This is a genomic window from Aminobacter sp. P4_D5 (genome assembly GCF_056401815.1).
The window spans coordinates 1-57671 of the sequence record NZ_JBFUIP010000012.1; the positions used below are offsets into that span (position 1 = coordinate 1).

The 57671-nt window shown below is 61.1% G+C and carries 45 protein-coding genes (1 of these 45 running past the window's edge); 24 read left to right on the plus strand and 21 right to left on the minus strand.

Going from position 1 to position 57671, the window contains the following annotated elements; genetic code table 11:
- The 8 genes from AC1DWF_RS04800 to AC1DWF_RS04835 all read left to right on the plus strand — a co-directional run.
- A partial coding sequence (locus tag AC1DWF_RS04800; RefSeq protein ID WP_476841484.1) for a GntR family transcriptional regulator occupies positions 1-486 on the plus strand: 486 nt, incomplete at its 5' end.
- Between the two features lie 69 nt (positions 487-555).
- Complete coding sequence (locus AC1DWF_RS04805) at positions 556-1242, plus strand: N-acetylmannosamine-6-phosphate 2-epimerase (protein ID WP_476784626.1); 687 nt, start codon at positions 556-558, stop codon at positions 1240-1242.
- 5 nt (positions 1243-1247) lie between these two features.
- Positions 1248-2096 (plus strand): ROK family protein, encoded by an 849-nt coding sequence (locus AC1DWF_RS04810; RefSeq protein ID WP_476784627.1) that lies wholly within the window; start codon positions 1248-1250, stop codon positions 2094-2096.
- 13 nt (positions 2097-2109) lie between these two features.
- On the plus strand, positions 2110-3438 hold the full coding sequence (locus AC1DWF_RS04815; protein ID WP_476784628.1) for an extracellular solute-binding protein: 1329 nt from the start codon (positions 2110-2112) through the stop codon (positions 3436-3438).
- A gap of 246 nt (positions 3439-3684) precedes the next feature.
- Positions 3685-4569, plus strand: coding sequence for a carbohydrate ABC transporter permease (locus AC1DWF_RS04820; protein ID WP_476784629.1), 885 nt, complete (start codon positions 3685-3687; stop codon positions 4567-4569).
- Entirely contained in the window at positions 4569-5390 is an 822-nt protein-coding gene (locus AC1DWF_RS04825) for a carbohydrate ABC transporter permease (RefSeq protein WP_476841485.1), read from the plus strand. Before AC1DWF_RS04820 ends, AC1DWF_RS04825 begins: the two co-directional genes overlap by 1 nt.
- A 22-nt stretch (positions 5391-5412) precedes the next feature.
- On the plus strand, positions 5413-6474 hold the full coding sequence (locus tag AC1DWF_RS04830) for an ABC transporter ATP-binding protein (RefSeq protein WP_476788782.1): 1062 nt from the start codon (positions 5413-5415) through the stop codon (positions 6472-6474).
- Between the two features lie 83 nt (positions 6475-6557).
- Entirely contained in the window at positions 6558-7400 is an 843-nt protein-coding gene (locus AC1DWF_RS04835) for an SDR family NAD(P)-dependent oxidoreductase (RefSeq protein WP_476784505.1), read from the plus strand.
- A gap of 173 nt (positions 7401-7573) precedes the next feature.
- On the opposite strand, the gene scpB is transcribed toward AC1DWF_RS04835, so the two are convergent.
- Entirely contained in the window at positions 7574-8311 is a 738-nt protein-coding gene (scpB, locus tag AC1DWF_RS04840) for an SMC-Scp complex subunit ScpB (RefSeq protein WP_476784506.1), read from the minus strand.
- Between the two features lie 3 nt (positions 8312-8314).
- Entirely contained in the window at positions 8315-9280 is a 966-nt protein-coding gene (locus tag AC1DWF_RS04845; RefSeq protein ID WP_476784507.1) for a DUF1403 family protein, read from the minus strand.
- Positions 9281-9540: 260 nt separating this feature from the next.
- Between AC1DWF_RS04845 and AC1DWF_RS04850 the strand changes: the two genes are divergently transcribed.
- Genes AC1DWF_RS04850 through AC1DWF_RS04860 form a run of 3 tightly spaced genes read left to right on the plus strand, consistent with a single transcriptional unit; the run spans position 9541 to position 11388 of the window.
- Positions 9541-9795, plus strand: coding sequence for a type II toxin-antitoxin system VapB family antitoxin (locus AC1DWF_RS04850; RefSeq protein ID WP_476784508.1), 255 nt, complete (start codon positions 9541-9543; stop codon positions 9793-9795).
- Entirely contained in the window at positions 9795-10199 is a 405-nt protein-coding gene (locus tag AC1DWF_RS04855; protein WP_476784509.1) for a type II toxin-antitoxin system VapC family toxin, read from the plus strand. The genes AC1DWF_RS04850 and AC1DWF_RS04855 overlap by 1 nt, the downstream gene beginning before the upstream one ends.
- Complete coding sequence (locus AC1DWF_RS04860) at positions 10189-11388, plus strand: tyrosine-type recombinase/integrase (protein ID WP_476784510.1); 1200 nt, start codon at positions 10189-10191, stop codon at positions 11386-11388. Before AC1DWF_RS04855 ends, AC1DWF_RS04860 begins: the two co-directional genes overlap by 11 nt.
- A 129-nt stretch (positions 11389-11517) precedes the next feature.
- Here AC1DWF_RS04860 and repC read toward each other — a convergent pair whose 3' ends face one another.
- The 4 genes from repC to AC1DWF_RS04880 all read right to left on the minus strand — a co-directional run bounded on the left by repC (position 11518) and on the right by AC1DWF_RS04880 (position 16670).
- Entirely contained in the window at positions 11518-12726 is a 1209-nt protein-coding gene (gene repC, locus AC1DWF_RS04865) for a plasmid replication protein RepC (protein WP_476784512.1), read from the minus strand.
- 155 nt (positions 12727-12881) lie between these two features.
- The gene (gene repB / locus AC1DWF_RS04870) at positions 12882-13910 is read right to left on the minus strand and encodes a plasmid partitioning protein RepB (protein ID WP_476784511.1); all 1029 of its coding nucleotides are present in this window, start codon (positions 13908-13910) and stop codon (positions 12882-12884) included.
- Positions 13910-15100 carry a plasmid partitioning protein RepA gene (gene repA / locus AC1DWF_RS04875; protein ID WP_476788783.1) on the minus strand — a complete coding sequence of 397 codons (1191 nt, stop codon included), beginning with the start codon at positions 15098-15100 and terminating at the stop codon, positions 13910-13912. Before repA ends, repB begins: the two co-directional genes overlap by 1 nt.
- A 1321-nt stretch (positions 15101-16421) precedes the next feature.
- Positions 16422-16670, minus strand: a complete 249-nt coding sequence (locus AC1DWF_RS04880) for a hypothetical protein (protein WP_476786993.1) — start codon at positions 16668-16670, stop codon at positions 16422-16424.
- Between the two features lie 1367 nt (positions 16671-18037).
- Here AC1DWF_RS04880 and AC1DWF_RS04885 point away from each other — a divergent pair.
- The gene (locus AC1DWF_RS04885; RefSeq protein ID WP_476785875.1) at positions 18038-19225 is read left to right on the plus strand and encodes a helix-turn-helix domain-containing protein; all 1188 of its coding nucleotides are present in this window, start codon (positions 18038-18040) and stop codon (positions 19223-19225) included.
- Positions 19226-19257: 32 nt separating this feature from the next.
- Here the strand turns inward: AC1DWF_RS04885 and AC1DWF_RS04890 are convergent, their stop codons facing one another.
- From AC1DWF_RS04890 to AC1DWF_RS04930, 9 genes are all read right to left on the minus strand, one after another.
- The gene (locus AC1DWF_RS04890) at positions 19258-22338 is read right to left on the minus strand and encodes a complex I subunit 5 family protein (RefSeq protein ID WP_476788784.1); all 3081 of its coding nucleotides are present in this window, start codon (positions 22336-22338) and stop codon (positions 19258-19260) included.
- Positions 22332-22700 (minus strand): sodium:proton antiporter, encoded by a 369-nt coding sequence (locus AC1DWF_RS04895; protein ID WP_476785637.1) that lies wholly within the window; start codon positions 22698-22700, stop codon positions 22332-22334. The genes AC1DWF_RS04890 and AC1DWF_RS04895 overlap by 7 nt, the downstream gene beginning before the upstream one ends.
- Before the next feature lie 15 nt (positions 22701-22715).
- Entirely contained in the window at positions 22716-23411 is a 696-nt protein-coding gene (gene mbhE / locus AC1DWF_RS04900) for a hydrogen gas-evolving membrane-bound hydrogenase subunit E (RefSeq protein ID WP_476785636.1), read from the minus strand.
- Positions 23408-23749, minus strand: a complete 342-nt coding sequence (mnhG, locus tag AC1DWF_RS04905) for a monovalent cation/H(+) antiporter subunit G (RefSeq protein WP_476785635.1) — start codon at positions 23747-23749, stop codon at positions 23408-23410. The genes mbhE and mnhG overlap by 4 nt, the downstream gene beginning before the upstream one ends.
- A 1-nt stretch (position 23750) precedes the next feature.
- Positions 23751-23993, minus strand: a complete 243-nt coding sequence (locus AC1DWF_RS04910; protein ID WP_476788793.1) for a hydrogenase subunit MbhD domain-containing protein — start codon at positions 23991-23993, stop codon at positions 23751-23753.
- A 5-nt stretch (positions 23994-23998) separates the two neighbouring features.
- Positions 23999-24259 (minus strand): MrpF/PhaF family protein, encoded by a 261-nt coding sequence (locus AC1DWF_RS04915; protein ID WP_476785634.1) that lies wholly within the window; start codon positions 24257-24259, stop codon positions 23999-24001.
- On the minus strand, positions 24252-24788 hold the full coding sequence (locus AC1DWF_RS04920) for a Na+/H+ antiporter subunit E (RefSeq protein WP_476785633.1): 537 nt from the start codon (positions 24786-24788) through the stop codon (positions 24252-24254). The genes AC1DWF_RS04915 and AC1DWF_RS04920 overlap by 8 nt, the downstream gene beginning before the upstream one ends.
- Before the next feature lie 34 nt (positions 24789-24822).
- A complete protein-coding gene (locus AC1DWF_RS04925) occupies positions 24823-25971 on the minus strand; it encodes an alpha/beta hydrolase (protein ID WP_476785638.1) in 1149 nt (382 codons plus the stop codon).
- Positions 25972-26221: 250 nt separating this feature from the next.
- The gene (locus AC1DWF_RS04930) at positions 26222-27949 is read right to left on the minus strand and encodes a hypothetical protein (RefSeq protein WP_476788785.1); all 1728 of its coding nucleotides are present in this window, start codon (positions 27947-27949) and stop codon (positions 26222-26224) included.
- Between the two features lie 29 nt (positions 27950-27978).
- Here AC1DWF_RS04930 and AC1DWF_RS04935 point away from each other — a divergent pair, with 29 nt between their 5' ends.
- The 10 genes from AC1DWF_RS04935 to AC1DWF_RS04980 all read left to right on the plus strand — a co-directional run bounded on the left by AC1DWF_RS04935 (position 27979) and on the right by AC1DWF_RS04980 (position 41312).
- Positions 27979-28215 carry a hypothetical protein gene (locus AC1DWF_RS04935; RefSeq protein ID WP_476784650.1) on the plus strand — a complete coding sequence of 79 codons (237 nt, stop codon included), beginning with the start codon at positions 27979-27981 and terminating at the stop codon, positions 28213-28215.
- Between the two features lie 204 nt (positions 28216-28419).
- Positions 28420-29967, plus strand: coding sequence for an AbgT family transporter (locus tag AC1DWF_RS04940; protein WP_476841486.1), 1548 nt, complete (start codon positions 28420-28422; stop codon positions 29965-29967).
- Positions 29968-30018: 51 nt separating this feature from the next.
- Entirely contained in the window at positions 30019-31221 is a 1203-nt protein-coding gene (locus AC1DWF_RS04945) for a M20/M25/M40 family metallo-hydrolase (RefSeq protein WP_476788787.1), read from the plus strand.
- Positions 31222-31358: 137 nt separating this feature from the next.
- Positions 31359-33194, plus strand: coding sequence for an SLC13 family permease (locus AC1DWF_RS04950; RefSeq protein ID WP_476784653.1), 1836 nt, complete (start codon positions 31359-31361; stop codon positions 33192-33194).
- Between the two features lie 100 nt (positions 33195-33294).
- A complete protein-coding gene (locus AC1DWF_RS04955; protein ID WP_476788788.1) occupies positions 33295-34365 on the plus strand; it encodes an efflux RND transporter periplasmic adaptor subunit in 1071 nt (356 codons plus the stop codon).
- Positions 34362-37451: an efflux RND transporter permease subunit gene (locus tag AC1DWF_RS04960; protein ID WP_476788789.1), complete on the plus strand. Its 3090-nt coding sequence runs from the start codon at positions 34362-34364 to the stop codon at positions 37449-37451. Before AC1DWF_RS04955 ends, AC1DWF_RS04960 begins: the two co-directional genes overlap by 4 nt.
- Positions 37452-37542: 91 nt before the next feature.
- Positions 37543-38100 carry a hypothetical protein gene (locus tag AC1DWF_RS04965; RefSeq protein WP_476786421.1) on the plus strand — a complete coding sequence of 186 codons (558 nt, stop codon included), beginning with the start codon at positions 37543-37545 and terminating at the stop codon, positions 38098-38100.
- A 141-nt stretch (positions 38101-38241) separates the two neighbouring features.
- Complete coding sequence (locus tag AC1DWF_RS04970; protein WP_476788790.1) at positions 38242-38745, plus strand: DUF1269 domain-containing protein; 504 nt, start codon at positions 38242-38244, stop codon at positions 38743-38745.
- A 551-nt stretch (positions 38746-39296) separates the two neighbouring features.
- A complete protein-coding gene (locus AC1DWF_RS04975) occupies positions 39297-40343 on the plus strand; it encodes a helix-turn-helix domain-containing protein (protein WP_476782888.1) in 1047 nt (348 codons plus the stop codon).
- Positions 40344-40676: 333 nt separating this feature from the next.
- Positions 40677-41312: a LysE/ArgO family amino acid transporter gene (locus tag AC1DWF_RS04980; protein ID WP_476782887.1), complete on the plus strand. Its 636-nt coding sequence runs from the start codon at positions 40677-40679 to the stop codon at positions 41310-41312.
- Between the two features lie 7 nt (positions 41313-41319).
- Here the strand turns inward: AC1DWF_RS04980 and AC1DWF_RS04985 are convergent, their stop codons facing one another.
- Positions 41320-44538 carry a winged helix-turn-helix domain-containing protein gene (locus AC1DWF_RS04985; RefSeq protein ID WP_476841487.1) on the minus strand — a complete coding sequence of 1073 codons (3219 nt, stop codon included), beginning with the start codon at positions 44536-44538 and terminating at the stop codon, positions 41320-41322.
- 475 nt (positions 44539-45013) lie between these two features.
- On the opposite strand from AC1DWF_RS04985, the gene AC1DWF_RS04990 reads away from it, so the two are divergent.
- Together AC1DWF_RS04990 and AC1DWF_RS04995 are read left to right on the plus strand one after the other, a co-directional pair.
- Positions 45014-46441 (plus strand): sensor histidine kinase, encoded by a 1428-nt coding sequence (locus AC1DWF_RS04990; protein ID WP_476841488.1) that lies wholly within the window; start codon positions 45014-45016, stop codon positions 46439-46441.
- A complete protein-coding gene (locus tag AC1DWF_RS04995) occupies positions 46434-47075 on the plus strand; it encodes a response regulator (RefSeq protein WP_476782884.1) in 642 nt (213 codons plus the stop codon). Before AC1DWF_RS04990 ends, AC1DWF_RS04995 begins: the two co-directional genes overlap by 8 nt.
- A gap of 18 nt (positions 47076-47093) precedes the next feature.
- On the opposite strand, the gene AC1DWF_RS05000 is transcribed toward AC1DWF_RS04995, so the two are convergent.
- From AC1DWF_RS05000 to AC1DWF_RS05020, 5 genes are all read right to left on the minus strand, one after another.
- Positions 47094-47261 carry a helix-turn-helix domain-containing protein gene (locus tag AC1DWF_RS05000; protein ID WP_476782883.1) on the minus strand — a complete coding sequence of 56 codons (168 nt, stop codon included), beginning with the start codon at positions 47259-47261 and terminating at the stop codon, positions 47094-47096.
- 77 nt (positions 47262-47338) lie between these two features.
- Positions 47339-48661: an HlyD family type I secretion periplasmic adaptor subunit gene (locus AC1DWF_RS05005; RefSeq protein WP_476782882.1), complete on the minus strand. Its 1323-nt coding sequence runs from the start codon at positions 48659-48661 to the stop codon at positions 47339-47341.
- Between the two features lie 16 nt (positions 48662-48677).
- On the minus strand, positions 48678-51290 hold the full coding sequence (locus AC1DWF_RS05010) for a calcium-binding protein (protein WP_476782881.1): 2613 nt from the start codon (positions 51288-51290) through the stop codon (positions 48678-48680).
- Positions 51287-53044, minus strand: a complete 1758-nt coding sequence (locus tag AC1DWF_RS05015; RefSeq protein WP_476841489.1) for a type I secretion system permease/ATPase — start codon at positions 53042-53044, stop codon at positions 51287-51289. The genes AC1DWF_RS05010 and AC1DWF_RS05015 overlap by 4 nt, the downstream gene beginning before the upstream one ends.
- A gap of 79 nt (positions 53045-53123) precedes the next feature.
- On the minus strand, positions 53124-57671 hold the 3' portion of the coding sequence (locus AC1DWF_RS05020) for a peroxidase family protein (RefSeq protein ID WP_476841490.1). Its footprint extends 1632 nt past the window's final position; only the last 4548 of its 6180 coding nucleotides appear in the window; the start codon falls outside the window, past its right edge; the stop codon is at positions 53124-53126.

Consider the following 57671-nt stretch of genomic DNA (forward strand, 5'->3'; position numbering starts at 1 on the left):
CGACTGGAGAAGTCGCTTGCGACCATGACCAGCTTCTCCGAGGACATGCGCTCGCGCGGACTGGAGCCTGGCTGCGTATGGATTTCGCGCGAGATTTCACGGCCATCGCCGGCCGAGATGATGGCTTTGGGCATCTCCGGCAGTGAAAAGGTCGTTCGCCTGCGCCGCCTCCGCACCGCCGACGACACGCCCATCGCCATCGAGATCGCCACGCTGCCGGCCCGTTTTGTGCCCGATCCGCAAGCTGTTCAAGCCTCGCTCTACGAATATCTCGAGGCAACCGGCGCCAAGCCCGTTCGCGCGCTGCAGCGCATGCAAGCCAAGCCTGCGAGCGAAGAGGAGCGCCAGTTGCTCGGCACACCCGACGATGCCAGCCTCCTCATCATGGAGCGCCGCTGCTTCCTCGCCGACGGCCAGATCGTCGAGTTCACCCAGACCAAATACCGCGGCGACGTCTACGACTTCGTCATCGAATTGATGCGATAATACCAGTTCAAAGCCTGTTGCAATCTGGTCTTAGACTGCTACCGTTTGGGCATCACAGGAGATGCCCGCGTGCCGCTTGACTTCAAAGCCCTCGACAATGGTCTCATCGTATCCTGCCAGCCCGTGAAGGGTGGAGCCATGGACAAGGCCGAGATGGTTGTGGGCTTCGCGCTGGCGGCCATCGACGGCGGTGCCGCCGCCCTACGCATTGAATCCGCCGAGTACGTTGCAGCCGTCCGCGTAGCCACCGAAAAGCCGATCGTCGGCCTGGTCAAGCGCGACCTCGACGACACGCCCGTCCGCATCACGCCTTGGCTCGAAGACGTCGATGCGCTCGCTGCAGCTGGCGCCGATATCATCGCCTATGACGCCACCCAGCGCATCCGCCCGGTTTCGACTAGGGCGCTTATCGAACGCATCCATTCCCACGGCCGCGCCGCCATGGCTGACTGCTCCGTCATCTCCGATTCCGAGCAGGCGCTGGCCGAGGGCGCCGATGTCGTCGGCTCCACGCTTGCCGGCTACACCGGCCCGGTCGAGCCGACGGAACCCGATTTCGCGCTGATATCGGCGATGCGCAAGCTAACGCCGTACGTAGTCGCAGAGGGCAATGTCCGCACCCCCGCCCAGGCGCAGCAGGCGCTGGCATCGGGCGCATCGATGGTCGTGGTTGGCTCCGCCATCACCCGGCCGGAATATGTTACCTCCTGGTTCCGCTCGGCACTCGACGAAACCATCGCCAAGGCCGGAGCCTGATTGCCATGGCCGACACCGTTCTCGCGCTTGACATCGGCGGCACCAAGATGCTCGCCGCGCTCGTGCGCGGGTCCGAGGTGGTCGAGACGCACAAGATGCCGACCCCGCGCAGCGGCGACCCCGAGCAGTGGCTGACGGCCCTGTTCGACGCGATTTCAGGCTGGAAAGGCCGCTACGGCACAACAGGCGTTGCCATCAGCGGCATCATCGACGACGGCTGCTGGTCGCCACTCAACCGCAAGACGCTCGACATTCCGGAACGCTTTCCGCTGGTCGCGACCGTCAGCAGGCTCGCAGAAGCCGAGACCGTACTCGCCGCCAACGACGCGCAGGCCGCCGCCTGGGGCGAATTCGCCTTCGGCGCCGGCCAAGGCCAAGATCTCGTCTTCCTCACCATTTCGACCGGAATTGGCGGCGGCATCGTCGTCAACGGCCGCCTGCTCGGCGGGCTCGCCGGTCATTTTGGCCTGCTGCGCAGCCTTGATGAGAACACAGGTGTTTTCGAGGACCACGTCTCCGGCAATTGGATAGCTGCACAGGCAGCACCTCACCAAGCCGGGGCCACTGCGCGCGAGGTCTTCGAGGCGGCCGCGGCGGGCCACGCCTGGGCGAAGGACATTATCAAGGCGTCGGTGCGCCAGACCGCCCTTTTGTGCAGCAACATCAAGCTCATGCTCGACCCCGCCCGCATCGTCATCGGCGGCGGTATTGGACTTGCGCCTGGGTATCTCGAATCCGTCCGGCAGGCGCTGGGAAGCCTGCCGCCAGGGCTCACCCCGCAGCTTCACGCAGCAGCACTCGGAGAGAGCGCCGGCGTCGTGGGCATCGCGGATTTAGCAAACCGTCAGAACTGAATAAGAGGGACACATGACATTTTCGAAGATCAGAAAGGGCGGCCTGATCGCGGCCGCGATCGCCAGCCTTCTGGCGAGCCCCGCCTTCGCCAAGGTGACCGTGCTCGGCTGGCCGGGTGGCCCCGAAGAAACCGCGCTGCGCGCGGCTGCCGATGCCTACAACGCCAAGGCCGACGTATCGGCCGACAACAAAGTCGAGCTGCTGTTCTTCAACCGCGACGGCTTCTGGGACAAGCTGCAGGCAGACCTCGCCGCCGGCTCCAAGGCCTTCGACGTCAACCTGCTCGCCACCTACTCCATCGGCCGCTACGCCCCGTTCATGGAGCCGGTCGAGCTGTCGGACGAGGCCAAGGCCGTCTATGGCGACTCGGTGCTGACCACCATGCAGTACGAAGGCAAGCAGTTCGGCGTGCCGACCGATCTCTCGCTGCACTTCATGTACTACCGCAAGGACCTGATCGACGCGCTGCTCAAGGATGACGCGGCCAAGGCCAAGTTCGCCGAGATCTCAGAGAAGCACCTCGGCAAGAAGCTCGAGCCGAAGAACCCGGACGAATGGACCTGGGACGACTACGCGGCGACCGCGCTCTACTTCACGCAAGCCGTGAACCCCGACAGCCCGACCCGCTACGGCACCGTGCTGCAGCTCAAGAACCTGCTGTTCAACATGATGGTGTTCCAGTCGCTGCCGCGCGCCTTTGGCGGCAACTGGATGGACGAGAGCGGCAAGGTGACGGTCAACTCCGATGCCTATCGCAAGGGCCTCGAGACCTACAAGCTGCTCTATGACGCCGGCGCCACCCCGCGCGACTCGCTGTCCTACGAGTTCGCCGAAGCCAACGCCGCCTACGCCTCCGGCCAGGTTGCCGCGATGGTGCAGTGGAACGCCGCCGCTTCCGACCTCACCTCGAAGGAGAAGTCGCCGACGGTTGCTGAAGTCACCGAGACGATCGCGCCGCCGGCCGGCCCCGAGGGCCGCTTCACCCACATCCACGGCCTCGGCTTCGGCCTCAACAAGAACTCCGAGAACAAGGACGGCGCCAAGGCCTTCATCAAGTGGCTGTCGTCGAAGGAAGCGGCGCTGATCTACGCCAGGAACAGCGGCGCGCCTGCGCTCACGCCCGACGTCGTCAAGGAAGTGGCGACTGAGCGTCCCGACCTGGTCAAGCTCGGCGAATTCGCCAGCAAGTACGGCTACGTCATGAACGGCGGTACGTCGGCCAAGGCGCTCTCGGTCTACGAACTCCAGGCCAAGGAGTTCACTGGCTACTGGTCGGGCCAGCAGTCGCTCGACGACGCGCTGAAGAACACCGAAAAGGGCATGACTGACCTGCTCAAGTAAGCGTTTGGCCGATGGCGGCGCCTTTGCCGCCATCGGCCATCTCAACAGGTTCAGGATTCGGCACCTCCCCGCGATTTCGTGCCTTGAGCATGTCGAAGGGGCGATCCTGGCACCATTTTCCCGCCCCGCCATGCGGGTTCGAGGTGCCGAGCCCTGAGCCTGCCGAAAGAGCGAGTTGGCGAGGCCCGTGGCTTCGGCCCACCAGCCACTATTGCTTCCATTGGGAAGCCAGCCGTAGATCGATTGATGACAACGCTTTCACAACGCACCCCCTCGTCCGAATTCAGGCTGCTGGCTCTCCCGGTGGTGCTGTTCCTGCTTGTGTTCCTCGGCTTCCCGGCGATCGTCAATCTCGTCTATTCGGTCTCGGAGGTTACCTTCGAGAACCTGCGGCACCCCGAGATCACTGGCTTTTCCAACTTTGCCGCTGTCTGGAACGACTCATCGTTCTGGCAGGCGACGTGGTTTTCGCTACGCTTCGGGTTGCTGACGGCGCTGCTCGAATGCGCGCTCGGTCTGTTCCTCGCCATCTTCTTGTCGCCGCTCATTGAAAAGCGCAGCTGGCTGATGGCGATCCTGATGCTGCCGCTGATGGTGGCGCCGGCACTTGTTGGCCTGATGTATCGCCTCGTGCTGCACGAATTCGTCGGCCCRGTACCCTATTATCTCTGGACCTGGTTCGGCGCTAGCTTCTCGTTCCTCGGGCCGGCCTCTGCCTTTTGGACGTTGGTCGTGGTCGAGACGCTGCAGTGGACGCCCTTCGCCTTCCTGCTGTTCTATATGGCCTACCAGGCCATCCCCAAGGAGATCGTCGAGGCGTCCGCCATGGACGGCGCGCGCTACCGCCACCGGCTCTGGTACATCGAGCTTCCGCTGATGGCGCCAACCATCGTTGTCGCACTGCTCATCCGCTTCATCGACGGCTTCCGCGTCTTCGACAACATTTATGTGCTGACCGGCAGCGGCCCTGGCGGCTCCACCGCCTCGCTGTCGATCTACATCTACGAGGCCTTCTTCAAGCAGGGCGCCATCGGCAAGGCGGTCGCCGCTTCCGTCATACTGTTTGCGGTGTCGTTCGCCGTACTCTACGGCCTCAACGCGCTTGCCGCCCGCCGCAAGGGAGCACGCTGATGATCAACGCCCTTCGCTGGATCGTCTTCGCCATCGCGGCACTCGCGATGAACTTCCCGATCCTCGTCACGCTCTCGACATCGCTCAAGAGTGCGCGCGAGCTGTCGACCAATCCGGGCCTGTGGGTGTACGCACCGACGCTCGACAACTACGCCGCGGTCTTCAAGGTCTCCGACCGGCTGAACATCTTCCTCTATCTCGCCAACAGCGTCGCGGTCGCGGCACTCGGCACCTTGCTTGCCGTAGCACTCGCTCTGCCCGCGGCTTATGCGATCGCCCGCGGCAAGGTCGGCGAGCGCACATTGTTGCCCTTCATCGTCAACCTGCGCGCCGTGCCGCTCATCATCTTCGCCATCCCGCTCTACATGATGTTCCAGTGGCTTGCGCTGCTCGACACCCGGCTCGGCCTTGGCCTGATCCTCACCATCGTCAACCTGCCGCTGGCGCTGGTCATTCTGGTCAACRCCATACGCGACCTGCCGGGGGAATTGGACGAGGCGGCACTGATGGACGGCGCAACGCGCTTCCAGATCCTGACCAGGGTCATCGCCCCGCTCTGCCGGCCGGCCATCGTCACCAGCCTGATCTTCGGCTTCATCACCGCCTGGAACGAGTTCCTGTTCGGCCTGATGCTGACCACGTCCAAGGCCGTTCCCATCACCGTTGGCGCCTCGTTCTTCTTCGCCGCCAGCGGCGGCGGCGTGCAATGGGGCGTAGCCTCGGCCGTCATGATCGTCGGCGCGCTGCCGCCGATGCTGCTCGGCCTCATCATGTATCGCCAGATCAGCGGCTCGATGACGGCAGGCGCGGTCAAGGGCTGAGACAGTTTCTTCGGAGAATTCAATGAGCACGATTTCACTGGAAAAAGCCGGCAAGCGCTACGGCGGCACAGAGATCATCAAGGATCTCGATCTCGACATCGCCAATGGCGAGTTCGTCGTCATCGTCGGCCCATCCGGTTGTGGCAAGTCCACGCTTTTGCGCATGATCGCCGGCCTGGAGGAAACCACCTCTGGCCGTCTGCTGATTGACGGCCGGGACGTCACCAAGGCGCCGCCGGTCGAGCGGCAACTCGCCATGGTGTTCCAGTCCTACGCGCTCTATCCGCACATGACCGTGCGCCAGAACATGGGCTTTGGGCTCAAGCTCGCGAAACTCTCGTCGGATGCGATCAAGGCCAAGGTCGACCAGGCCGCCGACACGCTGAAGCTCACCCATCTGCTCGAGCGCTACCCGCGCCAGCTGTCGGGCGGCCAGCGCCAGCGCGTTGCCATCGGCCGCGCGATCGTGCGCCAGCCGGTCGCCTTCCTGTTCGACGAGCCGCTGTCCAATCTCGACGCAGCGCTGCGGGTCGACATGCGCCTCGAGATCGCCAAGCTGCACCGGGCACTCGGCGCCACCATGATCTACGTAACTCATGACCAGGTCGAGGCGATGACGCTGGCCGATCGCATCGTCGTGCTCAAGGAAGGCCGCGTCATGCAACACGGCAGCCCGCACGAGCTCTACGAGCGGCCGGCCAATTTGTTCGTTGCTCAGTTCATCGGCAGCCCAAAAATGAACGTGCTCGCCTGCGCGCCCTCTGATGAAGGTAAGCTCGACCTTTCCGGGCAGGGCGCACTCGCTCTCGCCTTCTCCGGCACGCCAACCCAGCTCGGTGCCCGCCCCGAGCATCTGACGCTCGTTTCGCCCGAGGCCGGCAACTGCCGCGGCACGGTCGAGGTCGCCGAATATCTCGGCGGCAACACCAGTGTCTTCGTGCGCAACGACCGGCTTGGTCTGATCAACGTCAACGCGCCTGCGGATGCGCCGGTGCGCATCGGCGAGACTGTTGGCATCGCCATCGACGGTGCGCGCGTGTCGTTGTTCGACGCTGAGGGTTCCGCCATCGCCCGCGCTGCCTGATCGCTAAATATGCGAAAGCGACAGGCGAGTTTTGCCTACAATCCGTGACCTTCAATTGCCGAGCAATTCGAAACGCTCGCAGGATGATCAGTGCCCCAGGGCGATGCGTCACCGGTTGCGCTCGTGGCATGGGCGCTGGCGCTGCGGTCCGCGCCGCCCGTGAAGGCGCAAACATCATCGGCGTCGGCTGGATCAAGGATCTCGGTGAAAAGACCATCGCCGACATCGTCGCTGCCAGTGGAAAAGCCACTTTTGTTTATGGCGACGTCGGCGAGACTGACGCCTGCGAAAAGATGGTCAAAACAGCCGTTGATAGCTATGGCAGCCTCGACCTGGCGCTCAACAATGCGGGCGTCATGGACGGCGTCTATTCGGGCGATCCGATAGACTACCAGGCACAGAAGCCGCTGATTTTCGCCCCGATCCACAAGGCCACCGACGAGTATTGGGACCGTGTCTTTCACAGTGGCCTTTTCCGCTGCATGCGCGCCGAACTCATGCAGATGGTTGCGCAAGGGCGCGGCGGCCCGATCGTCAACCTGGCCTCCATCGCCGGCATGACTGGTCTGGCCGGAAATCCCGCCTACGTCGCTTCCAAGCATGCGGTCAACGGCCTCACCCGCAATGCGGCCATCGACTACGCGCCGCATGGCATCCGGGTCAATTCCGTCAACATGGCGGCGACCGACACTCCGATGGTCGAGCGCGCGGGGATCCTGGTCGCCGAGGCCACGAAGGCCAACAAATCGACTGGGCCTAACATGGGCCGAGCCAAGACCTTCAGCCTCCTTGCCTATGCGGACCCCAAGCAGCGTCCGGCAACCATTGCCGAGCAGGTGTCGACAATGCTCTTCCTTCTATCCAACGAGGCGTCCAATCTCACCGGCGGCGTGTTCCCGACCGAAGGTTGCTGGACGTCGTACTAGCTGTTTAGTCCCGGCATTTGCTGGAGCGGACTGACGTGAACCAGTCGGGCTGGGAGGTCCACGCCGGCGTACGTTTCACTGGGGCAGTGCCGAACGCGCCACAATTCCTTCCCTAACCTAAGCCCTCCGGACATGCTGTTGCRCTGACGATCTGACCGGCCCTTGGTTGGCTGTTAGATTTCCCTCATCGCCTCACCATCAAAGACTCCGCTATCCGATAGGTCGCTGTCATCGTCCCCTTCGCCTCTTAGAGGGCCGACGGGAATACCACCCGCCAGCAGCATGTCTTTACTGAGCAGACCGGCATCCTCGAGCGACTCGAAGTCGGGCAGGTCGCGCAGCGTATTGAGCCCGAAGTGGGACATAAACGCCCGCGTCGTCACATAGGTATAGGGCGCTCCCGGTTGCGGGCTGCGGGGGCCGGAGGCGATGAAGTCTTGCGAGCGCAGCACACCTATCAGATCGCGGCTGACTTCCTTACCTAAGAAGGATGACAGATCGGCACGGGTGATCGGCTGGAAATAGGCGATGCACATCAGTACGAGACTTTCCGACTGCGACAGGGTTTTTGACCCCGGCCCGCCATCCGCGCCCTGCCCGGTGGCTGCCCGGATTGCATCGGAATAGACCCGGCGGGTCCGATGCTGCCAGCCGCCGGCAACAGCGACCAGTTCGTACGGCCGGCTACGCAACTCGTTGCGGATGTCATCGATGATCAGGTCGATGCTGCAGCATTTGCCGACTACACGCGCCAAGACCTCAGGAGACACCGGCTCACGTGCAGCGAAGATCACGGCTTCGACCCGGCCCATCCATTCGCGCCAGCGCAGATCCGCCGGCAGATGCTCAAGTTCAGTGTCCAGCTGCTTCGGCTGGGCTTTGTCTGCTCTTCGGCCGGTCTGATCAGCCATCGCCTAGAGCCCGTACAGCCGAAACGTCGACCGCCCCGACAGTTCGCGCACGGCGTCGAACGTCCGCAAGCGCTCAAACAGTCGCCGCGACGCAAACCGTGACAGGTTTCTGGTCGTCAGCGACCCAGAAATCGCGTCTTCATCGAGCAGTTTCTGGATCGCCTCCCCAGCCCCCTTGGCACGTAGTTTTGGCGCTACCGCCATCAACCGATCGGCGCGCCGGGAAATCTCTGCCCCCAGCCGGCAGGCCTCGGCGGCACCGTGCGCTAGCGCCAGGTACACCGACCGCTCAAAATTTTGCTCCCCAGGCCGGATTCTTGCGGCGATCCCGCGGCCGCCTTCGGTTCGGAAGGCCGGCGTAAAAACTTGCGCCATTAAAAGTGGTACCGGCATTTTCCAGAGCAGCTTCCGCGACAGCACAAGATCAGCCAGCCACCATCCGAGCGGCTCGGCATCGGGACGCACGGCAAGAACCTGCGTGGCGATCGCTGTGGCGGCGAACGGCGCCGATCTGTTGTCGCTGGATAGCGCCAAGTCGTTGATCTGCATGGGAATGGTGGCCAGATCCTCGCTCCAACGCAGGCCGAGTAATTCCACGATGCCGGCAAGGGTATCGACATCGACAACCGGCGGCTTGGATGCCAACCGCCGCCAGCCAGTTAAAATGTTACCGGCCGGGCCCACATCGTCGCCAGGCCGGGTCATAAGCACGGCATCGCGCAACGCCGCTTCATCTTCGGTTCGACCAGCGAGACGCACAGCTGCGGTGGCGCATTTCAAGGCTTGGCGTTGGCGCCACGCGCCGGCCCATGCTGGCTCGCCACGCACCAAATTGTCCAAGGAGTTCAGGGCGGCGCCAGCCATGAAGGCCGCTTCTGCGTCGCTTGCGACATGCCCGCGCCACTGCGCCCAGCTGGGGACGCTCGGGGATTGATGGGCGACAAGCGGTGGCGCAGCGGTTGGAATCATGTTGGGGAGTGTAACAAGCCTGTGCGCTTATTGCCATTGCTGGGCAGCAAACCGCACAGCCTGTTGGCAATCTACAACGACTGATAATGTTGCATTATCGCTCGTTATGATCTCTATTCCGAAAATGGCCTCTCTCGTCGAGCAAAACGCCGAAAAGGGTACTCGGCGGCGTTCTGCTCGACGACAGGAGGCGCGTGCAATTCCATCGCCGATAGGCTATCTAGGTATAAAATATACACGTAGGTAGATGGAACCTCTTTATGGCATTGAGCATCAAGGATCCCGAGACGGAACGCCTCGCCCGCAGCCTAGCGGAACGAACGGGCGAAACGATCACGGTTGCCACTCGCCGCGCTCTTGAAGATAGGATGCGCCGGCTCGGATCCGACACACGCAAGGCTGCGCTTCTCGAAGATTTGGCTGCCAGCCGGCGGCGCTGGGGCACCATGTCAGTGCTCGACACACGTAGCGCCGACGACATCCTTGGCTACGATGAACACGGGTTGCCGAGCTGATGGTTATCGACACATCCGCAATTGTCGCGATCGCCAAAAACGAGCCTGAAGCGGCAACCTTCGAAAAGTTGATTGCCGACGATCCGGTGCGGCTCATCTCGACCGCCACGGTGTTGGAAGCAGCCATGGTGCTTGAGACGCGCTTCGGCGAACTCGGCGGGGCCGAACTTGATCTATGGCTTGCACGGGTGGAGGTCGACATAGTCGCGGTCGAGGTCGAACACGCCGATCAAGCGCGTCGCGCGTGGCGGCGTTATGGCAAAGGCCGTCATCCAGCCAGCTTGAACTATGGGGACTGTTTCTCCTACGCGCTTGCCAAGCTCGCCAATGAGCCCCTCCTCTTCAAGGGCAATGATTTCTCGCAAACTGACATCCGAGTAGTAGCGACAGGAAATGAACACTAAGAATTCACTCGCCACGTCGGCCGATAGCGATGGCGACGCTCTTCCCGACATCATCGATGTCGCGTTGGCGATGAAACAGCACCTGGATGCGGCGGTAGGGCCGAACACCTTGGTCATTCCAGATGACAAGCCCCCCTCTCCCACCCTGCTGCTCACCGAGGCTGCGCCTTCCGTCCGGCTTCCGGCGCAGCTCGATAGGCTTGCCCAACGCGCTCGCGGCTATGTCGAGGCGGCCAATTCCGCCAACACCCGCCGCGCCTATGCCGCGGACTGGAAGCATTTCGGCGATTGGCTCCGCCGCCAGGGCCTTGCGGCACTGCCGCCCGATCCCGAGACCGTCGGGCTTTACATCACCGCTTGTGCCTCTGGCAGCATCTCGGGTGGCCCAGGAGACGGCGCGGCAGCGCGTAAGGATGCCGTTTCCACCATCGAACGGCGCCTGTCGTCGCTTTCCTGGAACTATGCTCAGCGCGGCCTGTTCCTCGACAGGAAACAGCCCGCAATCGCCACAGTCGTGGCAGGCATCCGTAACGCCCATGCCCGGCCTTCCCGGCAGAAAGAAGCGATCCTGTCCGACGACCTCATCGCCATGCTGGAAACACTTGAGCGTGGCACTTTGCGGGGCATGCGCGACCGCGCGATGCTACTACTCGGCTTTGCCGGCGCCCTACGCCGCTCAGAGCTCGTCGGCCTCGACTGCGGCCGCGATCAGACACAGGACGGCCGTGGCTGGATCGAAGTCTTCCCAAGCAAGGGCATCCTCGTCACACTGCGCGGTAGGACCGGCTGGCGCGAGATTGAGATCGGCCGCGGTTCAGCTGATTCCACCTGCCCTGTCGTGGCGCTGGAAACCTGGTTAAACCTAGCCCGCATCGCCCACGGCCCGCTGTTCCGTCGCGTCACCGGGCAAGGCAAGCGCGTCGGCGCCGAACGGCTCAACGACCAAGAGGTTTCCCGTCTGGTCAAGCGCAGCGCACTGTCTGCCGGCGTGCGCGGCAACCTGACCGAGGGCGAACGCGTCAAGCTTTTTGCCGGCCATTCGCTTCGCGCCGGCCTTGCCTCGTCAGCAGAGGTCGACGAACGCTACGTGCAAAAGCAACTCGATGACACAAGCGCGGAAATGACACGCCGTTATCAGCAACGTCGGGACCGCTTCCGCATCAACCTCACCAAAGCAAGCGGCCTATAGAAGCCGAGAGGCTCCTCCCTGCCGTAGAGAGCACGAGAGTTCGACTTGCAGTGCGGCAGGAACATTGATTCGCCGTTTTGGGTACGACTTGAGAATAGCCGGTGAGGAATTGCTGCAGCTCCGCTGACCTTATCCTGCCCTGGCCTGGGGCCCTCCCCTGCCGCGCAACAGCGCCATCAGCACCGGTCCGATGGAGAACTCCCCGGCATTGGCCTTGGCTGTGAGGCTGCGCAGGTAGCCGCCGGGGCTGGCAATCGCCTCACCCCGCTGCAGCATTGCCGCCACCATGATCGCTGCGTCAACCGACCCCATCGCCTCGCAGGCTTGGTGCCACGCATCGGGACTGACGCCGAGCGCTCTGCCCACCAAGTTTGCCGTTTCCACCAGGTCAGCCCAGCCCGAAATGCCGTTTCGTGCGTAATCGGTAATGTCAGGGCATGCACGCAGCACCATGCCAAGCGGATATCCCGTTGGTGGCTGGTTCTTGATCACCAATTTCACGGCAGCAGTTGTCCACTGCGCTTTTTCTGGGCTGGGTTCAGATTCATGAGGATGTGTATCTGAATACTGTATGTGGCGCTCGAAATGAGACTCATTGGCGCTTGGTTTTTCAGTTTTAACGTGATTTTCCAGTGTCTTGCGCACCTCTTGGGCAACCAATGCAAACTCAGCGGCAATTGGTTCGAGCTCAAGGCGCGTCGCGGTGCGTGGAATGGCGTCTGCGATCTCACGATACCTTATGTGAAGGCGCTGCCAATCGGCAGTGATGCCCTCCTCCAGGCCAAAGGCGATCATCTTGGCGATGTCGCGGCGCAGGATGGTGATACGCTCGCGCACCAGCAAAAGCGCCCTTCGCTCGGCCCTGACAGTCTCAGCCAAACGCTCGAACTCCTCAGCACGTGCTAGAAGGGGGGAGAGGTCGAAACCGAAGGCCCACTTGATCGCCCCGTCAAAACCCTTGCGGGCGTAGCGCTTGCCATTTGGGCTGTCGCGGCGCACCACAAGGCCACATTCGACAAGTACCGACAGATGCCGCCGCAAAGTAGCGGGCGCCATGCCATGCGCACGAAGCGCAAGCTGCGTGTTTGATGGAAACACCACTAGCCCCTCCCCTTCCACGAGATCCGTGTCCGGATGGAAGCTCAGCAGCGCATTCAAAACAGCCAAAGCGCGATCGCTCGCCCCCAGCAATCCCTTGGCCTCACAGACCGTGCGAAACACCTGCCATTTGTTGGCACTGGTGCCGGGCGCACATCTGTCGGCTGCTAGTTGCCCTGCCACTATGGCAAGCGTCAGTGGCCGCCGCCCAAAGGGCGTCGTCGAGATATGATTCTCCATCATTTCCTTGCCTTTCAACGAGGCAAAAGAAATCCGCTCACCTGTTCGGTGCCGCAACTCTTGACAGTGATTCGAGGAAATGCGATTCTCTAGGTGTTCAAGCTACGAGAAGGGCTTCCACGACGGCAACGTTTGGGGGCCTTTTTCTTTTGCGGTCAGTCTCCTGTTTCAGTTTTTTCCGAATCCTTGAAAGCCCCATAGAGGCGTCCAAGATTCGCGGATATCCAGCCGCCAAAGCCTGCGGCATCCTTGTTTTTCAGGGCCAAAGTGTAGGTTTTGCCATTCGACTTGGCCGTCACGCTCACTGATTTGTCGGCTGGCGCCCATTCCAAGGACGGGCCTTGTGGAGCTGCCTTACCCGGTTTCTTCGTGAGTGCATCCATCACTCCTTGGAATCGGTTGTCGCTGGAGGCGTCCCTCATTGGACCTTGTGAGAGCATCGAAAGAAGGTCTGGAACCTTTGGAGCGATCGCCAACTCGGCCAACTCCATCCAGCGCCGACGACCAACTTCGGGCGCAGCCCCGATTGCCTCTATCAGCTCGGTAGGCACTTGGCGCGCAACGCTGATCATTTTTGACAGTGCGGCCTTGTCGACGCCAAGCGCTGACATGATCACGTCTCGTGCGAACGCACGGTCCTCAAGGCGTGCAGCAAACAACGCGCGTTCGATGAAAGACAGGTTGGTCCGCGCGTTGTTTTCTTGCCCCTGGCTGACCACCAATTCGTCGTCGGTGAGGTTTCGAACGACCGCACGAACCTTAATGCCTAGCTTGGAGACGGCTGCCACCCGGCGATGGCCATAGGCCACCTGATAGCGACCTTTGATCTCTGGATGGGGCCGAACAAGGATAGGAACCTGTTGTCCGTGGTCCTTGATCTGTTCCACCAGCAAAGACAGTTCTGCCACATCCATAGCGAGACGGTCGCGCACCATCGATGCGTCAACGAGCGCTGTCTCAAGTTCGACAACGGTGTTGCCCTCGGCCATCTGGCGCTCAAGATCGTGGGCGCGTTCGACCTTCTGGGTGATGTTTCCAAGAGTCTTGGCGATACCCCCGATCGGGGCAGTGTTGCGCACGCCAGCTGGCACCATCCCGGCAATCGGCCGTGAAGCCGAAAGTGCCTCGGAAGGTCGTGGTGCCTCTCCGCCTGCCGAGACTTCAATCAGGTTCTTGCGCGCCATTATTTCCTCCCCCAAGTGGCCTTGAGAAGATCTTCGATCTCCGAGTTGACCTGGTTGAGCGATTCCATGGCACGGTCGTAGGTGCCGCGGGTGAACTGGGCGCGTTCCACTTCGTAGAGGGTTTGCTTAGTAACCCCTGCATCCGAGATCGCGGTAGACTTCAACATCGGACTCTGAAGCATACGGTTGCCGAAGATCGCTCGCATGAAGCCCGTCATCTGGCTTTGCGGCCCATCATTGGGCTCAAAGCGGGTAACGAGATAGCGCATCCAATCATAGCTGGTGCGGCCCCCTGCTCTCTCCACCACTGCCATAAGCTCGCTTGTCATGGCCAGGAACTGGCTCATCGACATCACGTCGAGCATCTGTGGGTGGACTGTGATCAGAACTGATGTCGCGGCACATAGCGCTGACATCGTCAGGAACCCCAGCTGCGGAGGGCAGTCGATGATCACGACATCGTATAGGCTCTCGATGGGCGCCAACGCTTCGCCAATTCGGGCAAAGAACATGGACGCAGCCTTCCCAGAAGCAATGGCGGTGGGCGTTTCGTGCTCAAACTCCATAAGCTCGAGATTGCCAGGGATGATGTGCAAGTTGGGGGTGTAAGTCGCACGAACGATATCGGCGACCGGGCGCGGATCTTCATACCTGATCGCCCCGTAAAGGGTCTCACCTTCGCCAACATCGAGCTCCGGCTGATGACCAAATAGCGCCGACAGTGAAGCTTGTGGGTCGAGATCGATCGCCAGAACCTTATAGCCCCTTATGGCGAGATATTGGGCAAGGTGCGCCGACGTCGTGGTCTTTGCCGAGCCCCCCTTGAAGTTCATGACGGCGATCACTTGGAGCTTCTCGCCAGCTCGCCGGTTGGGGACGTATTTCTGGGCTCCATTCTTCTCGTCGAGGGTGACGCGAATCCGGTCCATATCTTCAGGCGAGTATACGCGGCGGCCGTTAGCTAACGGCACCGGGCCATAGCCTTCGGAAGCCACTTGCCGCAGATACCCTTCGCCGATGCCGATGTAGTAAGCGGCCTCAGACGGCGTAAACTGCCGGATCGTCTTCTGCGAAGAAGGCGGAAATATCTTCTGCTGATGAAGCTGTAGCTGCCGTGACAGTTCCTGCGAATCCGCAGACAACATGGACGGAAGATGCTCCTGCTCGTTGTGTAACCTGTTCTGCAACATCCCTCAAACCTTGAACTGCGCATTTCGTGAAGAAAGAAGCCAAACTGCGCAGCTACAGTATGGCCCGATTCGTAAAGATTTGACAAACACTTAACCATAAGCGCCGCCAGTCGGTTGTCCGCGGACAACTCCAGCTTCCGGATGGCAAGTTGTCCGCGGACAACATAGTCGCATGCGTGCTTGAGATCGAAGCGACGGCCACTCCTCTGGAGCCGTTAAAGTGCCKGGTTCGCAGCCACAAACTGCGCCACAGCATTAATCGCCAAGGGGGAATGCGATAGTATTGTGGCTGGTGCTGCGTCCGCCCAGTTCTTCGGCAAAACAACATTACTTGCAGCCGAGAATGAGTTGCCAGTTCACGATGACTCCAAAATCCGCAACTGAACCTCGCCAGGAGCCAAGTCCGCGGAAGGCGACCGGCTCTGGGTAGTCTAGGTTCTCGATCGGCGCACAGCTAGCTCCATCGGTGACAGCTTTCCGAGAACCTGCCTCCGCGTGCCACGCTTGGCTCTGCCCAGGTGGTTGTCCGCTACACTTGCCGGAGGGCGGGAGCGGGGCTACGGAACCTCCGGGACTGAGTAAGGCCGCCTCGCGGGAAAAGGGAACTGGACTGAGCCCAATGTCCATCGGCTGCTTCCGACGATGACTGCGTCGTGCTGCGCCGCAACGTAAGATTGGAGCACGGACATGTTGGATCGTGGTGACCGGCAGTGCTTGCTCAAACCCACGCCTTGTCCGCTTTTGGTGGTGCCAACACGCTAAGCCAATGCCCAACTCATATCCGGAGCGACGATTGGATCGCGTTCAACGTCGTGCCGGAAACACAATTCGCGGCGAGCTTTCCTCTTCCCGCAAGACGCCAACAACACAGCCGCCGCGTCCTCTCGCGAGCCGTCGTCGGCATCGAACAGGATGTCAAGCTCCACAAAGCTCCGTGGATTGGACGCGTGGCGCTCGCATAGGGGACAGGCGTCGCCCAGCCTCTGCTCGAAAGTTGTAACCGTTCATGGGGGGAGCCCGGCAAAAGGGCAGGTATGGATGTCCACCTCATTCGGGCTAGCGACTTTAGCCTTGGTCTCGCGCCGATTGCCTGACGGCGAACTAGTCGAATTGGCGGTTTAGTCGCCCCAACGGCGATGTCAGCGCGCGCACGCACCAGCTGGTCAAGGCACCAACAGAACTGCCACTGTCGCTTGCCGGGATTGTCTATAACCAATCTTGCCATCATTCACGTCCGGCTGTGACACGGAACGGGCCTTGCCGCGTTTTTGCTCGGGGCCGCAATGACGAATTGGCAGCTGCTATATGCGTCCGTTTTCAGTCAGCTCTTGCTGTCGCTGCCACGGTACACGCTCGCCATGCATTGCGAAACGATGCCCTCTAGGCTCATCTTTTCGGCGACGGAACCGGAGCCTTCGAATGTCAGGCTGAACTGGGCCGAAAAATGCGATCGTGGATCTCCGACAATCTCGTGCAGTTTAGCGTGGCAGTCTTCACATCGTTGCCGGCGCAAATCGTTGCCGTCGAGGCCGCGCAGGTCGCTTGATGGGGCGGACATGGAGATAAGCACCGGAGTGTATTCTTCGACCAGTTGTGTCCGTTTCGGGTGAAGGCGCGTGCGTGACCACCGGAAAAATAGATATGGGTCCGATAGCCGCCCAGGCGACGCCTTCTGGTGCCCACCTCTGTCGTGCTACACAGTGCGATGAACTGAAACGGCATCATGGGATACTCGATTTCCACTTTGGCCGATGCTCCAAAGTCGCGCCGGCCTTACGCCGCTGCAGAAAGTGGCTTTTAGGCCGGGAGTTGCTATATCGAGTGGCACCTCTTTGGTGTCGGCCCAATTGCCAAGCTCGCGACGAGGCGTGGACGCCAGTTGCAGGTCCTATTTCGTTCTAGGAGTGCCGATGCTCTCAGAAATCCTCTCTACAAAGGTCATCGCGTCGTCCGACAAACGCAGGCTGTGCAAGCAATATGACAGTGATGCCATGGCTCGCGCCGGCGGCGCACTTTTGCGCTCTTTCTCTCAGGTCAGCGCATAAATCTGGGCGTTGACCCCTTTTCGCATACGAGCGCCTGCGATGGTGATGACATCGCTGGACAGGYGGCTCCAATTGACAAAAAGTAGCCTACGGATAAGCCGGGAAGGCTGCCGTATTGAAGACTAAGCGGTTCGCGTCGAGGCTGGTGGTCGCACTTTCGCGCTCCCGTGGCTGTCTGCTTTTGATGATCGGCCATCGGACCTGCATCGGCGGGCAGGGGCCGATGAGAGAGCCAGGGAGAGGGCGGTCGATTGCTTCCTCGCTCGCTCGTAAAGCTCTGAATAGCCTTGCTGATTTTCACGATGATAAAGTGAAGGCGCTTTTCACTAAAGTCACAGCGGGCCGGCACCGTGCATCTTTTCTCTAGCGATAAGCTCTGGGAAGACGATCCCATTCTCGACCAATATTGGCTTCCGCGCAATCCCGTTCGGCCTTTCATCGAGCACTTCTTTGGAAGGCCAATGCAGATGTTGTTTTTGGGTCCAAGGCCTCTGCGATTGGACTTTACGAACGGTCGCAGGCGCTAGCGGTCAGTTCCATGCGTAGCCCAGCCCGAACTGTCGGTGCACATTGACCTCAGCCGGTGTCGCACAGCCGGCTAAGCCATAAAGTAGGATGGTCGTGGCCGCGCGTACGCCAAATAAGCATGCCGACGACGATGCGGTCCAAATCTCATAATGCATGCTGTTCCACGCTGGTTGCAGACACAGAGATTCTCGTAGCGCGCGCAACGTTGAAACAGATCTTATCTGGCGTTGTAACTAGGAAGGTCCCATAATCGCAGGCGAGATCAGTGGTCAGGAACGAACCGCAAAGTGAGGAGTCGTGGCAAGATGTTTGCCGTGGGGAAGTAGAAAGTCCATAGATCAGGCTGAAAGCGGGGCAGGTGACCATGCATGGTGAAGTATGTCCACTCGCCGCCGGAATGGGAGAGCCGACTGACAGCATCGTGCGTTCCGGATTGACCAGCCAATGGGCGGGAACGAATGAAAGCATTGGATTGCGGCAATCGGCAACATCAATCCGCAAATCTGACGAACCTGTCGAGGTCCTATTGCCCGCTTCTCAGTTGATTATGCCACTTACATTCGACACCAGCCGATTGCCGGGCGAGCATCAATTCGAGGCGTGGCGCGCATATCAGTCATCGGTCATCGACGTTTCGCCGAACTTGTCGGCGAGGGACGGTTTCTGCTTTAGGCAGGACGTATGGGATCTTGGACCGCTGGCGTTTACGACCGCGCAAATGCCAGGGCCGCTTGTGCCGCGAACGTGGCGGCATCTGCGCAAGGATCCGCTGGACCATTGGTGCCTGGTGCTGCCCGAGAGCCACGCCGCGCGGATCGCCGGCAATCAACCAAAGCAACTCTATATCCGCTCACTGGCGCGGCCCTATGAAGGGAAGGCGGCCGACAGCAGCGTATCTACCATGTTCATACCGCGCGACCTTTTGCGTCCCATTTCGGGCGTGCTGGACAGCCATGGCGGAACCCTGCCGTCGGCAGGGCTAGGGGGCCTTCTGTATGACTTTCTGATAGCTCTGGAGCGGCGTCTGCCGATGGTCGAGGCCAAGGACCTGCCGCAACTGATAGAGGGCATTCGCGCGCTTATCGTCGCCTGTATCGCGCCGACCTCTGATCGGCTTCGAGAGGCGAGCGAGCAGATAGCGACGACCGTACTTGAGCGCGTGCGCCAGACGATTCACCGGAATCTTCGCGCGCCCAATCTTGGCCCGACCATGCTTTGCAGCCAGCTCGGTATTTCGCGCTCCAAGCTCTACCGGTTGTTTGAACCCATGGGCGGCGTGGGACGCTATATCCTGAGGCAGCGGCTGATTGCGGCGCATGAAGCTCTGTCGGACCCATTGGAGAAGCGGAGTGTCGCGGCGCTGGCTGAAGAGCTTTGCTTTTCTGATGCAGCCAGCTTCAGCCGCGCCTTTCGCAAAGAGATGGGATACAGCCCGAGCGACGTCCGAACCGCGTCGCGCGGCGCCTACCCATCATTTTTCAGGCTGCCTTCGATATTTCAAGGGATGCAACTGGGCGATCTCGGCCAGGTCTTGTGTTACCTTCAGGTCTAGGGATTTGGTGACGGCAGGCAGAGCGGATGGCTTTACGCCGCCGCGACGTAGATCGCGATGACGTAGTAGAGCACGTAGAGGAGATAGGTCTGGCCGTTGCCAGTGTAGAGCCTGCGCATCGAGCCAGCCGCATTGATCGCAAGGCGCGACGAGCCGTTCCAGAACGCGTCCGCCACGGGCAGGATTACTGGGGTTAGGGCGCCTTGGTAGAAACGGTAGAACTGCGCGACGCCAAGCGGCGTGTCATGACTGCGGGCCCGCCGGTAGATCAGCCACGACAGTGTGAACAACAAGGCCGCAGCGGCTGTAGAGGCGACCAACACCGGCACAGGATTCCAGTAGCCATAGATGGTTTCCAGCGACATACCCTGCCAGACCAGCGTCGAGGCGAAATAGGGATCGATTGCTGAGGATACCGGTTCCATGAACAGTTTTGGCAGGAATGACAGCGCCAAGATCGCCAGGACCAATACGAATTGCGGCAAGAGCAACTGCGGCGGCGCCTCACGGACATTCTCTTGCGCCAGTTTGGAGGGTCCGAGGAAGATCGAATAGGCCAGGCGGAACATGTAGAGAAAGCCGATGAAGGTGGCGAGCACGCCGGCGGCCGCGAGCCCATACCAGCCCTTTTCGACCATGGCGCTGAGCAGCAGCCATTTGCCGCCGAAGCCGGCAAGCGGTGGCAGGCCCGACATCGAGATCAGCGCTATGACGACGGCTGCGAAGGTGAGGGGCATTTTCCGCGCCAGGCTGCCATTAGCTTCAAGCATCCTGTTGCCGGTCCGCAGGACGATGCCGGCGACGGCTAGGAAAAGGATGCCCTTGACCATCAAGTGGTTGGCAACGAGGTAGAGTGCCGTCACCCAGCCAAGGTGGCTCATCAGCGCGATTGCCGTGATGATGTAGCCAAGCTGGCTCATGCTGGAATAGGCGAGCAGGCGTTTCATGTCGTTCTGCTGCAAGGCCATGACCGCGCCTGCCACGGTGGTCAGCATACCGATCCAGCCCATGACATGGGCGAGTTCCAGGCCGGTCTCCGAGCGGATGGCGAGGTAAGTAACGATCAACAGTCCAAAGATCGCCACCTTGCTGACGACCGACGACAGCATGGCTGAGAGATCGTCGTCGGCCTCGGTATAGGCGCCGGGCAGCCAGACATGCGCGCCAATGGCGCCGGCCTTGATCAGGAAGCCAAGCGCTAGGAAGACGAAAGCAGCCTCGGCGACAGGGCCCGATGCGCTGCCGAAGGCCGCAAGTGCCGTGGTGCCATTGGCGGCGGTGGCAAGCGCGAAGCCAGCAAGAAGCGAAAATGCCGAGATGAGCGAAAACAACAAGAAGGGCAGGGCGTGGGGATGCGCGTTGCGCCCCTGGGCGATCAGGAAATACGACGACAGCGTGATCAGTTCCCAGCTGAAGAAGAATTCCAGGCTCGTTGAGGATCTCAGCAACGCGGTGATCGAAAGCAGCATGACCGCCATCAGTGGGAAATAGCCTGGGCGGGCATCACTGCGATAGAGAGCGGCCGAAGCGACAACCAGCCCACCCATCAGCAACAGCACCGCGAAAAGCCTGTTGAGGCCATGCAGGTCGCCGATCATCCCATTGCCGACGAGCAGCACCGCCAGAAGCATCAATGTGCATTTCACCCGACCTGGCAGCCAGTCGAGCGCGCAGAGCAGTCCACCGATGCACAGCGGCGCAAACAGCCATAGCGATGCTGCGCCGGCGATGGTCGCGGCGTAGTAACCGCTCGCTGCGAGTATGACAGCCGCGGCCGTGGCGGGTACCAGCGCGCGGACGGTGGGCCGCACCGGAGCCTGGTTGGGCACGGCGCGCGTCGCCTGCTTGAACCAGCTGAACATGTAGGCCGCTTCGAGCAATGACCCCGCCAGGATCAGGACGATCCAGCCATATTGCTGACCATTGGAAAGCTGCATCACCAGCTCCCATTTGGCCCAGAAGCCAGGGAAGGGCGGCAGGCCGGCGATGGCGACCAGAAGCAGGGCCATGACGAGCAGCACAAGCGGACGTCCTGCGATCGCGGACCAGCCTGGCACTTCCGCGCGTCCGACAGCGCCTGCGAGCCAAAACAGGCCTGCCTTGGCGAAAAGGTGATTGACGAACAGGCCACCGACAACGAGCGGCAGCGAGGCCTCGGCGCCGACCTTGTACAGCAGTGCGAGCGCCAGCATCAACAGCCCCATCTGCGCAATGGAGGAGTAGCCGAGCATTCGCTGAACGTTGGTCTGTTTCAATCCGATGAGGTTGGAAATCAGGAAGCTTATGCCGCCTGAAATCGCGATGATGCCGAGCTGGTTTTCGAACAGCGGCAAGAGCTTGAGCAGCGCGAAGAAGACGCCGGCCGAAACACTGCCCGATATCAGGGCGGCAATGCCGCTGGGGGCCGTTTCGTAAACGTCGAGGCCCCAACCGTTTGCCGGGAAGGGCTTGAGCTCGATGATCAGGCACGACAGCACCAGCAGCAGTGCGGTAACGCCGATCGGCCCGGCGATGAGGTCACGCCGCGCGATCATCTCGTCGATATTGAGCGTACTTGTGACGTGATAAAGCAACACCGAACCGAGCAGGAAAAATGTCGAGGCGAGCACCGTCACCATGATGTATTTGAAGCTCGCTGCGAGTGCGGCTGGTCCCCGGTCGAGGCCGAGCAACCCGTAAGTGGCGATCGAGACGATCTCGAGGAACACGAATAAATTGAACAGGTCGCGGGTCATCACCATGCCGTTGATGCCCATGACCAGGATCAGATAGAGCAGCAACGCTGCATAGCTGTCGCGCAGCCGTGACCACAGGTGCCAGGCGCCCAAAAGCGCCGCAACATTGACGCTGAAGGTGAAGATGCCTTCCCATAATCCGAAGCGCAGATTGATCGAGAATGGTGGTGTGCTGCCGGCAGTTAGCACCTCGATCGTTGGGTGGCCGTTGTGAAGCGCCCACAGGTTGGCACCGGAGATCGAGGCGATGCCGACAAGGGCGACTAAGAAGGCTATGGCCGGCAAAGGCTTGGCGATTTTGTAGAGCAGGGGGATGAGGAAGCCGCCGCCGAGGCCGAGCAGGAAAATGTTCAGCGGCTGCAGAAGGGCCTCTACCATTTCGACTCCGTCAGCGCGTCGATGGAAAGGGTTTTCTTGGCGTCATAGACGCGGATCGCAAAGGCCAGCATGACTGCAGTCACTGAAAAGCCGATGACGATGGCGGTGACCACCAATGCTGCAGGTATGGGGTCGACGGCGCGTGAGGTCGCTTCTCCAATGCCGAGCGCCTTGTCGATGATTGGGGCGGTATGTCCGGTGACGTAGCCAGTCGCGACCATGACGATATGCAGCCCGGTGTCGATCAGGCTGAAGCCGATGATGATGCGCAGGATGTTGCGGTGCCTTAGCATGCCCCACATGCCGATCAGCACGAGCAAAAAACCTGTTGCCAAGAGAATGTGGGAAACCGGCAGGCTCATGGCGATCCCTCGCGGCTAGCTGCGGAAACGGTCGATGATGACGCTGAGTTCAGCGCCGACCTTGATGCCGAGCAAAGTAGATATCAGCGGAATCGCGCCGGCGCTGAACAGCGCACCGAATTCGCCTTTGGGCAGGATGTGGCTGTCAAGGAAACCTGCGGCGAAGATAAGTCCGAGTATTCCGATCGAGACATAGAGCACACCGGCCAGCGATTCCGTGATGCTCAGGAAGCTGTGGCTCAGTCGCGATGACGGTTTGGCGAGCAACAGCAGCATAACCGCAGAAGCGACGACCGCGCCGCCCTGAAAGCCGCCTCCGGCCGAAAGATGCCCGTTCATGATGACATAGGCCCCGAACAGGAAGATCAGCGGCAAGATGACCTCGGCTCCATTTTCTACCAGTTCACTGGCGCGGCGAGGCTCCGGTTCTGGTTCGTGCTCTTCTTGCTGGGTGCCAGGCTTGCCGGCGAGAAGAATGCCGACACTGGCGGCGACCATGAACAGCACGGCGACCTCTCCGAGCGTATCGAAGCCGCGGAAGGTGATGAGAATGCCGGTGACGACATTCGGCGCCCCAAGCTGCTGCGGCACGACGGTCAGATAGTGTTCGGCGAGTGCCGAAACGCTCTGCCGTTCACTGTAATCACCCACCATGCGGGCAAAGATGCCCCCGAATATCAGCACGGCAAGTAACGAGAACGCGCGCTTCATTCCGGATTGCCCTCCTTGGCGTCGTCCTCGTCGCGCAAGGCGTCGACCATGGTTGAGGGCGCCATCGGCGTGCGGATTGCGTGCGCAGCTCGGGACAGGGCGTGCGACGACAGCGGATTGGTCATCAGCACGAAATAGGCGATGATCAAAAGCTTGAGGGCCCAGTCGGGATGGTAGATGCCGAGGCCTGCCAAAACCAGGATGTTGCCTAGTGTCGAGGCCTTGGTGCCAGCCTGGATGCGGGTGAAGGTGTCGGGCATGCGCAGCAAGCCAAGGCCGGCCGAAAACAGGAAGAATGCGCCCACGAGCACGACGATGCTGCCAATCAGCTCGGCCATGTCATCCCTTTCCGCCGCCGGTGCGGCGGATTGCGTAAAGGAAGATCAGCGTCGCAAGGCCGGAACCGATGGCCGCTTCCGCCATGGCGACATCGGGTGCGGCAAGCAGGACGTAGGATACCGCTGCAAAGAGGCTCGCCAGTCCCGCGCTGACCATTGCCGCCATGAGGTTGTCGAGGCAAACAGCAAGAACCCCGCTTACCAGGATGCTGCCGCAGACCAAAATAACGAGCAACTCAAGCATGGCGGTCACGGCCCTTTTTCGAGAAAGCGGGCAATGGCGAGCACGGCGAGAAAGCTCAGCAGGCCGTAAACGAGGGCTACATCGAGATAGACGAAGCGCCCAGAGATATGAGCGTAGAGCGCGATCAGCGAGATCGAGACGACAGTCAGCATGTCGATGGCGACGACGCGGTCGATCATGGTTCGGCCGATGATCAGCCGCACCACGCCGAACGCGATGCCCAAGAAGATCAGTACGCCCGCGACCTGAAGGATTGTCTCAGCCAAAGACCGCCTCCAGATGTTTCTCGAATGGACCGACGATTATCTTGGTCGCCTCGTCCGGATCCGTCGTCTGGACGTCCAGCCAGTGAATGAACATGGTGTCGTCCCTCACGTCCATGACCAGCGATCCCGGTGTCAGCGCGATCGAATTGGCCAATGCCAACCGGCCAATCGGCGACTTCAGGCGCATATGGACTTTGACGATGCCTGGGTGGATATCGATCCGGGGCGCGTAGACATAGCGCAGCATGTTGATATTCGCCTTCACCAGCTCGATGAAGAAGGTCGCGGTATAGGCAAGGAAATGCCATGCGCCGCGCGGCGACAGGTCGATGTGCCAGACATTGGTTCGGCGGGCGAAGATCCAGGCGATGACCAGTGAAATGACGGCACCCGTTGCAGCTATTGGCAGCGCGGTGGACGAGTTGATGATCAGCCAAAGAACAAACAGGAACAGCCACAACCCGAGAAAGCCTTTGGGTAGTCCAAGGGGACTACGGGGTGCGCGATTGTCGCTCGTTGGCGCGGTCATCCGCAACTCCTGCGTCTGCGACAAGGAAACGGAATCATCGGATCATGCTCGCGAGTGCCACCCCGCCGAGGATGCGCGAGGGTAGGTAGATGACCAAGGCTGCGGCACCTTCGATCGCCGAACCGCCGTCGGCAAGGATAGTGTCCGTCGCGCTGGCTTGATCGCCTTCGATCAGGTGCCGCATCAGGCCACTATCGCCGACAAGGCTTATCAACGTTGGCGAACTGGCGAACACACCGTGGGTACCACCGTCGAGATCCGACGCATCGAGAACAAGGATGTCCTTTTCTTGTAAAAGGGCAATATCGGAACCGCTGCCGACGCGCGGATGGCCACCGGCGATGCGCCTGGAAATGCTCAAGGCCCTGTCGCGGCGCGAGACGATTATAACAAACGGTCGAGGAAGTTCGCCTATGTCGCGGACCTGGCTCTGGAAAGCGTCGATGTCGATGTCGGGGGCAGCGAGCACCACGCCGCTCAGCCGCTTGAGGTATCGTCCTCGGCCTGTCTGCGCCAGTTCGCGCAGTGCTTCCATCACTACATAGGCACCCATCGAATGACCAACGAGTGTGATCCTGCGCGCTTTGGTCCGGGCGGCGATCTCGATCGTCTCGGCAAGCCCGCCACGGCCAACAACGGTGCTGTCCCGGTCATAGACATAGAGCGGGAGGGAACCCGCCGAAGGCCAGGCATAGTGCAGTGTCACCGCCCGGACATTGTAGTCGTGCGCAATCTGCGCGGCGCGGAAGATGCTGTCGGCGAAGTTGTTGTTGTAGCCATGTACGAAGATAAAGATTTCGCGATCTTCCGGAGCTCGTTTCAACAGTGCTGCGTCGAGTTGGTCGACAAACTTCTGGCGGTTTGCGATCGGCTGGTAGGTCAAAGCGGTAAAGTGGCGTGCTGGATCAGGCATGCGGCCAGTTTTCTCGACATCTCCTGGTACGTGATTTCTCGGGATGCCAATGTCGAATTCAGCGAAATTGAGAGTTTGCGAGCGTTCGGCTGAATAGGGCAGGGACAGGTTGTCTGATCGCGCGCGCGTTGTTGCAACAAAGACTGGCACGACCGCAGCTGAGGCCGTTCTGTTTGCCGTGGCGTCGAGACCCAAAACCGCGCGCGGCCCGCCACAACCGGCGAGCAGTGTTACGAGCAACAGGAGCTGAAATAGGCGCTTTGCCGACATGCCWCGTCCTTGCAAATTTACAGTAGATGAGAAGCAGCAAAACTGCCGGGCAGCAACCGACGAACAGGTTGTTCTGGCTTGAAATTGCAGAGTCTGCCCCGGTTGGGACAGAAGAACAGGACGTGACGCAAAATTGCGGGACTGCTTGCCAATCATCTGAACCCTTGAGTTCGGGCCAGATTGCGAAAAGGCGCGTTTCGGTTGAGGCACTCCAATTGCGATTCGATGCCAGTCTCAAGGGTCGCCTAGCTTATTTCGACTTGACGAGCCCCGAGAACCCCGCGACCGCTAGCAGGCTCAGGGCCCAGCCGACAACTGACTGGAAATAATAGTAATTCAAGGTGAGCACCCCGTTGGGTTGCGACGGGTCGGGGCGCCAATATTCTTTCTGGCCGATCTCCATGACCGGTAGCAGGGCGTCGAGGGAATACATCCACGCGTTGAATTCGGGGTAGCTTGAGGCTTCAGGCTGGCTCAGGAAACAAGAAAGCTGGTTCTGCCCGGCCAAAGCACGCCCAGGCATGACTTGACTGGTGGAAGGCATGTAGCGACTTTCGGTTTGTTCCAGCACGCACATCGTCCATTCCAGCGAGCGCAGGACGACGGGGCTGTTGGGCTTCAGGGCGCCGCTCCGTTCGGCAAACCCGAACACGGCAACCCCGATACCCCAGAACAAAGCGAGCCAAAGCAGGGCAAGCAGCGGCTGGCGGCCGTAGCGGACGGTCACGGCCAGCATGCCGTCGTTCAACGCCAGAGCGGACCGCAATACGGGGCTCTTTGCGCGTGCCCGTCTTGCGCGCCGCTGCAGCTTCTCTTTTGCGATAAGGACAGCGCGAGCGTCCTCGTCATGCCCCATCTCACGCAGTACCGTGGAAAGCTGCTCGTAAGGCTGCGGCCAGAAATCTTCCTTCCAGCGCTCAGGCACCTGGCGTGCCAGCCAGTCGAGCCGGCTTACCGCATCGACCGGACCGCCGATGAACGCGCCGTATTGGCAACGGTTGAGCAGCAGGTCGCCCTTTTTGGGCCAGGAGGCCTGTTCATCGTCGATCGCGCCGATTTCGGTGGCCGTCAGATCGAGCGTCCCCTGAACCGAGGCGCCTTGCCTAAGGAAGAAAGCACCGCTGATCCGGGCGCGATTGAGCCTCAGTGAATAGCCATCTGGCTCGACAAGCGTGACGGAGGTGCAATCGACGTCTCCGCCGAAATAGGCCCCCCGCATACGGACCTCGCCTTCGATCGTTGCCCCTCGCAGGGCAAGGTCGCCTCGCGCGGCAATGCCGTCGCCGTCAAGGGCGACCCCGCCGGGCCGTTTGATGTGAGCGCCAACCGCATTGACATCGGCGCCAAGGCGCGCTGCCGAAAGATTGATACCGCCACGCACTTCGGCGCCACGCAGCAAAATGCCGCCACTGGCTTCGAGCCCGTCGGCATTGATCGCAGTCCCATCAGTCGAGGATACCGTCGCCCCATCCGCCTCGAAATTGCCACCCAGGCGAGCACCACCAAGACGGATTTCTCCGGAAACGGTGGCGCCGCGAATGGAAAGCCCGCCGCGGGCTTCGAGCCTGTCAGCTTGCAGGCCAGGCAACGCCGAGCCGTCGAGAAACAGATTGTCGATGATGGCTGAGCGCAGAACAAGAGAGGCGTCGAAAAAGCAATCCTTGAGACGGATGTCGCGTGGAATTCGGCAGCCTTCGAGGTCCAGAACACCTGTCACTCGGGCCCCGCTGACGCTTAGCCCCTTTTCATGCATGCGAAAGCCATGGTCGCTGCCGAGAATGAGAAAGCGCAGAAGCTCCGCGCGCACGGTTCGCGCCGGGTCGTCCCAATCCGGACGCGAGCCGTCGCCAAGCCTGTCGAACTCCCCCGACTTCAGGTTCGAAACGATCTTTGTTTCGGCTGCGTTCAGTGGCTGGAAGTCGCTGAGGCAGGACTCAACTGGAATGGCAGGTCCGGCGTCGGGCGCCTGCTCGTTCATGAGCGCGCCATCCGTTTGGCGCCGACTGCATGGCCCTGCAAAGCGTGTATCTTCGGGTTGCTCCGGTCGGCGGCTTGCGCGCAGCAGAAGGCAATGAAAACGAGATCGCTCATAGTATCGTTCCTCTCGCTTTGGCTGTCGACCGGGAACCGAATTTAGCCCAAGTCTTTGCTCCGCAATACGATGCGGCCTGTCGTCGCTTTCGCGTTACTTTGCATCAAGCGCCCGAACTGCAAAGCCTGCATCGATGCTCGGCGCCAAAATAAGACGCAATGCACAGTTTTGGAATTCTAAGCTAATCCCGCCGGCGTAGCAGCACGTTAAACACATGGAACGCAGCGTTCATTGCTGTGCACAATGAGCGTATGATGCATTGGATAGCGTCCGTGCAGGGCTAGTTCCAAGATCGTCGGTCCACCTAGTCGTTCACGGCGCTTGCGCGCAAAGCTTTGACTCAAGGGGAGCAAGTCATGACCACCGCGAATGCCGCACCAAAGACGAYGATGCAGAGGCTCCTTGATGGCATCGAGCGCGTCGGGAACATGGTTCCCCATCCCGTTGTCATCTTTCTTATCCTGATTGGCATCGTTATTGCGCTGTCGGCCGTGATGGGCCTGTTTGGAACGGCCGTCACCTACGAGCGCATCAATCCAGAGACGCTCGAGATCGAACAGGCGAGCACGGCTATACGCAGTTTGCTGAATGTCGAGGGCATCCGGTTCATGTATGAATCGCTGGTACCCAACTTCATGAGCTTCACGGCCGTGGGCCTGATGATCGCCGCCATGATCGGTGCCGGCGTCGCGGAAGAATCGGGACTGGTTACCGCGCTGATCCGCAAGCTGGTGCTGGTGTCGCCGCGCTGGGCTTTGACCTACATCCTGTCCTTCGTAGGCATCCTCGCCTCCATTGCGGCGGATGCGGGCTACTTGGTGTTGATCCCACTCGCTGGCGTTGCCTATCTGGCTGTCGGACGGCATCCCCTTGCCGGCCTGGCTCTCGGATTCGCCGCCGTGGCGGGCGCGTTTACCGTCAATATGCTGATCAAGCCGCTTGATGCCGTGCTTGTCGAGTTCACCAATGACGCGGCTGCTCTCGTCGACCCCAACAGAACCATTGGCCTTGCCTCGAACGTCTGGTTCTCCATCGCTTCGGTGCTGTTTTTGACCGTGATCATTGCGTTCATCACCGACCGCATGATTGAACCGCGTCTGGGCGCCTACAAGCCGGAACAATCAAACGAAGGCGGCCCAGACGTCGGTGCTCCGCTCTCCGAGCAGGAATCGCGCGGGCTGCGTTTCGCCCTGTTCGGTTTGATCGGCCTGGCGGTGGTTTTCCTGCTTTTGACGCTGCCTTCCGGCGCACCGCTGCGCAATGCGACAACCGGCGAACTCATCGGCAACTCGCCGTTCATGAATGGCCTGATCGCGCTCATCATGCTGATGTTCCTGGTCACCGGCTGGGCGTACGGTATCGGAGCCGGCACCTTGCGAACCCTGACGGAAGTGATTGGGGCGATTGAGAAGTCGATCAGGAACATGGGCGGCACGATCTTCCTGTTCTTCGTCCTCAGCCAGTTCGTGGCCTACTTCACCTACACCAACATCGGCACGGTTATGGCGCTCAGCCTGTCCGGCGTCCTGCAGTCGGCCAATATCGGCCCACTTCCGCTGCTGCTCGGCTTCATCCTTGTCGTTGCCATCATCGACTTGCTGCTGACTGGGGCGATTGCCAAGTGGGCGATCTTCGCGCCTGTCTTCGTGCCGCTGCTGATGAAGCTCGGTGTCGAGCCGGAAGCGGTGCTTGCGGCCTACCGTGTCGGCGAYTCGCCGATGAACGCSATCACCCCGCTCAACGCCTATTTCGCGCTCGTCGTTGGCTTCGCCCAGAAATACGACAAGTCCGCAGGTGTGGGCACATTGGTATCGCTGATGCTGCCCTATGTCGTGTGGATGTTCGTGCTGTGGACCGCGCTGTTTGCGGTTTGGCAGATGCTCGGTCTGCCCTGGGGCCTGTGACCGCTGGCCCAGCCCGAAACCAAGCAAAACTCAAAACGATCGGATGAAACCATGAGCAACACCTCTCAACATCTCGACGTCGCCGCAGCCGAAGAACATCTGATGCGGTTCCTCTCGGTCGAAGGCGTGACTGGTCACGAGGCCAACATTGCGGCTGCCGTCTCCGATGCGCTGCAGAAGGTCGGCGTGCCGGCGTCGGCCATCCGCTTCGACGATGCCAACAAGCGGATTCCGCTGCCTACCGAAACGGGCAATCTCATCGTCGACCTTCCGGGCACACGACCCGGTCCGCGCCTCCTGTTTTCGACACATCTCGATACGGTACCGCTCTGCGCCGGTGCCAAGCCCAGGCGGGAAGGCGACCGGATCGTGTCGGACGGCACCACAGCATTGGGTGGGGACGCCCGCACCGGCGTGGCATTGCTGGTCGTGTTGGCGGAGACGCTGATCAAGCACAAGCTGCCGCACCCGCCGATCACCTTGCTCTTCACTGTCCGCGAGGAAAGCGGCCTGCATGGCGCGCGCGAACTCAACCCTGCCGATCTTAGTGGTGCTGTCATGTGCATCAACGTCGACGGCCAATTGGCATCGGACCTGATAATTGGCGCGGTCGGGCAGGAGAACTGGGAAGTCGAGATCAAGGGCCGCGCGTCTCACGCCGGTGTGGCACCTGAACGAGGCATCTCGGCGACGATGGTCGGTGCCATGGCGCTTGCCGAGGCGCGCAGTGCGGGCTGGTTCGGCAAGGTGGTCAAGCTTGAAGGTCACGGTACGAGCAATGTCGGCATCTTTGGCGGCAAGGATGGCAAACCGGCTGGCGACGCCACAAACGTCGTTACCGACTACGCCTACATCAAGGGCGAGGCGCGCAGTCCCGAGTCCGCTTTCGCGGCCAAGATCGCAGAAGGCTATCGCGACGCCTTCGCCAAAGCCAAGGCAGCTGTGGTCGACCACGAGGGCGACACCGCCGAGGTGAAGTTCAGCCACGTAAAATCTTACCCGCCCTTCAAGCTCGAGGAAGACACACCTGTCGTGAAGCGCGCCACCAAGGCGCTCAAGATGCTGGGCATCGAGCCGAATTATCTGTTTTCGAACGGCGGCTTGGATGCCAATTGGCTCGACAAGCACGGCATCCCCACCATCACCATTGGTGCCGGTCAGGCTGAGATCCACACCATCAAGGAATATGTGAACCTTCCCGAGTTCGAGAAGGGCTGCCGCATCGGCGTGCTCATGGCGACGCTGGAAGACTAGCGCGTTGCAGAGGCCGCATGCGGCCTCTCGACATCCCGCCGTCGACGCACTTTGGCCAATGTAACGGCCAGTGCCCGGCGGCGGTCTGCATCTGAAGGTTCGGCGGCCTTGTCATGGCCCAATGAGGAGCTGAGCGATTGAGTCCCATCGCCTACACTGCCACCATCATAGCCGTTGCCATTGTACTGTTCGTCTGGAACAAGATTCCGGTCGTGTTGGTGGCCATGGGCACCGCTCTGTCGCTGTGGGCGACCGGTGTCCTGACCCTTGGCCAGTCGCTTAGTGGCCTCGGGGACCCCGCCGTCATCTTTATCGCTTCGCTGTTCATCGTAAGTTCCGGGCTTGAGGTCACTGGCGTTACCGCCTGGGCGGGTCAGCTTCTGATCCGAGGCGCTGGCGAGGAAAGCCGCACACGGCTTCTGCTTTTGACCATGCTGCTTGTGTCGCTGCTCACGGCCTTGATCAGCGTCAATGGCGCGGTCGCAGCACTGCTGCCGGTTGTGGTGGTGATCGCGGTCAGGCTCAAGCGCAACTCGTCCCAGTTGCTGATGCCGTTGGTCTTCTCCGCGCATGCCGGATCTATGCTGGCATTAACCGGTACACCAGTGAACGTGCTCGTGTCGGAAGCCGCAGCTGACGCAGGCGTGGGCAATTTCAGCTTCTTTGAGTTTGCCCTTGTTGGCATACCGCTGCTGCTGGGCACGATGGCGATCATCGTACTGTTTGGTCAACGGCTTTTGCCCGAGCGCAATGGCGCCACGATGCCCGCCGATTTCAGTCGTCATGCCAAGACGCTGGTCGAGCAATACGGCCTCGCCAGCGGCGTCTATCAGATGCGGGTCCGCGCAAGCTCGCCCTATGTCGGTGCGGCTTCATCTTCGATCCATCTCGCTGATTATCCAGGCCTGCAACTGGTTGCTATCCAGGACGGCGAAACCGCAAGTCCGACCCGCAGGCCGGTTGTGGCGGAAGGCGATCATTTGCTGCTGCGCGGCGATGCCGAAACGGCCGCGTCGTTTGCCGCCACGATGCATCTCGCGTTTCGCGAGGAAGCCAAGCCCGGGCAGGGCGAAGAGACATTGTTCAACCGTCACTCCGGCCTTGCCGAGGTGGTAATCCCGCCGCGTTCGGGCCTTGTCGGCCACAAGGTCTTTCCGGGCATGGTCACCGACAGCGGCGACCTGATCATCCTGGCGGTGCAGCGTGCGGGTGCCGAGATCGCTGCTGACAGCGCCAGCAAGGATTCCGGCGGCATTGTGCTGCAAGCCGGCGACACTATGCTGCTGCAGGGCACATGGAAGGCGCTCGATCTCCATCTAGACGATCCGGACGTTCTGGTCGTGAGCTCGCCAGAGCTCGTACGCCGCCAGGCAGTGCCGATGGGGCCGGGCGCGCGTCAGGCCATCGTCATCCTGTTTGCCATGGTCATACTGCTCGCTACGGGCATAGTCCCGCCCGCGGTCGCTGGCCTGTTGGCCGCTGGTGCGATCATCATGTCGGGTATCATGACCGTCGAGCAATCCTATCGCGCCATCGGCTGGACTACGGTCATTTTGGTTGGTGCGATGATGCCACTCTCCACAGCGATGGTGGAGACTGGCGCGGCAAAGCTGATGGCCGAACATCTGGTGAATTTCGTTGGCGATGCTGGTCCGATTGCCTTGCTGGCCGGCCTGTTCCTGCTGACTGCGATCATGGGGCAGCTCATCAGCAACACAGCGACCGCGCTGATCGTGATCCCGATCGGCGTGGCGGCGGCGACCGCGATGGGCATCTCGCCTCGTCCGGTCTTGATGAGCACTGCGGTAGCGGCTGCCGCCGCATTCCTGACCCCGATCGCAACTCCTACTAACCTGATGGTGATGGGGCCAGGTGGCTATGCGTTCAGCGATTATTGGAAGCTCGGCCTGCCGCTGCTGATCTGGTTCTTTGTCGTATCGGTTTTCATCGTGCCGCTGATCTGGCGCTTCTGACAAGGACGGACGGACCATGCGCAGCCTGAATTCACACATGCATCTCAAGAAGGGGCCTTCTTCCATGACATTGCGTCGCCCGGCATCAAGACATAGTGCCATGCTCGGCATGGCCGCTGTTACAGTTGCTTCATTTCTCCTGGTCGGATGTCAGAGGGAAGAGGAGACGGTGGTGTTGCCGCCGCGTCCGGTGAAGACGGTAACGGTGTCATTCAGCCCAGAAGACACGTTCGGTTCGCTCATCGGCGAGATTCAGCCTCGGATCGAGACCAGTTTTGGTTTCCGTCAAGGCGGCGAAATCAGGGAACGCGACGTCGAGGTGGGCGATATGGTCGAAGTCGGCACCGTGCTGGCGCGCCTGGATATCGAAGACTCTCAGGATGCCGTGCGCAAGGCGGAGGCCAATCTGTTTGCGGCCCAGTCGAATTTCGACAACGCCGACATGACACGCAGCCGTCAACAGCAGCTTTATCCAGGGACCATCAGCCGGGCTGCGCTCGATGCTGCTATCGCGCAGTCGAATGCAGCGCGCGCAGGAGTAGACGCGGCCCAAGCGGGCGTGCGCGTCGCCCAGAACAATCTCGACAACCGCGTGTTGAAATCGAATGCCGCCGGCGTGGTGACTGCTGTTGGTGGCGATGTTGGCCAAGTTGTCGGTGGCGGACAGATGGTCGTGCGCGTTGCTCAATTGGCCGAAAAGGACGCCGTGTTCCAGGTGCCCGAAGCAGCGATCCAGGATGCCAACCGCGATGTGAAGGTCGAGGCACGCTTGTTGAGTAATCCAAATAGCTTGGCGACGGGTACCGTTCGCGAAATTTCGCCGACCGCCAATCCAGTTACCCGCAACTTCACCGTCCGTGTCGCCCTCGACGCCGTGCCCGGCGATTTTCGGTTTGGCAGTGCGGTACGCGGCATGATCCAGCTGGCGGGCGAGCCCGTCGCCCGCTTGCCGATGACAGCACTGTTCAACCAGGACAATCGGCCTGCGGTGTGGGTCGTCAACCCGGCTGACAGCACCACCAAGCTGGTGCCAATTGATGTGGCACGCTTCGAAACCCAGGACTTCCTCGTTTCGAGCGGATTGAAGGATGGCGACAACGTCGTTGTCGCGGGCGTTCAACAGTTACGTCCGGCGATGCCCGTCCGCCTGCTTGCTGGAGCCGCGCAATGAACGGCGGATTCAATCTTTCTGAATGGGCGATCAAGCGCCAGGGCTTGATTATCTTCCTGATGCTGCTCGGCGCCATCGCCGGTGCCATCTCCTATGTAAATCTTGGCCGTAGCGAAGATCCTGATTTCACGGTCAAGACGATGCTGGTCCATGCTGTCTGGCCGGGCGCCACGATCGAACAGACCACCGACCAAGTTACCGACCGGCTGGAGCGGGCGCTTCAGGCGGTGCCGCGCCTCGATACCTTGCGCAGCCTGACCAGTGCTGGGCAATCGGTCATCTATGTCAGCCTTGAGGATTCGACCCCGCCCGACGAGGTTGCCGACCTGTGGTATCAGGTGCGCAAGACGATCGGCGACATGCAGACGACCCTGCCTCAGGGGGTCCGCGGTCCCTTCTTCAACGACGAATTTGGCGATACATTCGGCATCATCTACGCTTTCACCTCTGCTGATTTCAGTGACCGCGAGGTTCGAGACTGGGCATACGAGGCCCGCAACCGCCTGTTGCGTCTCGACAACATAGGCAAGGTCGAGTTCCTGGGCACCCAGGACGAGACCATCTACATCGAGTTTTCGACCCAGCGGCTGGCAAGTCTCGGCCTTAGCGCCGCCACCGTAATCAGTACCATCCAGGCGCAGAATGCGGTCCTGCCTGCTGGTACCATGACCACCGAAGCAGATCGCACGATCCTCGAAGTGTCGGGCGATCTGCGCAACGAAAATGACATCCGCAATCTGAACATTCCTACAGCATCAGGCTTCGTGCGGCTTGGCGACATCGCCAGCGTGGTTCGCGGCACCGTCGATCCGCCGCAGCCGATGTTCCGCGTCAAGGGCAAGCCCGCGATAGGCATTGCTGTTTCGATGGAATCCGGTGGCGACATCCTCGAGCTCGGACGCAACATCGATACGGTGATGAGCCGGTTCGAACATGATCTGCCTATCGGCATCAACATGGTTCATGTCGCGAGCCAGCCGGAGGTCGTCACCAACGCCATCCGCGGTTTCACTGTTTCGCTGACCCAGGCCGTGATCATTGTGCTTGGCGTCAGCTTCATAGCGCTTGGATTCCGTGCTGGCCTGGCCGTTGCGGTGTCGATCCCGCTGGTGCTGTGCATGACCTTCCTTTTGATGGAAATCACCGGCATCGCGCTTCAACGGGTGTCACTGGGGGCGTTGATCATAGCGCTGACACTGATGATCGACGATGCCATGGTGGCGGTCGAAATGATGATGGCCAAGCTCGAGGAGGGCTATGACCGGGTAAAGGCAGCGTCCTTTGCCTATACCTCGACAGCCTTTCCCATGCTGGCGGGCACGCTCGTCACGATTGCCGGCTTCATCCCCGTCGGCTTCGCCCGCAGCGTGTCGGGCGAATATGCGCGATCGCTCTTCCTGGTGATTACGTTCGCGCTGATCCTTTCATGGCTCGTCGCCGTATTGCTGACACCAATCGTGGGCCTTGCGGTGCTTAAGTCGGGCTCAAACACAGGCGAAAAAACCGAAAGCGCACTCGTTCGAGGCTTCAAGAAGCTTCTTTATGCCTGCGTTCGGCTTCGTTTCGCCGTGGTTTTGGGCACGGCTGCGTTATTCGTCGTGGCCTTGATGGCCTCCCCTTTGATGAAGAGGCAGTTCTTCCCGCCGTCCGATCGTCCCGAACTGATGCTTCAGCTTGTTTTGCCGCAGAGCGCTTCCACGCAGGCGACAGCGGCCGAGGTTGAGCGTGTCGAGAAGGTTCTCGAGCTCGACGAGGATGTCGTCGACTGGAGCTTCTATGTCGGATCAGACGCCATTCGCTTTTATTTGCCGATGGACATCCAGGCCCCGGCGCCGTTCCGCGCTCAGGCCGTGGTCATCGCCAAGAGCGTCAAGGCACGCGACGCCTTGCAGGCGAGGTTGCAGAAGGAACTTGACGAGAAGTTCCCCAACATCGTCGCCCGTGTCTCTCCGCTGGAGATGGGACCGCCAGTGGGCTGGCCGGTCCAACATCGTATCAGCGGTCCAGACGTGGCCGGCGTACGCGACCTTGCATGGAAGGTTGCCGACGTCGTTGGCGACGTGAACGGGGTCATTGCACCCAATCTCGACTGGAATGAACCGATTAGGAAGGTCGTGATCGATGTCGATCAGGACCGGGCACGGCTGGTTGGGTTGAATTCGGCGGCAATCGCCCAGACGCTGTTTGCCACCGCATCGGGCCTTCCGATCACGCAGGTGCGCGATTCTATCTATCTGGTGAACGTCGTCGCTCGCGCCGCAGCCGAGGAGCGCACCAATATCGAGACGCTGCGTTCCCTGCAGATCCCGATCGGACCGAACCAGACTGTGCCGTTGTCCAGTATCGCCATGATTGAGTACCAGACGACGCAGCCGATCATCTGGCGGCGCGACCGAGAGACCACGATCACCGTCCAGGCCGACGTCAAGGAGGGCGTTATGGCGGAGAGCGTGGTGAGTGCGGCCGAGCCCAAGATCGACCAGCTTCGCAAGGACAACCCGAACTTCAACATCGAGGTTGGTGGCTCTGTCGAAGGTGCCGAAACCGGTATGGCTTCGGTGCTTGAGATGATCCCGCTGATGGCGATCATCATGGTTGTCATCCTGATGTTCCAGCTACAGAGCGTTCAGCGCCTGCTTTTGGTCATCAGTGTGGTACCGCTGGGACTGATCGGCGTGGTGTTGATCATGCTGGTGACGAATACGCCGGTAGGTTTCATCGCTGTTCTCGGCATGATCGCGCTGATTGGCATGATCACACGAAACTCGGTGGTGCTGATCGACCAGATCGACAAGCGTATTGAAGCTCAGGGAAAGTCCTGGAAGAGTGTTATCGATGTCACAGCCGAGCGTGTTCGGCCGGTATTCCTCACTGCCGGATCGACTATCCTTGGCATGCTGCCGATCATACGCGATCCGTTCTGGGCGCCGCTTGCCTTCACGGTCATCGGCGGCCTGGTGGTTGCCGCCGCCCTGACACTGATCTTCCTGCCGGCGCTGTACATCATGTGGTTCCGTATTCCGGCGGAGCGGGACCCGGCTGAGGCCAAGGCCCATTCGGCCGAGCCTGCGGTCGTGGCGGGCTGAGCAAGGCTGATAGGCTGAACCCACCCGGTCCTCCGGGTGGGTTGCCGGATGCCAGGCTTCGACACGGAAACCAAAATGACGGGACGACGATTTGGCCAACTCCATCGAGATCCGTCTTGAGGACGTTTCGCAACTTTTCGAAACGATGGACCCGTTCCCTTCCCGGGATCGCGAACTGGCAAGGGAGGCGGACGCCTATATCTTCGACTGGGCGCACGAATTGCCTCGCAATCAGCCGCTCGAAATCACCATTCACCTGCCGGCGAGTGCGGCGCAAAGTGCAGCCGTTCGTAGCCTGGATAAGTCGCTCGCCAATTTCTTCACCTATCGGGCGAGGATCGTCGGTCGCGAACTGAGTGACCTGTTCAGAATGGGGCGGCGTACACTCATGGTTGGACTGGCCGTCTTGGCAGCATGCCTGGCGATCGGCCAGACACTTGCCGCCTTGGTGCCAGACAGCGGCGTAGCGCATTTCTTCGAAGAGGGCCTGATTATCGTTGGATGGGTTGCTCTATGGCGACCGCTCGAGATTTTTCTGTATGACTGGTGGCCGATCGCCCAAAACAGGAAACGCTACCGGCGCTTGGCCGGGGCGTCAGTGCGTGTCCAGTTCTATAATGGCGCTGAAACGTCCGGCGCCGGATGTTGACGTTTGCCGCTACCGCCCAAAATGAAACGCAATGCATAGCCGCAGGATTTACGGCTAATCCCTTCCATGTGTTCGGCGCGATATGATTTAGCGCTCGCAACGCTTGGCGTTCGTTCACTCGTTTGAAAATTGGAGTTCGTCATGTCTGATCTGATCGTCATCGTCTATCCCACGGAAGCCAAGGCTGAAGAGGTGCGGGAACGCCTGCTTGAGCTGCAGAAACAATACCTTATCAAGATCAGCGACGCTGTCATTGCAACCAAGAACGAGGCCGGCAAGGTCAAGCTGAACCAGCTCCTCAACACGACCGCGGCTGGTGCGGCGTCGGGCAGCTTCTGGGGCTTGCTGATTGGAGTACTTTTCCTCAATCCGCTGCTTGGCGTTGCGGTGGGTGCCGCCTCAGGCGCGCTCGGTGGCGCCTTGAGCGATTTCGGCATCAACGATGCCTTCATGAAAGAGCTTTCGGCCAGTCTCCAGCCCGGCAACGGCGCGCTTTTTGTGCTGGTGCAGGAAATGACTGCCGACAAGGTGTTGAAGGAGATCGCCGGTTTTGGCGGCGTGGTGCTCAAGACCTCGCTCGACGAAAGCAAGGAGCAGATCCTGCGCGACGCATTGCAGAAGGCATCGGCCACGCCGGCAAGCTGAGTTTTTGAGTAGTTGAAGGTGGGGCGAATCCGCTCGGCCCACCTTCTCTGGCCAACATTCCGATCTTGACGCTTGAGTGCACCAGGGATCGAAACCGGCTGCACGGCCGCCAATGGTGCGGGCTTTATGCGCTACCGCTGAGGCCGCGCAGAGGGCAAAGGCGGGTGCGCCAAGACTACCTTCGTCCTCTTTCTCCTGCCGATGCTCTTGCGCCAAGAATTTGCGCAACGAGCCAAAATTGAGCTGCCGCCCCCTACAATGTTAGAATTTGYATTTGGTAGATTGCCATAAACCATCCTGAAAATCGTCTCTTCAAACCCTATGGTCGTCTGCTAGACTTGCTCGGCAAGCTCAGGCTGGGCGGGTGCTGCGAAGGGGATGTGGCAAGCGGGATCGACTATCGGCAAACACAGCTTTGATGCGGGTACTGTGCTGTCGCGTCGCTTTCTGAGGAGGAAAGGATGATGATTGAAGAGTGTGCGTTGGACACACACGAACGCTTTTCAAGCACGCCATCAAGTAGTGCGATTACCTCTGCTCCTGAATTGAAAATGGCCAAGCCGGCCAGCGTGCCGCTGCACGGGCTCGAATTTTCCACCTCAGACCTGCCTCTCAAGGACCAGTTTGCAAGCTGGCGCGACAATTTTGCGCCGATGCTGACGTTTGCCACCTCAGACAAGCCAGAGGCCGGCTTTGACGGCGAACAGACAATCTGGGACCTGGGAAGCTTGGCATTCTCCAGAATACGTACTGAAGCACTTCAGTTCGCCAGCCTACCTGGGCATGTCCGCCGCGATTCGCTCGATCACTGGATGATGACCCTTCTGCTTGATGGCCGCTCCAACACGGTTGGGCCGACAAGAGTGCTCGATTGCAACGCAGGCCTTGTGCAGATCCATCCGCTTGGCCGGCCTTTCGAAGGCGCCGTCAGCGACAGCGAGATGTTGATGCTGATCGTGCCGCGCGACTTCTGCCGCGATGCGGTTGGCACACTGGATGCCGCTGAATTCTCCGCACTCGACTCTGGAATGGGGCGGCTGTTCGCCGATTTCATGGTCGGATTGTCGACCAGCCTGCCGACGCTCAGTACGGAAGACCTGTCAGGGCTAGTCCCTGCCATGCGCGCGATGATCATTGCCTGCGTCGCGCCCACCGCCGACCATCTTGACGCTGCGCAAGACCCAATCGGAACGGTTCTCCTCGAACGGGCTCGCCGGTTCGTCTCGGCCAATCTGTACGATCCCGAGCTTGGCGCCGAAACGCTGAGGCGTGCGCTAGGCATTTCGCGCACTCGACTCTACCGCTTGTTCGAGCCCACCGGCGGTGTAATGAGCTACATCCAGCACCGGCGCCTGCTTGATGCCCATGCGGCGCTTGCCAATCAGAGCGACGGCCGCAGGATTCTCGAAATCGCCGAAGAGCGTGGCTTCAGCGACGGCGCCGACTTCAGCCGCGCCTTCAAACGCAAGTTCGGCTATAGCCCAAGCGACGTCAGGGCGCGCGGGCTGGGCGAGGGTGGGGTCAAGCCGCATCGCGAGATCGAGGCCGACGCGCCTTCCAAGCGCTGGGGCGCACTCCTGCGCAGGCTTCAAGGCTGACGTCACGCACGGCCTGGCTCGGCTGGCGAAGATCTACTCGCGAAACATATCCGACGACGTTGTGCCGCTCCGTATGCGATCCGTATGCGCCAGTGCTCCACATTGCCCGGCATCGTGAGGCAAGCAATCCGACCGCGTTCGAAGGTCGTGGCACCTGCACCCTCGCGGCCAATCGGTGTGGAGGCACAAGATGCAAACGCGTGTGGGATCAGGGTGGGGAGGCGACGCCTCATTCGCTCAAAAGGGGAGGGTTCTTGTTCTCATCGGCCAGCGGCATGGATTTCCCGGTAAAAAGCCGGGGCCGGCCGCCCGGTCCTTTCAGGAGGCCGGCCGATGAACGTCGACGCGCTCTTGTCGCCGGCAGCAGCGTCCGGCTTCGGCCTGGGGCTCATCTTTTCGCTTGGTCCCCAGAACCTCATGCTCATCCAGGCTGGTATGACGCGCAACCATCCCTTTGCGGTCGCCTCTACCGGCTACGCCTCGGAAATCGCGTTGGTGATCATGGGAATTGGTGGCCTTGGCACGCTGCTCCTGCATTATCCGACAGTTTCCGCAATCTTGCAGGCGGGCTGCGCCGGGTTTCTCACATGGTGGGGCGTGCGCGTCCTGCGCAAGGTCAGCCAGGCATCCAATACCGAGGCCTATACTGCAGACTGCAAATCCCGTTTTCGCGCGATCGGTTCGATGCTTGTTGTAACGTGGCTGAATCCACTGGTCTGGCTCGAGGCCATGTTTCTCGTCGGCGTCTTTTCGTCCAGCTATGGCAGCGAGGAACAGACCGGGTTTGCCATTGGCTTTCTCTCGGCTTCCGCCATCAAATTCTATGGCTGGAGCCTGGCGGGGTTTAGCCTGTCAAGCTGCTTTGACCGCCCGATCTACCGCAGGCGGATGGATGCGGTCGCGGGCCTGGTTCTGATCTCGGCAGCCATTCTGCTGGCTGGAAACATCTTGAACGGCCTAGAGCCATGATCACATCTCAGCGCAGATAAGGAGCGACCAGGGCGCGAATTTCCCCGGCCGCCGCCGCGTCTCCGGCGGAACGCAGAGCCCGCTCGTAGCGCGCATAATCGTCGATCGCGCCTTCGACGTCATCGCGCAAAAGTCGCTCCCTGACGAGTGCTTTGCAGATGGGGCTGGCGTCCGGATAAAGGTCCAAAGCTCGGAGATAGACCGACCGCGCCGTAGCGGGGTCCATCTGGTGGCCGATCCGCAAGGCAAGATCGACCAGCTCGCGACGCACTCTATCAGCGGCGGCGAGAGACCAGGAGCGGGTCCGTTCGTGAAGAAACAAGGGGCCGGGGAATGCCTGGAAGAGCGCCTCGGCGTCCGGGGGCAATCCGTCTGTCTTTCTGCTTGCTGTCGCGATAGCCTTGAGCCGAGCTTCCCAGTCGGCGAGGTCGACCCAAACCTTGTTTGACGCAAGGCGAAGCTTGCCTTCGCGCTGGACGATGAGATCGGTCCCTCCCAACAGCTTGCGCAGCCGGTGAAGCGCCTGTTCGCACGCCGCCCGCGCCTGATCGCCGTCAAGGTCAGGCCAAAGCCAGTCCTGAAGACTTTCGAGCGAGCACGTGTGGTCTTGCGAGATCGCCAAGGCGCGGAGGATGTCGAGGGCTTTGGTCGGATGTTTGCTGCTGAGAATGAGAGGTTCGCCATCCAGCTCAAGCCGGAACCCTCCCAGGACCCGGACCTTGAGCGACCATGGCCAGGACGCCCGTGGCTGGCGCGGCGCTTCCAGCAGGCGTTCGCGGATCAAAGAGCGGCAGAGTTCGGGCTCGATGCCATGCTCAAGCGCGTCGGCGAGGACTTCGCTGAGCAGCTCTGGAAGATTGAGCAATATCATTGGCCAATGCGTGCCGCGAAGCTCTTCCAGCAAGGCCTTCAACCGATCGCGATAGTTCGGATCTTTGTCCCATGAATTCTCCAGCGCGGCGGCAGTTAGGATGCAGATCTCGGTCCGCTTGCGGGCACCGCCATCGAGCCGGGGCAGCAGGTCGCTGAGAAGTCCTGCGGCTTYCTGCGGTTTTCTGTCTGCCAGCAGCACCTGGAACTTGGTGATGTAGTGCGGCCAGCGCTCGACCATCGGCTCGTTGGCGGCCTCGATGGCAGCCATGAAGCGGTCGCACTCGCTGTAGGCCGCCGTGAAATCGCCTTGCCTGGCCGAAAGCGCGGCGCGACAGTCGGCGACAACAGCGACTTGCGTAGTGAACCGGCTGTCGGCGATCTCCGTCAGGCGCTCGACGATCTTGTGGAACTCGGAAAAATCATTGCGGAACTTCATCTGCATCTGAAGGTGATAGAGCCCGCCGAACTCCACGCCCCTGAGCGCCTCGCGCTCGCCGATCGCGATCGCTGCCCGCAACGCGGCTTCCGCTGATGGATAGGGAAAGTCCCTTCTTTTGTAGGGAAAGTAGCGGCCGCTTTTTGCTCCAAAGGCGACCAGCCACATGCCGAGGATCCAAGGCAGCACATCCTTGTCGCTCAGGTCGCCAACCACGCTGTCGACGGCTTTTGCGAAAAGGTCGGCGCGCATCGTCGAGACTGAATGTTCGATGAGCGATTCACTAGCCAGCAACCGCAAGCCGCTTGGGTCCTGCTCGGGATTTTTGATCAGCCGCTCCAGCAGTTCGGCTTCCAGCGCCTGTCCAGCCGCGTTACTTTGATAGTAGTCGTCAGCGAAGTTCAAAGCGCGCAACATGCCGATGCGCACCAGCAGTGCTTCTTCGGCCGGTAGTTCCGGAAGCCCTCGCTCGTTGAGCTCCAGCGCTCGCCGGGTCCAAGTGGAAAGACCTTCATAGGTTCGCCAGCTGTCCGTCTTGACCAGCACCGCTCGCGACACCGTCAGACACAGGCCGGGCAGATCGTCGGCTTCCTCGAAGGCATGCCATGCCTTGGAGAGCCAGCGCTCAGCCGCTGCGTCATCCGGCATATGGGCTACGCCCAGCCAGTAGAAATGCCAGCCGTTCATAAACGCCACAGGCAAAAGGCCGACCCATTCGATGAAGGTCGCCCGGCGACCTTGCGCCAGCACTGCCTTTGCGCGCCCCACGATGAGGTCGCTCGCCTCAGCCCAATCCTTGGCTAGCAAAGCAAGTGGTATGGCGTCGTCGTGGCGATTTGTGTTCACCAGAATCTTCGCCGCCTTTCGCCTGAGCGAGCGTTGCTCGTCCTCGGGCACGCTCCGCGCGAAGTGCCGGTCGAGAAAGTCCCGCAACAGGTGATGCATGGAAAAGACGTCGCCGCTGCTTTGCGTGCGCGTGACGAGCAACTGTCGCCGGTAGAGCCTGTCGAGCAGCTTTTCGGCGTCGGTCGACCCGATCATTTCGTTTGCTAGCGCCCCGCTGATTTCGGGCAGCAGGTTGAGCTTCATCAGCATGTCTTGATCGGTGGCAGGAAGCGAAGCGAAGAAATGGCGCCCGATAACGTCCGACAGCGTGTTGTGCGCACCGGCTGCCATCTCGTTTGTGTCAACAAGTCTCAAGGGCGAATTCTGATCCGCAAGGAGAACCAATCCGATCGCCCAGCCTTGTGCCGATGCGATGTCGACTGAAATGGCTGTGTTCTTCGAACGCAGCTGAACGAGATCGCGTGCTTCCGGCGTCGAGAATTCGAGCACCGACCGGTCGACCACGGCCATCTGGCTCTTGAGAACGAGGTCGCCAAGCTCCTGTTGTGGCAGCGTGCGCGATCCGCAGACACATCGGACCGTATCAGGAAGCTCCTGGAACATCACCGAAAGCATCGCCCGAAACTCGGGAGTATCGGCGTCATGCAAATCGTCTAGGACCAGGACGGTGCCGGGCTTCAGCCGGGCGAAAAAGGTCCTGAAAAAGCGTCTGGAAAACTCCCGTGGCTGTTCGGCGTACTCCACGCCGAACACAGGCATTTCTCCGGCAGCTGTCGGCGATTGGGTCAGATATTGGAAGAAGCGCGCGATATCCCGGTCACCTTCATCAACGCGGTACCATAGATGCTGAGCATCGATGCTGGCGAGATAGTCGACGATCGCGGTCGTCTTGCCATAGCCCGCCGGCGCGGCCACCCAGCACACGCCGGAGCGCGTCGCCCGATCGATCGCTTCGAGGACCCGGCCTCGTCTCAGCACCTCGGCACTGCGCGGCGCCGCAAGCTTGGCGATCCTGCCTGCACCCGAGGATTTGTGTCTCGCCGCAAAATCGACAATGTTTCGGGGGGGCATATGCACTCCCGTTCAACCAATCCTCGAGCACTGGTCGTGTCGAGGCAACCGTCCCGCCGCCTAGCTTGGCCTCAGCGTAGCGCAATCATCAGACAATTCGTAGTGATTACATAGTGAGTTTCTAATATGTGTCGCTAGTGCGTGGCTCATCACTTGGAATGGTCAATATTTTCGTTGCTGACAAACAGCGTGTTCGATGGTGCGACTGAGCAGCTGTGCGCGCCAGCTATCAATCGGTGAGGGGTTGATGCCGCGCGAAGGATAAGCCTAGCGGCGACCAGGTCGTACGAAGCGCGATTTGGGTCGTCGCGATGCAGTTGCTTCTTACACGACCGCCTCGACCTCGGTTGGCTCACCCTTGGACTTGTTCGAGATGGCGAACTGGGCTTTGGTCCAGTAACCTATACGACCAAATAGAGTAGTGCATTTTGTCTGCAGCGGTTATTTCTGTCTCTGCTTAAAGGAAATGAGGGCGTTGCTGGCAGAAATCCACTCCAGAGTCGGCACGAAATACCTCAAGGCGCCCCGCAGCCTCTCTGGCCAGTTTGCGTTGACCGGCGGTCTGGTCATGCTGTTTGCAATGACTCTGGCAGGTTTCCTGTCGTCCAGCATAGTCACCAAGGCCACTGTCGAGAACACCGCATCATCCACCGCGCTGTTCATGGACAGTTTTCTTTCCCCGCATTTGCAGGGGTTGGCCGACAGCGATGTGYTTGCCCCCGAAACCATAGCAGCCCTAGATCGCCTGCTGGGCGCTGATACCGGCAAGGAAAATGCCTTCCAGGATCGTTTTCCGCACCTTGAGATCTGGAATGCAGAAGGTCGCGTCATCTATTCGCGCTCGCCTGAACTCATTGGGCGAACCTTTGCCCCGCCGGCTGGCCTCGCCGCCGCGCTGTCCGGCCAAGTCGCCGCCCAGTTCGCGGATCTCGCCGCTGCGGAGCATGCCGAGCGTCAGTTCGATAGAAAGTATCTGGAGATCTACATTCCGGTCCGCGAGCATCTTTCGGGGCGCATCGTCGCCGTGGCGGAAATCCACGAGAAGCCCGACCTGCTAGAACAGCGGCTCTTTCCGGTCAGGCTGATGAGTTGGCTGACCACCGGTGCGCTGACCTTGCTGGTGATGCTCAGCCTCTTCGGGATCGTCTATCGCGGCAGCCGTCTGATCGACCGGCAGCAGGTGTCGCTTCGCCAGCGCATCGATGAGGTCAAGCAAATCTCGAACCAGAACCGCAAGCTACGCGAGAAGGCGGAGCAGGCATCGAGCCGGTTGGCGGAACTCAACGCCAGCTATCTGCGTCATGTTGGGGCGGAACTGCATGACGGACCGGCCCAACTCATCGGCCTTGCCTCGTTGAAGGTCGAGCATGTCCGCAAGGCAAGGAACCGCATCGAGCGGGCGAATGAACTGAAGGTGATGGACACCGTGCTCGCTGATGCGCTGCGTGACATACGTACCATATCGAAAGGCCTGATGCTGCCCGAGATCGAGGATCTGCAGCTCGGCGATGTGGTCAAGCGCGCCGTGACCACACATGAAGCAAGGACCAGCACCAAGGTCGAGGTGTCCTTTGGAAAGCAATCGCCTGAGGTGTCGCACGCGGTGAAGATCTGTGTCTATCGCTTCGTCCAGGAGGGCCTGAGCAATGCGGTCCGCCATGCTGGCAGCGAGGGCAATGTGGTCTCGTGCGGTTTCGAAAACTCCGTCCTTTCGGTCTCCGTGCTCGATCGCGGCGGAGCTCTTGACGGCGGGCTCGCGAAGATCGTCGCGGGCCTTGGTCTTACGGGACTGCGCGAGCGGGTCGAAAGCCTTGGCGGCACGTTCCAGCTCGCCAGGACGGCTGACAACGGAACCTGCATAGAAATGAAACTTGCGATCGGGGCGGAAGCGCAAGATGGCTAACAAGATCTCCATTGTGGTCGTCGACGACCATTCGCTGTTTCGAGCCGGCGTCATTCAGACGCTGATGATGGATCGCGGGCTCGACGTGGTCGGCGAGGGCGGGTCGGGAGCCGCGGCCATCGAGCTTGCCCAAAGCAAGAAGCCCGATATCATGCTACTCGACATCTCGATGCCGGGCAATGGCATCGAGGCGGCGCGTGAGATCGCGCTGCTCGATCATCCTGTCCGGGTCATCATGCTTACAGTCTCCGAAATCGATGAGAACATCATGAGCGCGTTGGAGGCCGGCGCCGTCGGCTATGTGCTCAAGGGCATCGAGGCGGCGCATCTGATCGAGGCGGTCAAGAGCGTGGCCGCCGGCAACTCCTTCATCTCGCCCAACCTCACCTTGCGGCTGCTGGCGAACGTCAAGCGACAATCGGTCCCGAGCCTGATGTCCTCGCTGTCGGAGCGGGAAAAGACCATCCTCCAGCTGGTTTCCAAAGGCATGAGTAATCGCGAGGTGGGCGAGCAGTTGGACATCCTGGAGAAGACGGTCAAATTCCACATGACTAGGATCATGGCCAAGATCAAGGCGCGCAACCGTGTCGAGGCAACGCTGATCGCGAGGCGCGAATGGGGAAGCGAAGAATGAGTGCCGCGGACGCGGGCCTTAACGCGTGGCAATGGCCTCGAATGCATCAACAGGCATGCCAAGATCCATCAACGCCACAGCCGGGAGGTGCGGTGCTGCAACCACGACAGCGTCTTCCGCCGTCACTCCATTGGCTACCACGTTAAAACCAGCATCCTTTTCGAAAGCTTCGGCCAATTCGGTCAATCAACGCGACACTGATTGGCTTCACGTTGCAGTCTTTCCTACCTGTGTCCGTTCCGTCGGCACCGCTTCATGAGACGTCACTCTTCGCGGAAGGCGCGGGCCATCTGATCGGTGAAGGGTTTGATCAGGTAGTTGATGGCGGTGACCTCTTCGGTCTCGACAAAAACCTCCACAGGCATGCCGGGAAGCAGGGACTGGCGCCCTATGCGCGTCAGGTCTCCGACGATCTCGACATCGCCGATGTAGAACGTATCGCCGCTTCTCGGATCGTGCTGAGCGGCGGCGGAGATATGGTCGACGCGGCCCTCGACCTCCGGCGTCGTCCTCTGATTGAAGGCCGAGAAGCGCAGCTTGGCTTTCTGGCCAAGGCCGATCTGATCCACATCCACGGTGCGCAGCCGCACTTCTATCTTGAGGTGAGCGTTGTGCGGCACCAGGGTGACCAGCGTTTCGGCCGGGCTCACGACACCGCCGACGGTATGCACCTTGAGCTCGTTGACGATGCCGCTGATCGGCGCGCGGATCTCGGTGCGCATCAGCCGGTCGTCCGTCGCGGTGTATCGCTCCTTGAGTTCCGATGTGGTGGCATCGACGCCGCGCAGTTCGCGCTGGGCTTCCGCTCTCGCGGTTTCCTCGATGCCGATGATCTGCAGCTGGATTTCGCTGCCCTTCGCGGCGGCGCGCGCCCGGCTCGCCTCGATCTCGCCACGCTGGCCCATCATGCGCGCCAGGTCGCGGCTGATCGTGTAGAGACGTGAACCCTCGACCAGTCCCCTGCCGGAAAGCCCCTCGATCTTTCCGTGCTCGGTTTCAACCAGCGCAATTTCCTCGTTGAGAGCCGAGAGCTGCGAGGCCAGTCCGGCGACCTCCTGGTTGAGCTGTTCGGCCTGCAGTTTCAATTGATCCTGCATCCGCATCCGGTTCTGCAGGTCGCGGTTGAACAGCTGCAGTTCTCCCATTGCGATGAGGGCCGTCTCAGGCGAGCCCTGAGTGAACCCGTTTGGAAAAATTATCCTGTCTCGGCCGTCGCGTTGCGATGTCAGGCGGGCACGGCGGCCGCCAAGCTCGTCGAGCTGCGAGCGGATGATCGCCAGCTCGGCGCGCGCCTGGACGTCGTCGAGGCGGATCAGCACGTCGCCCTGTTTCACTGCGTCGCCTTCGCGGACCGCAATGGCGGTCACGATGCCGCCGTCGCGATGCTGCACGACCTTGACATGCTCGTCGACTCTGAGGACGCCGGGCGCTATCACCGCACCCGAAAGCCTGCTGGTGGCGGCCCACGCGCCGCAGCCGCCCACCAGAAGAGCGCCGAAAACGGCGCCGAAGACGACACGCGACCGAAATCCGAAACCGCCGTCAGTCTTCTTTTCGGCGCCCGCGGGTTGGTTTTGCCTTGCCATGAGATTCCTCCAGCCGCTAGGCAACGGTGTTGTAGACATACGGTGTGTGGTGTCCGTAGATGTCGATCGACATTTCAAACTCGTTGTTCATGTCGAAGTCGACGTCGATGATGGTGTGGTCCATGCCGTCGAAGCGCTCGTATCTGATGCGGATGGGGACGTCATTGCCGCCGTTGGCTTGCCCTTCGTAAACGCGTGAGAAGAGATCTTCCGCCGCATTGCGCGCAGTCCCGGAAATCTCGAACTGCTCCACCATCACGCGATCGCCCACCATGAAGTCGATGATCTGGTGAACCAGTTCGCCGGCGCCGATGCCGCTAGAGGCCGCCATCGCGAAGGTGAACGTGTCGTCGCCTCCGGAGCCGGCAAAAACGGTGGACTGCCCGCCGGCCTGGAAATTGTCATTTCCCGAGCCGCCGATGATCTTCTCGAAACCGGTGATGATGTCGGTGCCGATTTCCCCGGAGGAAACCGTACCGTTGACCAGATCGACGGACACGCCCGAGCTTGCCCGCGACATGTCCAGCGCGTCGCTGCCGTCACCCCCGTCATAGACGTCGCCGTCGGCGTCGAGGGTTACGATGATGAGGTCATTACCACTGCCGGCGGATACCGTGTCGGAACCTGCTCCGGCATCGACGATATCGTCGCCGTCGCCTGCAAGCACGACGTCGGTGCCTGCTCCGGCGTCGATGACATCGTCGCCTTCCTCGCCTTCGAGGTAATCAGATCCATCGCCGCCGGCGATGATGTCTGCACCTTCGCCGGCAAAAATTGAATCGTCGCCGTCGCCACCATCCAGCGTGTCGTTGCCGGCATCGCCGTAAAGCGTATCGTCATGCTCGTCGCCGGCGAGGGTGTCGTCACCTTCGCCCCCCGAAAGCATGTCGCTGCCGCCGCCGCCATGCAGGGAGTCGCTGCCTTGGTTGCCCTGAATGATGTCGCGCCCTTCGCCACCCTCGGCATAGTCGGCGCCAGCACTGGCCAAGATGACGTCTTCGCCGTCGCCGCCAAACATCGAGTCGTCGCCGTCGCCTCCGTCCAGCGCGTCATTTCCGGCATCGCCGTAGAGCGTATCGTCATCCGCATCGCCATCGATGCTGTCATCTCCATCGCCTCCGGCCAACAGGTCGTCGCCGGTACCGCCAGACAGGGTGTCGTTGCCCCCGCCGCCTTGCATGATGTCACGCCCCTCGCCGCCTTCGGCGAAGTCGGCGCCGGTGCTCGCCATGATAATGTCGTCACCATCGCCGCCAAAGACCCTGTCGTCGCCTTCGCCGCCGTCGAGGGTATCGTTTCCGCCATCCCCGCGGAGGATGTCGTTTCCAATGTTTCCCGCGATACGGTCGTCTCCATCGCCTCCGGACAGCGTGTCGTCGCCTTCGTCGCCATCTATGCTGTCGTCGCCGTCCTCGCCATGCACTTCGTCGTCGCCCGCGCCGGCGCTCACAACGTCGTCGCCGCTGCCGGCGAACACGATGTCGTTGCCGGCTCCCGCCCGGATCGTGTCGTTGCCGTCGCCACCTCGGATGACATCGTCTCCGCCGAAGGATTCGATGGTGTCATTTCCGGCCAGTCCGTCGAAGACGTCAGCGGCCGCTGACCCGACGAGCCAGTCGTCGCCAAGTGTGGCTGAGCCGGACGGTGTGGGCGCCTCCTTGTCCACGACGTTGAAACTCGCCGAATGGGCAATGGTTTCCAGCCCGTCCGATACCGAATAGGTCACCTTGACCTCGCCGAGATGATCGGGATCGGGGGTGTAAATCCAGAATGCCTCATGTGCGGCGACGTGGCCGCTAGATACATGGACATCGGTCACCGTCAGCTCGTCGCCGTCGGCGTCCTCAGTGTTCATCAGGAGTTCGCTCAGCCCGATCAGGACGACTTGGGCTAACATCACGTCGTTGAGCCTGTTCTGGCCAGCCACGGTCGGGGCGCGGTTGCCACGGCGGGGTTCTTCGGGGTCATCGTCGGGATCGGGATCGGAATGGGGCTCGGGGTCGTCGCTCGGGTTCGAAACAGGTGTCTCAGCATCGCCGTCGCCGCCGATGCCCTTGTTCAGGGCCTCAAGCAGCTGCTCCAGCAAGTCGTCGTCGCCGCCGTCTTCCGGCTGGGCGGCCGCTCCGCCGCCCGTCCGGTTGGAGGAGGGCATAACCCGAGCGCTGGTCAATTCGAAAGAGGATGTCGCGCCGGCCTCGATAAGCGGCAACGTGTCGAGGTTGAACGGGTTGGATGTGACATTCATCAGTTTCATCGACAAAGGGAAGTCGACGACGTTTCCGCGTGTCGGAGCTTGGCCGAAGAAATCCAGAGGTTCCAGTCGTTCCGCCCTTTCGCGGTTCTCTTCGATCGATGACATGGCGTCGGGACGCACGGCGGTCGCGCGGCCGAAGTCAACCGGCGCACCCCCACTCTCGCTGCTGGACGGGCCAGGTCCGGGTTCAGGCTCGGAGTGAGTCTCTGCCCGCGCTGGCAAGGCGCTTTTGAAGTAGACCGCGATACCGGTCAGCAGCAAAGCGATGTAAATTGGCAACTTTGACAGCTTCTCGGCGGATTCGAAGGCAAAACGGCGTGCCGAACGGGAATCGGTGGTTTCCTTTTGCTGACGGAGCCCGGTGACTTCGATCATGACATTGCTCCTTCTCTGGCATTATTCGCTGCCGTCGGCTGCACGGAGGGTCGTCCGCCGACCGGTTGCGGTGCCAGGATTTCCGATTTCGGGCCGAAGGCGACCATCTTGCCGTTTTGCACCACAGCGACGAGATCGACAGCGGCAAGCGCGCTTGGACGATGGGCGATAATGATCGCGATGCCGCCACGGGCGCGAATGCCGCGGATCGCTTCCGTCAGGGCGGTTTCGCCCTCGCCATCGAGATTTGAGTTGGGTTCGTCCATGACCACCAGGAAGGGGTCGTTGTAGAGCGCCCGAGCCAGTCCGATCCGCTGGCGCTGCCCGGCGGAAAGCACCATTCCGGAAGGGCCGATATGCGTGTGATAACCCTCTGGAAGGTGGACGATCATGTCGTGCACCCCGGCGGCCCGCGCGGCGGAGATGACGCCCATCGGGTCCGGCTCGTCGGCATAGCGGGAAATGTTTTCCTCGATGGTCGCGTCAAGCAGGCTGACGTCTTGCGGCAGGTAGCCGATGAACTTGCCGACGGCGGCGTCTTCCCACTGTCCCATTTCGGCGCCGTCCAGGCGAACGCTGCCGCGCAGCACCGGCCAGACACCGGTCAACGCCCTCACGAAGGTTGTCTTGCCGCTGGCGCTCGGCCCGATCACGCCAAGCGCCTGGCCGGCCTTCAGTTCGAAAGCGACATCACTGAGCAGGATTCGTCCGGAAGAAGGGGCGACGACCGTAATCTTGTCGACGGTGAGGATCGACTTCGGCGTGGGAAGAATCATCGGCTTCGGCGTTTCGTTGAGGGCCGTCACCGTATCGACCAGCCGCCGGAAGGAATGCCGTGCACTGACGACGCCCTTCCAGTTGGTGATGGCGAGATCGATCGGGGCCAGGGCCCGCGACGAAGCGATGGACGAGGCGATGATCGCGCCGGCGGAAAGTTCGCCGATGATCGTCAGATACGCGCCAAGGCCGAGGATGGCCGACTGCAGGAGCATCCGCAGCACCCGCGATATCGCGCCGAACGTGCCGTTGATGTCGCTGCTTCGCGTCTGAAGGGCCAGATGCTCGCCATTGGCTTTCTCGAACCGCAGGACCGCCTTGTCGGCAAACCCCATGGCCTTGAGGATCTCCGAGTTGCGGGCGTTGGAATCGGCGATCGCGCCGCGGCTGACGCCGGATTGCTGCGCATGGCTCGACAGCCGCCGCAACATCAGCTCGGCGGCCACTGTCATCAGCGCCAGCACAAAGGCGCCGCCGAAAGTCAGGGCGCCAAGCATCGGATGCAAGAAGTAGGCGAAGGCCAGATAGATCGGAACCCAGGGAAGGTCGAAAAGCGCCATCGGCCCCTGCGATCCGAGGAAGGTGCGCACGACGTCGACGTCGCGTCCCCGCTCGAGCGACTCGGCGTTGGAAAAACCGTATCGCGGCATGTCGACCGCGACCTGGTGGGCGAGGGGAGCAAGCCGCTTGTCTAGCCGCGCGCCGACCCTGACCAGCACCTGCGRACGGATAACGTCGAACACGCCCTGGAACAGATAGAGGCCGATCGCGAGGACCGAGAGAGCCACCAGTGTGGGGATGCTGCCGCTGGTCAGCGCGCGATCGTAGATCTGGAGCATGTAGAAGGCGCCAGTCAGCGCCAGGATGTTGATAAGGCCAGAGGTGAGGAAGAGGAAAAGGCCGATGCCACGGAATTCCCTGGTGATGGTTTCGACACTGCGCCGGCGCGCGATCGATGCTGGCTGTTCCTTCGGCATGTGTCGTCCCCCCGAAATGGCTGATGCAAAAAGACGTCGAGAGGTCGGCCACGTTTGCGGCCGACCTCCGGCTTCATTGCTATGCGATGAAGCTTCCACCCAGTGTCAGGGTAACGGTACCGGACAAAGTGACCGAGAAGTCGGCTTGGGGGTCCGTGTCGTTGTTGCCCTCGATCACGGTGTTGCCGCCTGCCTGATAAGTCCGCAGTTGGCCTTGGCCGCCGAACGCCGTGTTGCCCTGAATAAGGGTTGTGAAGGCATTGTTGGCACCCCCGGACACTGCATCGATGGCGGAAAGATCAACCCGGTCGCCGGCCTGGAAGTCTGTAATCAGGTCGCCGTTTGCGGCCGCATTGGTTCCGAAGACAAACACGTCGTTGCCGCCGCCGCCGGTCATGGTGTTGAGAACACCGGCAGCGTTGCTTGCGGTGAAGGTGTTGACGCCCGCGCCGCCGATGACGTTTTCGACCGAATTGATCGTGTCGTTTCCGGCCCCGGTGACCGCGCCGGTCGCGAAATTGACGGACGTTGCGCCGGTCACCGCGGACATGTTGAGGGTGTCGGTGCCGGCGCCGCCATTGAAGGTGTCGTTGCCGTCGGTGTTCTGCGCAAGGAACGTGTCGTTGCCGTTTGCGCCGTTCAAGGTGTCGTCGCCGGTCAACCCGTTCAGCGTATCGTTCAATCCGCCGCCATTGATGGTGTTGCCCAGGGTGTTGCCGGTTCCGGCAAATGTGCCGGCGCCGGTGTAGGTCAGGTTCTCGAGGTTGGCGCCGAGCGTGTAGGATGCAAGTGCTGTCTCGACGGTGTCGGTTCCGGCATTCAGGAGCTCGTTGACGATGTCGCCGATCGCGTTGACGACATAGGTGTCGTTGTCGGCGCCGCCGTTCATGGTGTCGTTGCCAAGGCCGCCGTCGAGACGGTCGTCTCCGGCCAGGCCGGACAAGGTGTCGTTCAGGCCGCCGCCGATGATGATGTTGGCGAGCGCGTTGCCGGTGCCGGTGAAGGTGCCGCCGCCGAGCTTGGTCAGGTTCTCGAGGTTGGCGCCGAGCGTGTAGTTGCCGAGCGTCGTCTGCACCGTATCGGTGCCGGCGCCGGCGTTTTCGATGATCACGTCGCCGGCATCGGCGATATAGGTGTCGTTGCCGGTGCCGCCGGCCATGCCGTCATTGCCGGCGCCGCCGTCGAGAATGTCGTCGTTGTTGCCGCCGTTCAGCGTGTCGACCCCGATGCCGCCGTTCAGCGTATCGTTGCCGTCGCCGCCATTCAGCGTGTCGGCGCCGCCCATGCCGTTCAGGATGTCGTTGCCGCCAAGCCCGTTCAGCGTGTTGTTGCCGGTGCCGCCAGTCATCACGTTGGCCGCGTTGTTGCCGGTGCCGTTGAAGTTGCCGCCGCCGAGCTTGGTCAGGTTCTCGACATTCGCTCCGAGCGTATAGTTGGCCAAGGTTGTCTGCACTGTGTCGGTGCCGCTGGTGCCGCCGGCGCCTTCGATCACCACGTCGAGCGCGCTGTCGACGACGAAGGTGTCGTTTCCATTGCCGCCGTTCATGGTGTCGTTGCCGGTTCCGCCGTCCAGCGTGTCGTTGCCTTCGCCACCGTTCAGGATGTCGTTTTCACCGAAACCGCTGATGGTGTCGTTGCCGCCGAGGCCGGACAGATTGTCCTGGCCTTCGGTGCCGGTGATAGTTTCGGCCGCTGCGAGCCCCGCAACCAGATCGCCGACGACGATGGTGGCCGCGGAGGTCACGCTTTCGGCAAAGCCACGGTTATCCAGAAAGTTGGCGACCACGCGCACCTGCCTGTTTACCTGGGCCTGGCCGGGCGTGAAATTGGCATTCGTCGCGCCGGCGACATTGGTGAAGAGGCCCGTTCCCACGCCCGTCTCAACCTGCCATTGCCAGGTGACGCTGGCAGGGTTGAAGCCGTTCGCGTCGGCGAGTGTGCCGATGGACGCGGTGAGCTGCGACCCTTCGGTCGGGGTCGTGTCGCTGATGGCCGGTGCGCCGGTCGCCGGATCGTTGACCAGGCTCACGAACTGGTCGGCGAACTGAAGCTGCTCGATATTGATGATGGTGTCGGTGCCGTCGAGCAGGGTTCCACCCGTGTGCGACACAGTCATCCGTCCAAAGGCGTCGGTTCCGAAGGTATATTCGTCCAGATTACCCGAAAAGACCGCCGTATCCATGTCGTTGGAGCCGTCAGCTGTCATGATCTGGCGGACTATGCCGAGCTGGCCGGGATTGATCGCGCCGGAAAACATCCGAGAAGACAGCGTCGTCATGCTCTTGTGCAGTTCCAGTGGTGCGCCGGTATGACCGGTATCGGAGGCCGCATAAACGCCGATCTGCACGTCCAGCCACTTGTCGCCGTCAATGATGTCGTCGCCGGCGTTGCCGGTAATCCGGTCGCTGCCGTCGCCGCCGAGAATGATGTCGCCGGCGCTGAACTCCGTCACCCCGGCGCCCAGCAACGCCTGCAGGCCGCTGATCAGGGCGATGCCCTGGGCGTCGAGGAAGCTTCCTGCGATACCCTCGGTTCCACCTTGGTTGGCTGGCAGCCGCTCGGCCGCGAGAACCTGCGAGCCGGCGAGGATATCGTCATGCGCCGATCCCGAAAGCCCTTCCATTGATTCGAATTCGTCGAGTGCGGCGTTCTGCGGCAGGGTTGGCGCTTCGTCGAAAATGATCGGAATCGACAGGTCCGCATTCACCCCGGCGATGTTGTCCTTGTAGGTGACCCAGTCATAGCCAGACATGCCAGCCATCTTGCCGCGGCCGGGGCTGCCGACCATGATGTCGTCGCCGCCTTCGCCGATGAACTCGTCGAAACCGCCATCGCCCAGGAACACGTCATTGCCACGCACGCTGTCGCTGGCGAAGATTTCGTCGAAATTGTCGCCAGGCGCGCCGTCGAACGTGCCGGTTTCCAGCCAGTCGTCGCCCTCGTTGCCGAGGATGCGTTCGGCGTTCTTGTTGCCTAAGATGAAGTCGTTGCCCAGGCCGCCGAACACTTCCGAACCCATGTCGGTGCCAAGCACGATGAAATCCTGTCCGTCTCCGGCGAGCACCAGATCGAGGCCCGGACCGGCGTTGACGACATCGTTTCCTTCGCCGGCCTTGATGTTGTCGTCGCCCCCAATGTCGGTGATGATGTCGTCGCCGCTGCCGGCGTTGATGATGTCATTGCCGTGGCCGCCTTCGAGCCTGTCGTTGCCGCCATCGCCAAACAGCGTGTCGTCACCGATGCCGGCAATCAGGATGTCGTTACCGGACGGGTTGAAGGCGTTGCCGGGATCGGTGCCGCCGAGCACGACATGATCGCTGCCGGTATAGCGCAGGTAGTTCGCGTCAGGCCCCGCGGTTCCCGGATTGTTGCGGATCACCAGCGGCGTCAGGATTGAACCGCCGGCCGGGTCGATGCCCAGATTGTCGGCGGTTTCGTCAGGCGCGGTGTTCGGATCGTTGTTCAGCTGACCATCGGCGCCGGCGGTTTCGCCGAGCCCCGGATTGTACTGCTTGGTGCGGTCCACTTCCAAGATGAGGCCGGGGGTCGAGAACACGTCCGACGGCAGGTGGGTCGCGTCGGTGTTGCGCATGATCATGGCGGCGAAGGAATTGCCTTCCATCTCGCCGAACAGATGCAGGCCGTCGAGCCTTTGCAGATAATAGAAGCGGTCGCCGTTCTGCAGCTTCTCCATCGTGGTTTCGAACACAAAGTTGAAGGTCGAGCCCAGCATGCCGCCGAACGGCGTGATCTGTTCGGCCAGGCCACCGATCCACAGGTCGACATTCTCGAGGCCGCCAAGGTCGGCCGCATATGCRCCGGTGCCGTTGAGGAAATCCTCCGCATCCGCCGGAACCAGGAAGCCGCCGACGGACACGCCCGTGATGATGGTCAAGGCGGCGTCGCGCTTGCCTTCGATCGTGGTCTGTCCGGTGATCAGCGCATGTGTGCCATAGGCGGCGATGAAGTTGATGATCGAGGCTTCGTTCTTGAGATGGCCGGCATAGTCGATCCAGCTCTCATAGGGCTTGAGGAGCGCGTCGTTGTTGGTCACCTCATAGAATTCGCGCCGCGCCGCGTTAAGCGACGGCACGCCGGTGTCGCGGCCGCGGGCCAGGTTGATGGTCGCAAGGTCGAGCGGCAGGCCGAGCAGGTTGTTGCGCAATGCGCTGGTGACGAACTCGTCGATTTCGTTGCCGACCTGGCGGGTCATGCCGCGGATGATGGATCCGGCCATTTCGCCGGAGCTCTGCGAGGCAAACTCGATCGGATTGAGGAAGCCCTCGATCAGGCCGATCGATTCATCGTTGAATTGGGGATCGAAGCGGTCGATGGATTCCGTCAGCATCGAATGGCCGAAACGGTAGACCACGTGCGCGAACTCGGCGACGATGCTCGGGTCGATCGTCACGTCATAGCCGTCCGGAACCAGGAACACGTTGACGTTCGGCTGGATCTTGCGGGCGAACTCTTCGAAGACGAGGTGCTGGTACTGCATCTCGGTCCCGAACTTGGCCGCCTGGAACAGGCGCTCGCCGTTCCAGTCGAGGGCGGCAATCGCCGCGGGGGAAGTGGGAAGCTCGGTGATGGCGACGTCGAGCCACGCGTTGATGAAGTCGATATCGCC

What these genes read in the sequence shown, in the direction of transcription:
- AC1DWF_RS04895 (WP_476785637.1), bottom strand. Translation starts at nt 22,700, where the DNA reads ATGAGCCTGCCGGTTTCCCACATTCTCTTGGCAACAGGTTTTTTGCTC.
- AC1DWF_RS04885 (WP_476785875.1), top strand. Translation starts at nt 18,038, where the DNA reads ATGCATGGTGAAGTATGTCCACTCGCCGCCGGAATGGGAGAGCCGACT.
- AC1DWF_RS04850 (WP_476784508.1), top strand. Translation starts at nt 9,541, where the DNA reads ATGGCATTGAGCATCAAGGATCCCGAGACGGAACGCCTCGCCCGCAGC.
- repA (WP_476788783.1), bottom strand. Translation starts at nt 15,100, where the DNA reads ATGTTGCAGAACAGGTTACACAACGAGCAGGAGCATCTTCCGTCCATG.
- AC1DWF_RS04975 (WP_476782888.1), top strand. Translation starts at nt 39,297, where the DNA reads ATGGCCAAGCCGGCCAGCGTGCCGCTGCACGGGCTCGAATTTTCCACC.
- AC1DWF_RS04970 (WP_476788790.1), top strand. Translation starts at nt 38,242, where the DNA reads ATGTCTGATCTGATCGTCATCGTCTATCCCACGGAAGCCAAGGCTGAA.
- AC1DWF_RS04910 (WP_476788793.1), bottom strand. Translation starts at nt 23,993, where the DNA reads ATGCTTGAGTTGCTCGTTATTTTGGTCTGCGGCAGCATCCTGGTAAGC.
- AC1DWF_RS04995 (WP_476782884.1), top strand. Translation starts at nt 46,434, where the DNA reads ATGGCTAACAAGATCTCCATTGTGGTCGTCGACGACCATTCGCTGTTT.
- AC1DWF_RS04860 (WP_476784510.1), top strand. Translation starts at nt 10,189, where the DNA reads ATGAACACTAAGAATTCACTCGCCACGTCGGCCGATAGCGATGGCGAC.
- AC1DWF_RS04890 (WP_476788784.1), bottom strand. Translation starts at nt 22,338, where the DNA reads ATGGTAGAGGCCCTTCTGCAGCCGCTGAACATTTTCCTGCTCGGCCTC.
- mbhE (WP_476785636.1), bottom strand. Translation starts at nt 23,411, where the DNA reads ATGAAGCGCGCGTTCTCGTTACTTGCCGTGCTGATATTCGGGGGCATC.
- AC1DWF_RS04815 (WP_476784628.1), top strand. Translation starts at nt 2,110, where the DNA reads ATGACATTTTCGAAGATCAGAAAGGGCGGCCTGATCGCGGCCGCGATC.
- AC1DWF_RS04925 (WP_476785638.1), bottom strand. Translation starts at nt 25,971, where the DNA reads ATGTCGGCAAAGCGCCTATTTCAGCTCCTGTTGCTCGTAACACTGCTC.
- AC1DWF_RS04810 (WP_476784627.1), top strand. Translation starts at nt 1,248, where the DNA reads ATGGCCGACACCGTTCTCGCGCTTGACATCGGCGGCACCAAGATGCTC.
- AC1DWF_RS04960 (WP_476788789.1), top strand. Translation starts at nt 34,362, where the DNA reads ATGAACGGCGGATTCAATCTTTCTGAATGGGCGATCAAGCGCCAGGGC.
- mnhG (WP_476785635.1), bottom strand. Translation starts at nt 23,749, where the DNA reads ATGGCCGAGCTGATTGGCAGCATCGTCGTGCTCGTGGGCGCATTCTTC.
- AC1DWF_RS05010 (WP_476782881.1), bottom strand. Translation starts at nt 51,290, where the DNA reads ATGATCGAAGTCACCGGGCTCCGTCAGCAAAAGGAAACCACCGATTCC.
- AC1DWF_RS04935 (WP_476784650.1), top strand. Translation starts at nt 27,979, where the DNA reads ATGGCCCTGCAAAGCGTGTATCTTCGGGTTGCTCCGGTCGGCGGCTTG.
- AC1DWF_RS04955 (WP_476788788.1), top strand. Translation starts at nt 33,295, where the DNA reads ATGCTCGGCATGGCCGCTGTTACAGTTGCTTCATTTCTCCTGGTCGGA.
- AC1DWF_RS04830 (WP_476788782.1), top strand. Translation starts at nt 5,413, where the DNA reads ATGAGCACGATTTCACTGGAAAAAGCCGGCAAGCGCTACGGCGGCACA.
- scpB (WP_476784506.1), bottom strand. Translation starts at nt 8,311, where the DNA reads ATGGCTGATCAGACCGGCCGAAGAGCAGACAAAGCCCAGCCGAAGCAG.
- AC1DWF_RS05005 (WP_476782882.1), bottom strand. Translation starts at nt 48,661, where the DNA reads ATGGCAAGGCAAAACCAACCCGCGGGCGCCGAAAAGAAGACTGACGGC.
- AC1DWF_RS04930 (WP_476788785.1), bottom strand. Translation starts at nt 27,949, where the DNA reads ATGAACGAGCAGGCGCCCGACGCCGGACCTGCCATTCCAGTTGAGTCC.
- AC1DWF_RS04980 (WP_476782887.1), top strand. Translation starts at nt 40,677, where the DNA reads ATGAACGTCGACGCGCTCTTGTCGCCGGCAGCAGCGTCCGGCTTCGGC.
- repC (WP_476784512.1), bottom strand. Translation starts at nt 12,726, where the DNA reads ATGGAGAATCATATCTCGACGACGCCCTTTGGGCGGCGGCCACTGACG.
- AC1DWF_RS04855 (WP_476784509.1), top strand. Translation starts at nt 9,795, where the DNA reads ATGGTTATCGACACATCCGCAATTGTCGCGATCGCCAAAAACGAGCCT.
- AC1DWF_RS04835 (WP_476784505.1), top strand. Translation starts at nt 6,558, where the DNA reads ATGATCAGTGCCCCAGGGCGATGCGTCACCGGTTGCGCTCGTGGCATG.
- AC1DWF_RS04845 (WP_476784507.1), bottom strand. Translation starts at nt 9,280, where the DNA reads ATGATTCCAACCGCTGCGCCACCGCTTGTCGCCCATCAATCCCCGAGC.
- AC1DWF_RS04945 (WP_476788787.1), top strand. Translation starts at nt 30,019, where the DNA reads ATGAGCAACACCTCTCAACATCTCGACGTCGCCGCAGCCGAAGAACAT.
- repB (WP_476784511.1), bottom strand. Translation starts at nt 13,910, where the DNA reads ATGGCGCGCAAGAACCTGATTGAAGTCTCGGCAGGCGGAGAGGCACCA.
- AC1DWF_RS04920 (WP_476785633.1), bottom strand. Translation starts at nt 24,788, where the DNA reads ATGACCGCGCCAACGAGCGACAATCGCGCACCCCGTAGTCCCCTTGGA.